Origin of the sequence: Absicoccus sp. (assembly GCF_034090965.1) — a bacterium.
Taxonomy (GTDB): Bacteria; Bacillota_I; Bacilli_A; order Erysipelotrichales; family Erysipelotrichaceae; genus Absicoccus; species Absicoccus intestinalis.
On the sequence record NZ_JAXDRQ010000007.1, the window covers coordinates 1 to 57,671 of the forward strand.

The 57,671-nt window shown below is 38.9% G+C and carries 49 protein-coding genes, 2 tRNA genes, 1 pseudogene, 1 riboswitch and 1 other annotated feature (1 of these 54 running past the window's edge); of the genes and pseudogenes, 40 read left to right on the top strand and 12 right to left on the bottom strand.

From position 1 onward, the window contains the following. The 7 genes and pseudogenes from fusA to SOS22_RS00720 form a co-directional block, all read left to right on the top strand. Positions 1-552 (top strand): annotated as a pseudogene (gene fusA, locus SOS22_RS00690) (elongation factor G); the annotation flags it as partial. 147 nt (positions 553-699) lie between these two features. Beyond that, a complete protein-coding gene (locus SOS22_RS00695; RefSeq protein WP_320596010.1) occupies positions 700-1,311 on the top strand; it encodes an ECF transporter S component in 612 nt (203 codons plus the stop codon). A gap of 124 nt (positions 1,312-1,435) precedes the next feature. Next, on the top strand, positions 1,436-3,142 hold the full coding sequence (gene ptsP, locus SOS22_RS00700; RefSeq protein ID WP_320325719.1) for a phosphoenolpyruvate--protein phosphotransferase: 1,707 nt from the start codon (positions 1,436-1,438) through the stop codon (positions 3,140-3,142). A 59-nt stretch (positions 3,143-3,201) separates the two neighbouring features. Further along, entirely contained in the window at positions 3,202-4,878 is a 1,677-nt protein-coding gene (locus SOS22_RS00705; protein ID WP_320325718.1) for a M3 family oligoendopeptidase, read from the top strand. A 36-nt stretch (positions 4,879-4,914) separates the two neighbouring features. Beyond that, positions 4,915-5,118, top strand: a binding site (T-box leader). Between the two features lie 30 nt (positions 5,119-5,148). Next, complete coding sequence (locus tag SOS22_RS00710; protein WP_320596011.1) at positions 5,149-7,764, top strand: valine--tRNA ligase; 2,616 nt, start codon at positions 5,149-5,151, stop codon at positions 7,762-7,764. Positions 7,765-7,874: 110 nt separating this feature from the next. Further along, complete coding sequence (locus SOS22_RS00715) at positions 7,875-8,333, top strand: MarR family winged helix-turn-helix transcriptional regulator (protein ID WP_320325716.1); 459 nt, start codon at positions 7,875-7,877, stop codon at positions 8,331-8,333. A gap of 101 nt (positions 8,334-8,434) precedes the next feature. After that, positions 8,435-8,869 (top strand): MarR family winged helix-turn-helix transcriptional regulator, encoded by a 435-nt coding sequence (locus SOS22_RS00720; RefSeq protein ID WP_320596012.1) that lies wholly within the window; start codon positions 8,435-8,437, stop codon positions 8,867-8,869. Positions 8,870-8,892: 23 nt separating this feature from the next. Here the strand turns inward: SOS22_RS00720 and typA are convergent, their stop codons facing one another. Continuing rightward, positions 8,893-10,728, bottom strand: a complete 1,836-nt coding sequence (typA, locus tag SOS22_RS00725; protein WP_320596013.1) for a translational GTPase TypA — start codon at positions 10,726-10,728, stop codon at positions 8,893-8,895. Positions 10,729-10,808: 80 nt separating this feature from the next. Between typA and SOS22_RS00730 the strand changes: the two genes are divergently transcribed. After that, the gene (locus SOS22_RS00730) at positions 10,809-11,561 is read left to right on the top strand and encodes an esterase family protein (protein ID WP_320325713.1); all 753 of its coding nucleotides are present in this window, start codon (positions 10,809-10,811) and stop codon (positions 11,559-11,561) included. Positions 11,562-11,575: 14 nt separating this feature from the next. On the opposite strand, the gene SOS22_RS00735 is transcribed toward SOS22_RS00730, so the two are convergent. Further along, positions 11,576-11,833, bottom strand: coding sequence for a NifU family protein (locus SOS22_RS00735; RefSeq protein ID WP_320325712.1), 258 nt, complete (start codon positions 11,831-11,833; stop codon positions 11,576-11,578). A gap of 25 nt (positions 11,834-11,858) precedes the next feature. Continuing rightward, on the bottom strand, positions 11,859-12,329 hold the full coding sequence (locus SOS22_RS00740; RefSeq protein ID WP_320325711.1) for a divergent PAP2 family protein: 471 nt from the start codon (positions 12,327-12,329) through the stop codon (positions 11,859-11,861). Between the two features lie 173 nt (positions 12,330-12,502). On the opposite strand from SOS22_RS00740, the gene nifJ reads away from it, so the two are divergent. Then, entirely contained in the window at positions 12,503-16,009 is a 3,507-nt protein-coding gene (gene nifJ, locus SOS22_RS00745) for a pyruvate:ferredoxin (flavodoxin) oxidoreductase (protein ID WP_320596014.1), read from the top strand. Positions 16,010-16,086: 77 nt separating this feature from the next. Continuing rightward, positions 16,087-16,797, top strand: coding sequence for an HAD family hydrolase (locus SOS22_RS00750; RefSeq protein ID WP_320325709.1), 711 nt, complete (start codon positions 16,087-16,089; stop codon positions 16,795-16,797). 14 nt (positions 16,798-16,811) lie between these two features. Here SOS22_RS00750 and SOS22_RS00755 read toward each other — a convergent pair whose 3' ends face one another. Then, a complete protein-coding gene (locus tag SOS22_RS00755) occupies positions 16,812-18,026 on the bottom strand; it encodes an NADP-dependent isocitrate dehydrogenase (RefSeq protein WP_320596015.1) in 1,215 nt (404 codons plus the stop codon). Between the two features lie 100 nt (positions 18,027-18,126). On the opposite strand from SOS22_RS00755, the gene SOS22_RS00760 reads away from it, so the two are divergent. From SOS22_RS00760 to SOS22_RS00780, 5 genes are all read left to right on the top strand, one after another. Further along, positions 18,127-18,960 (top strand): peptidase U32 family protein, encoded by an 834-nt coding sequence (locus SOS22_RS00760; protein ID WP_320325707.1) that lies wholly within the window; start codon positions 18,127-18,129, stop codon positions 18,958-18,960. Beyond that, positions 18,957-20,156 carry a peptidase U32 family protein gene (locus SOS22_RS00765; protein ID WP_320325706.1) on the top strand — a complete coding sequence of 400 codons (1,200 nt, stop codon included), beginning with the start codon at positions 18,957-18,959 and terminating at the stop codon, positions 20,154-20,156. Before SOS22_RS00760 ends, SOS22_RS00765 begins: the two co-directional genes overlap by 4 nt. Before the next feature lies 1 nt (position 20,157). Continuing rightward, positions 20,158-21,852: a proline--tRNA ligase gene (locus SOS22_RS00770; RefSeq protein ID WP_320596016.1), complete on the top strand. Its 1,695-nt coding sequence runs from the start codon at positions 20,158-20,160 to the stop codon at positions 21,850-21,852. Positions 21,853-21,952: 100 nt separating this feature from the next. After that, positions 21,953-22,027: transfer RNA gene (locus tag SOS22_RS00775), tRNA-Cys, on the top strand. Between the two features lie 5 nt (positions 22,028-22,032). Beyond that, positions 22,033-22,121, top strand: a tRNA-Leu gene (locus SOS22_RS00780). A 728-nt stretch (positions 22,122-22,849) separates the two neighbouring features. Here the strand turns inward: SOS22_RS00780 and SOS22_RS00785 are convergent. The 4 genes from SOS22_RS00785 to SOS22_RS00800 form a co-directional block, all read right to left on the bottom strand. Beyond that, positions 22,850-24,118, bottom strand: a complete 1,269-nt coding sequence (locus SOS22_RS00785; protein ID WP_320596017.1) for a folylpolyglutamate synthase/dihydrofolate synthase family protein — start codon at positions 24,116-24,118, stop codon at positions 22,850-22,852. After that, positions 24,115-24,639 carry a folate family ECF transporter S component gene (locus SOS22_RS00790; RefSeq protein WP_320596018.1) on the bottom strand — a complete coding sequence of 175 codons (525 nt, stop codon included), beginning with the start codon at positions 24,637-24,639 and terminating at the stop codon, positions 24,115-24,117. Before SOS22_RS00790 ends, SOS22_RS00785 begins: the two co-directional genes overlap by 4 nt. Positions 24,640-24,706: 67 nt before the next feature. Then, a riboswitch (THF riboswitch) is annotated at positions 24,707-24,805 on the bottom strand. 25 nt (positions 24,806-24,830) lie between these two features. Then, positions 24,831-25,736, bottom strand: a complete 906-nt coding sequence (locus SOS22_RS00795; protein WP_320596019.1) for a putative manganese transporter — start codon at positions 25,734-25,736, stop codon at positions 24,831-24,833. Positions 25,737-25,784: 48 nt separating this feature from the next. Next, positions 25,785-26,867: an AI-2E family transporter gene (locus tag SOS22_RS00800; RefSeq protein ID WP_320596020.1), complete on the bottom strand. Its 1,083-nt coding sequence runs from the start codon at positions 26,865-26,867 to the stop codon at positions 25,785-25,787. Positions 26,868-26,958: 91 nt separating this feature from the next. Here SOS22_RS00800 and SOS22_RS00805 point away from each other — a divergent pair, with 91 nt between their 5' ends. The 11 genes from SOS22_RS00805 to SOS22_RS00855 all read left to right on the top strand — a co-directional run bounded on the left by SOS22_RS00805 (position 26,959) and on the right by SOS22_RS00855 (position 38,816). Beyond that, a complete protein-coding gene (locus SOS22_RS00805; RefSeq protein ID WP_320596021.1) occupies positions 26,959-27,672 on the top strand; it encodes an RNA methyltransferase in 714 nt (237 codons plus the stop codon). Positions 27,673-27,674: 2 nt separating this feature from the next. Next, positions 27,675-28,538 carry a DUF4438 domain-containing protein gene (locus SOS22_RS00810; RefSeq protein ID WP_320325635.1) on the top strand — a complete coding sequence of 288 codons (864 nt, stop codon included), beginning with the start codon at positions 27,675-27,677 and terminating at the stop codon, positions 28,536-28,538. Between the two features lie 153 nt (positions 28,539-28,691). Continuing rightward, positions 28,692-30,797: a primosomal protein N' gene (gene priA, locus SOS22_RS00815; protein ID WP_320596022.1), complete on the top strand. Its 2,106-nt coding sequence runs from the start codon at positions 28,692-28,694 to the stop codon at positions 30,795-30,797. Position 30,798: 1 nt separating this feature from the next. After that, positions 30,799-32,001 carry a 16S rRNA (cytosine(967)-C(5))-methyltransferase RsmB gene (gene rsmB, locus SOS22_RS00820; RefSeq protein ID WP_320596023.1) on the top strand — a complete coding sequence of 401 codons (1,203 nt, stop codon included), beginning with the start codon at positions 30,799-30,801 and terminating at the stop codon, positions 31,999-32,001. Between the two features lie 26 nt (positions 32,002-32,027). Next, positions 32,028-33,074, top strand: coding sequence for a 23S rRNA (adenine(2503)-C(2))-methyltransferase RlmN (gene rlmN / locus SOS22_RS00825; protein WP_320596024.1), 1,047 nt, complete (start codon positions 32,028-32,030; stop codon positions 33,072-33,074). Further along, positions 33,071-33,808 (top strand): Stp1/IreP family PP2C-type Ser/Thr phosphatase, encoded by a 738-nt coding sequence (locus SOS22_RS00830; protein WP_320325631.1) that lies wholly within the window; start codon positions 33,071-33,073, stop codon positions 33,806-33,808. The genes rlmN and SOS22_RS00830 overlap by 4 nt, the downstream gene beginning before the upstream one ends. A 2-nt stretch (positions 33,809-33,810) precedes the next feature. Next, entirely contained in the window at positions 33,811-35,472 is a 1,662-nt protein-coding gene (pknB, locus tag SOS22_RS00835) for a Stk1 family PASTA domain-containing Ser/Thr kinase (protein ID WP_320596025.1), read from the top strand. Position 35,473: 1 nt separating this feature from the next. Further along, entirely contained in the window at positions 35,474-36,325 is an 852-nt protein-coding gene (gene rsgA / locus SOS22_RS00840) for a ribosome small subunit-dependent GTPase A (RefSeq protein ID WP_320596026.1), read from the top strand. After that, the gene (rpe, locus tag SOS22_RS00845) at positions 36,315-36,977 is read left to right on the top strand and encodes a ribulose-phosphate 3-epimerase (RefSeq protein WP_320325628.1); all 663 of its coding nucleotides are present in this window, start codon (positions 36,315-36,317) and stop codon (positions 36,975-36,977) included. Before rsgA ends, rpe begins: the two co-directional genes overlap by 11 nt. Continuing rightward, positions 36,974-37,579, top strand: coding sequence for a thiamine diphosphokinase (locus tag SOS22_RS00850; RefSeq protein ID WP_320325627.1), 606 nt, complete (start codon positions 36,974-36,976; stop codon positions 37,577-37,579). The genes rpe and SOS22_RS00850 overlap by 4 nt, the downstream gene beginning before the upstream one ends. 13 nt (positions 37,580-37,592) lie before the next feature. Next, positions 37,593-38,816: a DUF308 domain-containing protein gene (locus tag SOS22_RS00855; RefSeq protein ID WP_320596027.1), complete on the top strand. Its 1,224-nt coding sequence runs from the start codon at positions 37,593-37,595 to the stop codon at positions 38,814-38,816. A gap of 38 nt (positions 38,817-38,854) precedes the next feature. Here SOS22_RS00855 and rpmB read toward each other — a convergent pair whose 3' ends face one another. Then, the gene (gene rpmB / locus SOS22_RS00860; RefSeq protein WP_128519675.1) at positions 38,855-39,046 is read right to left on the bottom strand and encodes a 50S ribosomal protein L28; all 192 of its coding nucleotides are present in this window, start codon (positions 39,044-39,046) and stop codon (positions 38,855-38,857) included. Between the two features lie 148 nt (positions 39,047-39,194). Between rpmB and mraY the strand changes: the two genes are divergently transcribed. The 3 genes from mraY to SOS22_RS00875 are packed head-to-tail and all read left to right on the top strand — an operon-like array spanning position 39,195 to position 42,321. Then, positions 39,195-40,175: a phospho-N-acetylmuramoyl-pentapeptide-transferase gene (mraY, locus tag SOS22_RS00865; protein ID WP_320596028.1), complete on the top strand. Its 981-nt coding sequence runs from the start codon at positions 39,195-39,197 to the stop codon at positions 40,173-40,175. A gap of 1 nt (position 40,176) precedes the next feature. Next, positions 40,177-41,493, top strand: coding sequence for a UDP-N-acetylmuramoyl-L-alanine--D-glutamate ligase (gene murD, locus SOS22_RS00870; RefSeq protein WP_320325624.1), 1,317 nt, complete (start codon positions 40,177-40,179; stop codon positions 41,491-41,493). 3 nt (positions 41,494-41,496) lie between these two features. Further along, positions 41,497-42,321: an undecaprenyl-diphosphate phosphatase gene (locus SOS22_RS00875; RefSeq protein ID WP_320596029.1), complete on the top strand. Its 825-nt coding sequence runs from the start codon at positions 41,497-41,499 to the stop codon at positions 42,319-42,321. 24 nt (positions 42,322-42,345) lie between these two features. On the opposite strand, the gene trpS is transcribed toward SOS22_RS00875, so the two are convergent. After that, on the bottom strand, positions 42,346-43,338 hold the full coding sequence (gene trpS / locus SOS22_RS00880) for a tryptophan--tRNA ligase (protein ID WP_320596030.1): 993 nt from the start codon (positions 43,336-43,338) through the stop codon (positions 42,346-42,348). A 93-nt stretch (positions 43,339-43,431) separates the two neighbouring features. On the opposite strand from trpS, the gene SOS22_RS00885 reads away from it, so the two are divergent. Next, positions 43,432-43,917: a Spx/MgsR family RNA polymerase-binding regulatory protein gene (locus SOS22_RS00885; RefSeq protein WP_320596031.1), complete on the top strand. Its 486-nt coding sequence runs from the start codon at positions 43,432-43,434 to the stop codon at positions 43,915-43,917. A gap of 14 nt (positions 43,918-43,931) precedes the next feature. Here the strand turns inward: SOS22_RS00885 and SOS22_RS00890 are convergent, their stop codons facing one another. Beyond that, positions 43,932-45,335, bottom strand: a complete 1,404-nt coding sequence (locus SOS22_RS00890; RefSeq protein WP_320596032.1) for an LTA synthase family protein — start codon at positions 45,333-45,335, stop codon at positions 43,932-43,934. 132 nt (positions 45,336-45,467) lie between these two features. Here SOS22_RS00890 and ppdK point away from each other — a divergent pair, with 132 nt between their 5' ends. The 6 genes from ppdK to ybaK all read left to right on the top strand — a co-directional run bounded on the left by ppdK (position 45,468) and on the right by ybaK (position 52,615). After that, a complete protein-coding gene (gene ppdK / locus SOS22_RS00895) occupies positions 45,468-48,098 on the top strand; it encodes a pyruvate, phosphate dikinase (RefSeq protein ID WP_320326645.1) in 2,631 nt (876 codons plus the stop codon). Positions 48,099-48,470: 372 nt separating this feature from the next. Next, entirely contained in the window at positions 48,471-49,634 is a 1,164-nt protein-coding gene (locus SOS22_RS00900) for an iron-containing alcohol dehydrogenase (protein ID WP_320596033.1), read from the top strand. Positions 49,635-49,646: 12 nt separating this feature from the next. After that, the gene (locus tag SOS22_RS00905) at positions 49,647-50,267 is read left to right on the top strand and encodes a flavodoxin family protein (RefSeq protein ID WP_320596034.1); all 621 of its coding nucleotides are present in this window, start codon (positions 49,647-49,649) and stop codon (positions 50,265-50,267) included. Between the two features lie 16 nt (positions 50,268-50,283). Then, on the top strand, positions 50,284-50,835 hold the full coding sequence (locus tag SOS22_RS00910; RefSeq protein WP_320596035.1) for a flavin reductase family protein: 552 nt from the start codon (positions 50,284-50,286) through the stop codon (positions 50,833-50,835). Positions 50,836-50,928: 93 nt separating this feature from the next. Beyond that, on the top strand, positions 50,929-52,119 hold the full coding sequence (locus tag SOS22_RS00915; RefSeq protein ID WP_320596036.1) for a PatB family C-S lyase: 1,191 nt from the start codon (positions 50,929-50,931) through the stop codon (positions 52,117-52,119). Between the two features lies 1 nt (position 52,120). After that, on the top strand, positions 52,121-52,615 hold the full coding sequence (gene ybaK / locus SOS22_RS00920) for a Cys-tRNA(Pro) deacylase (protein ID WP_320326640.1): 495 nt from the start codon (positions 52,121-52,123) through the stop codon (positions 52,613-52,615). Between the two features lie 47 nt (positions 52,616-52,662). Here the strand turns inward: ybaK and SOS22_RS00925 are convergent, their stop codons facing one another. Next, positions 52,663-54,750 (bottom strand): glutamine synthetase III, encoded by a 2,088-nt coding sequence (locus tag SOS22_RS00925; protein ID WP_320596037.1) that lies wholly within the window; start codon positions 54,748-54,750, stop codon positions 52,663-52,665. 90 nt (positions 54,751-54,840) lie between these two features. Here SOS22_RS00925 and SOS22_RS00930 point away from each other — a divergent pair, with 90 nt between their 5' ends. The 4 genes from SOS22_RS00930 to SOS22_RS00945 all read left to right on the top strand — a co-directional run. Continuing rightward, complete coding sequence (locus SOS22_RS00930) at positions 54,841-56,001, top strand: AI-2E family transporter (protein ID WP_320596038.1); 1,161 nt, start codon at positions 54,841-54,843, stop codon at positions 55,999-56,001. Between the two features lie 176 nt (positions 56,002-56,177). Next, a complete protein-coding gene (locus SOS22_RS00935; protein ID WP_320596039.1) occupies positions 56,178-56,384 on the top strand; it encodes a hypothetical protein in 207 nt (68 codons plus the stop codon). Positions 56,385-56,393: 9 nt separating this feature from the next. Further along, on the top strand, positions 56,394-57,323 hold the full coding sequence (locus SOS22_RS00940) for a WYL domain-containing transcriptional regulator (protein ID WP_320596040.1): 930 nt from the start codon (positions 56,394-56,396) through the stop codon (positions 57,321-57,323). Between the two features lie 17 nt (positions 57,324-57,340). Next, positions 57,341-57,671, top strand: partial view of a DUF2779 domain-containing protein gene (locus SOS22_RS00945; RefSeq protein WP_320326635.1) — the beginning only. 1,136 nt of this gene lie beyond the right edge of the window; 331 of the gene's 1,467 nt are visible here — the first part of the coding sequence; the start codon lies at positions 57,341-57,343; its stop codon lies beyond the right edge, outside the window.

A 57,671-nucleotide genomic window follows, 5' to 3' on the forward strand; every position in this document is an offset into this window, starting at 1 on the left:
TTTGTAGATTTTGAACCAAATCCAGATGAAGAAGAAATGGTCTTTGATGAAAAAGTATTTGGTGGTGCTGTTCCGAAACAATATTTCCCGGCTGTTGAGACTGGTTTGCGTGAATGTTGTGAAGCAGGACCATTGGCCGGCTATAAGATGGTCAATTTGAAAACAACATTGATGGATGGTAAATATCATGATGTGGATTCCAGCGAAATGGCATTTAAATTAGCGGCTCACTTGGCTTTCAAAGATGCGATGACCAAAGCCCATCCGATCTTATTGGAACCAATCATGAATGTGACCATTGAGGTGCCAGATAGTTATACAGGAACCATTATTGGGGATTTGAATAAACGTCGCGGTGCCATCATGGGCATGGAACCTGTGGATGATAACCAGATCATTACTGCACAAGTTCCATTGGCGGAAATGTTACGCTATGCTTTAGATCTTCGCAGTATGTCGCAAGGTTTGGGTAGTTACACCATGGAAATGGATCGTTATGATCCAGTCCCTGACAATATTAGTCAGAAGATCATTGCTCAACATCAAAAATAGATCCAAGTTTTCTTGGGTCTTTTTCTTTGAGGGTGTATAATCAAAAAGGCAAGTCAAAACTGATCGAAAGACAGTCATTGACATTATTGCCTATTGATTTATTTACATCGTATCCATTTGGAACGAGAGTAGGAGGAAAAATTGAATATGAATCAATCAAACAGTTCGGTACGTCGTATGGCGGCACTAGCCTTATTGATCGCCATCATTCTTGTCATGTCGTACACACCATTGGGGTATCTACAGATTGGACCCATCCAAATGAGTCTATTAACCATTCCAGTAGCTATTGGTGCTGTTGTGATGGGGCCTGGTGATGGAGCTATCTTGGGTGGTGTTTTTGGTTTAACATCTTTATTTAGTGCTATATCCGGACGAAGTGCGATGGGTACGGCCATGTTTAGTATCAATCCATTGGCATGTTTTGTGGTTTGTGTTGTAGCCCGTGTTTTGATGGGATGGGGTACTGGTTTGATTTTTAAGGCGCTGCATAAGGCTATGCCAAAGAAAGAAAAATTGAATTGTGCTTTAGCTGGTTTATTGGCAGCGGTATTTAATACCATCTTCTTTATGGGATCATTAGTATTGTTCTTTTATCAAACAGAATACATCCAAAATCTAGTTACTTCTTTACATGTTTCCAATCCATTTGCGTTTGTTGCGGTAGTGGTTGGCTTACAAGGCATTTTAGAGGCAGTGTTATGTTGTATTATAACTTGTGCGGTCAGTGTACCTTTGCGCAAGCTCTGGAGCAAATAAACAAAAGTTCAAGTTCGCTTGGACTTTTTTTATGATTCGGACTAGTTGCGATAGTAGGGGAATAGTGTTAAAATTTTATAGAATGAAAGCGTTCATCACGCATTAATAGGAGGAATCGTAAATCATGTTAAAAGGTATTGCGGCAAGTGCTGGTGTATCTGTTGCCAAGGTTTATAAACTAGAAACACCAAAAGCAGTCATCACAAAACAAGAAAATTGTGATGTGGACGAACAATTAAAGAAATTTGATGCAGCACTTGAAAAAACAGTAAAAGATATCGAAGGTGTAAAAGCACGTGCAGCTAAGCGTTTAGCAGCAGATGAATTAGCTGTATTTGATGCACATTTGATGATGGTCAATGACCCAGAATTAGCTGGTCAGATCCAACAAATGATCAAAAATGATAAGGTCAATGCAGAATATGCGACCGAACAAGTAGCTGATCAAATGGTCACTATGTTTGAAAGTATGGATAATGATTATTTCCGTGAAAGAGCAGCTGATGTCAAGGATGTTACTTTCCGTTTAAAATGTAATTTATTGGGATTGGTTATTCCTGATCTAACTGCAATCGATGAAGATTCGATCATTGTAGCGCATGATTTGACACCAAGTGATACAGCACAATTGAATGAATATGTAAAAGGTTTTGCGACTGAAATTGGTGGCAAGACATCGCATTCCGCCATCATGGCGAACTCTTTGGAAATTCCTGCTGTTGTTGGTTGTCCTGGTGTCATGGATGCATGTAAGACGGGAGATATCTTAGCATTGGATGCTTTAGATGGAGAAGTGATCGTAAATCCCGATGAAGCAACCATTCAAGCCTATAAAGAGAAAGCGGCTGCTTATGCAAAAGAAAAAGAAGAATTACAAGTATTGGTCAATCAGGAAACCGTTACTCCAGATGGTCACAAGGTAGATATTGCTGGTAACATTGGTGGTTTTGATGATGTAGCTGGTGTATTGAAAAATGGTGGTGAAGGTGTTGGCCTTTTCCGTACGGAATTCCTATATATGGGCAGTGATCATTTCCCAACGGAAGATGAACAATTTGAAGCATATAAACAAGTTCTAGAAGGAATGCAAGGTAAACGTGTCGTTGTTCGTACTTTGGATATTGGTGGAGATAAGAAATTATCTTATTATCAATTCCCAGAAGAAATGAACCCATTCTTAGGTTATCGTGCGATTCGTCTATGTTTGAAAGAACAAGATGTATTCCGTACACAACTTCGTGCATTATGTCGTGCATCGGTTTATGGCCGTTTAGCGATCATGTTCCCAATGATCGCAACGATTAATGAATTCCGTCAAGCCAAAGCTATCTATGAGGAAGAAAAAGCCAAATTAATTGCTGAAGGTGTAAAAGTTGCTGACGATATCGAAGTTGGTATGATGGTAGAAATTCCAGCTGCTGCTGCATTGGCTGATCAATTCTCTAAATATGCTGATTTCTTCTCAATTGGTACCAATGATTTGATCCAATATTCAATGGCTGCTGACCGTATGTCTGAACATGTTTCTTATTTATATCAACCATTGAATCCAAGTATCTTACGTTTGGTTAAGATGACCATTGAAGGTGCGCATAAAAATGGAAGCTGGTGTGGTATGTGTGGTGCCATGGCTGGTGATGAATTAGCGGCTCCTGTTCTATTGGGACTTGGATTGGATGAATTCTCCATGAGTGCTACACAAATTCTTCGTGCTCGTAAGACCATCAACAACATGTCTTATGCGGATGCACAAGCATTAGCTGCAGAATGTGTTGAAAAAGAAACGATGGAAGAAGTACAAGAAGTTATTAAAAAACGTTTAGGCAAGTAGTCTAGGAATCATAGCCACAAAAGATCTCTTTTGTGGCTTTTTTTAGTTAGGGGCAAACTATGAAATTTAATGAATATACATATTCTCATATGGAGAAACAAGACATTCAACAACAAGTAGAATCGTTTAAACAACGTTTAGAAACGGCTGATTCTTATGCACAATTTAAAGCAGCTTTTGATGAATTGGATGCATATGATCAGAAGTTGGAATCGAATGTGACGCTTTGTCAAATTCGTCATTCAATCAATACGAAAGATCCTTTTTATCAACAAGAAAATGATTATTGGGATCAAGTATTACCAGAAATTCAATCGAATTTTCATCAAACCGATGCTGTGATCTTACAAAGTCCATATTGTGAGCAATTAAAAAAGGATGTTCCAATCACTTATTTTTTAGCGAAGGAAATGGATCAAGAAACGTTTTCCGATGCGATCATTCCTGAACTTCAAAAAGAAAATGAATTGTCTTCTCAATATCAGGCACTGATTGCGTCCAGTCAGATTGATCTGGATGGAAAGGTATACACCCTTTCTCAATTGGAGCCTTTGATGACTGCCAAAGATAGAAACATTCGCAAAGGGGCCACCAAAGCCTATTGGGGATGGTTTGATCAACATCAAGATGATCTAAATAAGATATATGATCGACTGGTCAAGACCAGAGATACAATGGCTAAAAAACTAGGATATAAGAATTATATTGAACTTGGTTATAAACGAATGTATCGTTTTGATTACGATCAAAAGGATGTTGCGAACTATCGCAAACAAATTGTTGATGTGGTCGTACCGATTGCCCAACAATTATATGAACGACAAACCAAAAGACTTGGCTTGGACCAACTCTATACATGGGACGAAAAAGTGGAATTTAAAGAGGGCAATCCCACACCCATTGATGATATTGATGGGTTATGTCAATCGGCTTTACAGATGTATCAGGAATTGAGTCCTTCTACGGGTACTTTTTTTCAATATATGTTGGATCATGATTTAATGGATCTAGAAGCAAAACCCAATAAAGCACCTGGCGGCTATTGTACATATATTCCTTCTTACAAAAGTCCATTTATCTTTGCGAATGGAAATCATACCAATCAAGATGTGGAAACATTGACCCATGAAGCGGGTCATGCCTATCAAGTGTATTGTTCTCAAGATATAAGACCGAGCGAATGTATTTGGCCGACATATGAGTCGTGTGAAATTCATTCTATGTCGATGGAATTTTTTACCCATCCATGGATGGATCGATTTTTTGGAAATAAAGCCGATGCATATCGGTTTGCCCATGTATCGGGTGCTATTAAATTTTTACCTTATGGAGCTTTGGTAGATCATTTCCAGCATGAGGTGTATGCCCATCCTCAATGGGGTCCTTTGCGACGAATGGATCGTTGGCGACAATTAGAAAAACAGTATTTACCACATAAAAATTATGAAGAAATTCCTTTTTTAGAAAATGGCGGTTGGTGGATGCGTCAATTACATATTTTCATGGATCCTTTCTATTATATTGATTATACCTTAGCACAAGTTTGTGCGTTGGAGTTCTGGTGTCGTAAGGATGACCATGTATTGAAAGATTATCAGCATCTATGTTCTTTAGGGGGGACTTTGCCATTTCGTCAATTGGTAAAAGCAGCTGGGCTGATCGTACCATTGGATCCAGGCTGCTTAGCAAAAACGATGAAACCTGTGTATCATTGGTTAACAAAGGCCAAATATTAAGCTTGAAAAACGTGTTCTATTTCGTTATTATTAACTAGAAAAGCAAAGAATAGAAGGAGTAATCTTTGGTGGCAGGATAGAGAGTCTCTGGTTGGTGAAAAGAGGTCTGTGAAAAAGATGAAGGTAGTCTAGGAGCTAGGTCTTTGAAAAGAGTAGGAGATCTCGCAGACACAGCGTTATGTGAATGAGGCATCATTTGATGCAAAGTTAGGTGGTACCACGTCAAAGCACGTCCTTTCGGATGTGCTTTTTTTTGGAAAGGATGAGAATATGAGTAAAGAAATGGCACCAAAATACGACCATTTGGCCGTAGAAGAAAACCGCTATCAATCGTGGTTAGACAAGGGATACTTTACAGCTGGTGATACGAGCAAGCATCCGTACTGTATGGTCATTCCTCCTCCAAATGTAACTGGAAAACTACATTTAGGACATGCATGGGATACAACCATTCAAGATATTTTAGCTCGTTATAAACGGATGCGAGGCTATGATGTCTTATGGTTGCCAGGAATGGATCATGCGGGAATAGCCACACAAGCAAAAGTCGATGCCCGATTAAAAGAAGAAGGCATTTCTCGTTATGATATTGGTCGTGAAAAATTTTTGGAACGTGCATGGGAATGGAAAGAAGAATATGCATCGACCATTCGGAGTCAATGGGCAAAGCTTGGTTTGTCCTTGGATTATACAAGAGAACGATTTACTTTGGATGAAGGCCTTTCTAAAGCGGTTCGTAAAACATTTGTGGATCTGTATAATGATGGCTTGATCTATCAAGGAGAACGAATCATTAACTGGGATCCAGAAGCAAAGACGGCTTTATCCAATATTGAGGTGGAGCATAAAGAAATTCCGGGTCACATGTATTATTTTAAATACAAGGTGGTGGAAACCGGAAAAGAATTAGTGATAGCGACTACTCGTCCTGAAACAATGTTTGCCGATCAGGCCATCTTTGTCCATCCAGATGATGATCGTTACAAAGATATTGTGGGCTTGCACGCCATCAATCCAGCCAATGGTGATGAATTGCCAATCATGGCAGATGATTATATTGATATGAGTTTTGGTACAGCCGTCATGAAATGTACCCCAGCTCATGATCCGAACGACTTTGCCTTGGCAAAAAAATATCATTTACCGATGCCAATTTGTATGAATCCAGATGGTACCATGAATGATCTGTGTGGTAAATATGCCGGTATGGATCGTTTTGCATGTCGTGAAGCATTGGTCAAAGATTTTGAGGCTGCTGGTGTCGTGGATCATATTGAAGAACATGCGCATCAAGTTGGCCATTCACAACGAACGGGTGTCATTGTTGAACCGTATTTGAGCAAACAATGGTTTGTGAAGATGAAACCATTGGCAGAGGAAGTATTAAAATGTCAACAAGACGAGGATCAAAAAATTCATTTTGTTCCGGCTCGTTTTGAAAAAACATTTACCCAATGGTTGGAAAATATCGAAGATTGGTGTATTTCTCGTCAGTTATGGTGGGGACATCGTATACCAGCTTGGACCAATAAAGATACGGGTGAGATCTATGTAGGCATGGAAGATCCAAAAGATACGGAAACATGGATCCAAGATGAGGATGTTTTGGATACTTGGTTCTCATCGGGTTTATGGCCATTTTCAACATTGGGTTGGCCAGAAGATACACCGGATTTGGAACGTTATTTTCCAAATGACACATTGGTTACCGGTTATGACATTATCTTCTTCTGGGTTGCTCGTATGGCTTTCCAAACGCGTTTTGCGATGCATGATCGTCCCTTTAAAGATGTTCTGATCCATGGCTTGGTTCGTGATAGTCAAGGTCGGAAAATGTCTAAATCACTAGGCAATGGAATCGATCCTATGGATGTCATTCAAGAAAAAGGAGCCGATGCTTTACGGTTTTTCTTGACCACCAATTCAACACCAGGTCAAGATGTGCGTTATGATGAAACAAAAGTGGATGCAGCTTGGAATTTCATCAATAAGATCTGGAATGCAGCTCGTTATGTACAAATGCAAGTTGGTGATGAAAAACCAGTCTTAGATCCTGAACATTTATCCAGTAGCGATAAATGGATCTTATCTCGTTTCAATGAAGTATTGAGACATATAACAGACAATATGGAAAAATATGAATTGGCCATTGTTGGAAACGAATTGTATAACTTTGTTTGGAATGATTTTTGTTCTTGGTATATCGAATTAAGCAAGGCTACCTTGTTTAGTGAAGATCCAAAGGTGGTTGCTTCCACAAAAGCCGTGCTATATACGGTTATGATCAATATTTTGAAATTGTTGTCTCCATTCATGCCATTTGTGACCGAAGAAATCTATTTAGATTTGCCACATGATAAAGAAAGTCTAAATGTGGAATCTTGGCCAGAAACCATTGCGTTTGCTTATACAGATGCTGAAAAAGAAGAAATGAATTTGGTCATGTCCACCATTGAAACGGTTCGTGAAGTCAAGACAAATTATGATATGAAACCAAGTAGAGATCTAACCATTTCTTTACGTGATGAAAAGGGTGGCTGGCATGAGCTCTCAAAAGATGCGAATGCGGTATTGAATAAGATGTGTCATGGCCATAATGTGGATGATCTACATACGGATGATATTTTATCACGTACGCTTGGACAATTTGTCTTTACTTGTGCCATGGGTGATTTGATCGATGTAGAAAAAGAAAAGGCAAAATTAACAAAAGAAATTGATCGTTTAAATAAAGAAATCAAGCGAGCTAATGGTATGTTGCACAATCCTGGTTTTGTTTCGAAAGCACCGGAAGCAAAAGTGAATCAAGAAAGAGAAAAACTCGCAAAATATCAACAGGAATTAGCTTTAACCGAAAAGCAATTAAATGAACTTTTGTCAAAATAGTCGCTGAAATTCGGGGGGGGGGGTCTATAAATTTTATTGTTTAATAAGATTTGTTGACAAAATATACAAATCAAGTAGAATGAATTGTATAGGATGAAAGGAAAGAAGAAATGCCCCGACAAAAAGCAAGAGATGCCATCAATTACTTTTTGGATCTTCAAATGGATTCCTTTGCTACAAACAGTAGTTGGTATGAAGGTTTCAAGATGCGTGATTTACACATTTTGGCATTCATTGACCGAACCCATGAGGACCATATGGTTACTGTGTCTGAATTAGCGTATCACTTAAATGTAACCCCTGCAGCAGCTAGTCAATTTGTGACAGCTTATGAGAATAAAGGCTGGGTTGAACGGATTCGTTCGGATAAAGATCGTCGAACTGTTCATGTAAAGGTTACTGAAAAAATCAACCATATATTTAAAGAACGTCTGCAAAAGATTGATGAGAGGGCAGATGAAGTATTGGCTGATTTCAGCGATGAAGAAATACTCGCTTTTTCACGAATATTAAAAGCAATCGATGGAAAACTGGGAATCAGTATCAGTCCCCGTGACAAAAAGAATTAGATTCTACAAAAAGCGCACATTGTGCGTTTTTTGTTTGTTGATTTTCTCCTTCATTATAGATATATTTATATCTATATAAATAGAGAAGAAAGGAAAACAATATGTCACATCAAGAAGCTTTAGAGGCAATCAATAATTTTTTAGAATGGCAGAAAGATGCTTTTGCCGTCACTAAAAATTCTTATAAAATGAAAGATATTCAAATCATTTCTTTTATTTATACGGCAAAAGATAATCAGGTCACGATTTCGGGTCTGGCGAAACATTTTGACATTAGTATTGCCGCCGCTAGCCAATTTATGAACGAGTACGAAGAAAAGGGTTGGATCCAGCGAATCCGATATGAAAAGGATCATCGCGTTGTATATGTGCGATTAACAAACAAAGTACTCAAAGAAATTCAGGCATGTAAAAAATGGTGTCAAACCGAAATCGAAGATGTATTTGATTCTTTTGATGAAAGCGAAATTTCGGCTTTTTCTCATATTTTAAATGCATTGAATAAAAGAATCGAATATGACATGAATAATAAGTAAAAAACACGCAATTTGCGTGTTTTTTATTGTTCTTGGGCTGCCATTTTTTGGCGATATAAATTTCGACGATCCATGGCTGTTAGACCTTTTTTGCGAAGACGGATCGCATCAGGTGTGACTTCTACCAATTCATCATCATTGATCCATTCCAATGCTTCTTCTAAGGAAAAGATGCGTGGTGGTGTCAATAACATCGCTTCATCTCGTCCACTGGATCGAATCGCTGTCAATTTTTTATTTTTTAATGGATTGACGTCCATATCAATATTTTTGGCACTTTCACCAATGATCATACCTTCATAAACAGGTGTTTGTGGTGAAATAAATAAAGTACCTCGTTCTTGCAGATTCCAGAGGGCATAGGTCATAGCCGTTCCGGTTCCATTGGAAATCATAGCACCTTGCATTCGTTGTGGAATTTCACCTTTGTAAGGCTCATAACCAGAAATTCGACGAACCAGTGTACCTTCACCATGGGTTTCATTGATAAATTCAGTACGGAATCCTAATAGACCTCGTGTTGGTACTTGATAAGTAATACGTACATAGCCATTTTCTTCATTTAGATCTTGCATCACACCTTTACGAAGATTCAATTTATTGATGATAGCACCTTGATATTCTTCTGGTGCAATGCAGATGACTTCTTCGACGGGTTCTACCTTATGACCGTTTTCATCTTCATGTAAGATAACCTCTGGTTTGGAAACGGCCAATTCATATCCTTCACGACGCATATTTTCAATTAAGATGGAAATGTGAAGTTCACCACGACCGGATACTTTGAAACAATCCGCACTATCGGTTTCTTCTACTTTTAATCCAACATTGACTTCCAATTCTTTTTCCAAGCGTTCTTTTAAATTCCGACTTGTCACATATTTACCACTTTGACCAGCAAATGGCGAAGTATTGACATGGAAGTTCATCGAAAGGGTAGGTTCTTCAATAGGAATATGGGACATTGGTTCTACATGTTCTGGGTCGCAAATGGTATCACCAATATTGATATCCGGCATACCGGCAATGACGACAATATCACCACTGTGTGCTTCTTTGACATCGACACGTGAAAGTCCTTTGTAGACAAATAATTTTGAAATGGTTTCACGCTCATTTAAACCTTGCTCATTGCAACGAATATAGGTATCGCCTTGATGCAGGACGCCATTGTAGATTCGACCAATACCTAAACGACCAATATAATCATCATAGGCTAAAGCGGATACTTGCATTTGAGCTGGTTGATCATCTTTGTCTGGATAGGGATCACAATGTTTTAAGATCGTATCAAACAAAGGATCAATATTGTCGCTTGGTGTATTCAAATCGTATTGGACTCGGCCTTCACGGGCAACGCCATATAAAATAGGGAAGTCCAATTGTTCATCGGTTGCGTTTAAGTCAAGGAATAGATCGTATACTTCATCAACAACTTCTTCGGCGCGTTGATCTTTTTTATCGATCTTATTGATCAGTAGGATGGGTTTCAAACCAATTTCCAATGCTTTGGATAACACAAATCGTGTTTGTGGCATAGGTCCTTCACTGGAATCGACCAATAAGATGACTGTATCTACGGTACGAATAATTCGTTCGACTTCACTGGAAAAGTCAGCATGGCCTGGTGTATCAACAATGTTGATTTTTACGCCATTGTGGATGATCGAACAGTTCTTAGAATAAATAGTGATACCGCGTTCACGTTCCAAATCATTGGAATCCATGACACAGTCAACGACTTCTTCATTGTCACGGAATACATCGCTTTGTCGCAAGAAAGCATCAACTAACGTACTTTTTCCTGCGTCGACATGGGCGATGACGGCAATGTTCAAGATTTTTTCTCTATTGGACATAGTGTCACTCTCTTTCTGTCTAAAAAACAGTACAAGTATAATTCAAAGTATAAAAATTTGCAATATGTTATAATATGTGCATGTTAGTAAAATATTTTAAAAAGTATTCGAGATATTTAGATCGAGAAATGGAATACAAGATCTATGGACATACAGGGAAAGTATGTCTAGTGATTCCAACCCAAAACAATCGTTTTTTTGAATGGGAAGATCGGCATATGTATGAGACGGTTGCTGAGCAAATTGAAGCAGGAAAGATTCGGTTTATCGCTTGTGATGCCATTGATCTGGAGACGTGGTCCAATGATCATGGTGATCCCAAAGAGCGTTATGATCGTCATGAAGCTTGGATCCAATATATCATTCATGAGTTAAAACCCGAAGCGGATCTGTATTTTGGATCTTCCATGCCTTGGTGGGTAACTGGAGCTAGTATGGGAGCTACCCATGCAACCAATCTCTTCTTTCGTTTTCCAGATTTGTTTGATGGTATTTTAGCCTTGTCAGGCGTCTATGAAATGGATCAATATTATGCTGGTTATCATGATGAGATCACGTATCAAAACAATCCCATGGCTTATTTATATAATATAGGTAAGGATCATCCATATATTCGGAAATACAACTTACATCCCATGATTTTTTGTGTAGGACAAGGCGATTGGGAAAGAGAAACTTCAAAAGATCTACGACAATTAGAACAAATCTTTAAAGAAAAAGGCATTCATGCTTGGTGTGATTATTGGGGGTATGATGTAGCGCATGATTGGCCTTGGTGGCAAAAACAATTTCCATATTATATAGATCATATGTTAAAAGGCGATGTAGTCTAAGCTACATCGCCTTTTTAAACAAGCATGACATCTCGTACGCCAGGCACTTCATCTAAGATCAATGATTTGATGCCACTGGAAAAATCGTTGACGGCCATAAAGCATCCTTGGCAAGCACCACGGAATGTGACATACACAACATTGTTTTCGTCAATACCCAAAAAGGCAATGTCACCACCATCTTGTTGGATATAGGGACGAATTTTATCAATACATGCTTCGACTTCTTTTTTTGTCGGGATATGTTCTTCGTTTGTTTGTTCTGCTGACATGGTATGCATCTCCTTATCTTACTATCTATAGAAATAAAGGGCTAATAAATAATGGAACCAATAGACCAATGATAAATCCACCAATGACTTCCGTAAATTTATGACCTAATACAGCTTTGAGCTGCTCTTTATAAATGGGTTCGTCATAATCGATATTTATCTGTGCTTCATCTTTGAGATCCTTGATCAATTGCTGCGTTAATTCAATATTTTTTCCGGAATAGTAACGTACATGGCAAGCATCATACATGACGATGAATGCGAAAATAGCGGTAACGGCAAATAACGCAGAATTAAATCCTTCTTGAATGCCGATGGCCATGGAAAGACCGGTTACGGTTGAAGAGTGGGAACTGGGAAATCCACCACTTGCTACGACCCAGTGGAGGTCCCATTCACCAGATTTCAAATAATAAAAGATGGTCTTGAGAACTTGTGCAATTAAATTGCAAACAAGTGCTGTCACTAATGGAAAAAGTGAAGCAGGAATGGTCATAAATCCTTCCTCCCTTGATTTCTTGTGTTCATTATATCACACAGATGATAAAAGAATAGTGATATGCTTAATGAATAATTGATAAAAGCGTAAAAATTGTCCTTTAAAAAATAATACAAAACTCGTATAATAATTTTGGTATGAATAAACCAAATATTTAAGGAGGAAATTATATGGCAAAAAAATTCCAGTCCATGGACGGTAACACGGCTGCGGCCCATAATGCCTATGCTCTTACCGAAATGAGTTGTATTTATCCAATTACACCATCTTCGCCAATGGCAGAATCGATGGATGATTGGGCAAGCCAAGGACGAAAAAATGTATTCGGTGAAGTTGTAAAAATCGCTGAATTACAATCAGAAGCCGGTGCATCTGGTGCTGTGCATGGTGCTGCACAGGGAGGAACTTTAGCAACAACATTTACTGCCAGTCAAGGTTTGTTGTTGATGATCCCAAATATCTATAAATGGGTTGGTGAAAATTTACCAGTCGTTTTACATGTAGCTGCGCGTTCACTAGCAAGCCGTTCATTAAATATCTTCGGTGACCATGAAGACATTTATGCTGTACGTCAGACCGGTATCCCTATGTTATCGTCGCATTCCGTACAGGAAGTTATGGATCTAGCTGGTGTTGCTCACTTAGCTGCCATCAAATGTCAAGTTCCATTTATTCATTTCTTTGATGGATTCCGTACTTCTCATGAAGTACACAAAGTTGAAGTATTTGACACTGAAAAATACAAAGACTTAATTGATTACGAAGCATTGGAAGAATTCCGTAAACGTTCTATGAACCCACATACAAATCCAGTAACTCGTGGTGCGAACGAAAACGATGATATCTTCTTCCAAACTGTTGAAGCTCGTAACGAACATTATGCAAATGTCGCCGATGTTGTCGCTGATTACATGAAGAAGGTCAGTGAAATCACTGGACGTGACTATAAACCATTTAACTATGTTGGTGCGCCAGATGCTGAACGTGTCTTCGTGGTTATGGGTTCAGCAAGTGAAGCTGGATTAGAAGTTGTGAACGACTTAGTTGCTAAGGGTGAAAAAGTCGGTATGATCAAGGTTCATTTGTATCGTCCATTCTCTGCAAAATACTTAAAAGCAGTTTTACCTGCAACCGTTAAACGTATTGCTGTATTGGATCGTACAAAAGAAGCTGGAGCTAGTGGTGAACCTCTATACTTAGATGTATTAGGTGCCTTGGCTGAATCTGGAATTGAAATTATCGGTGGACGTTATGGATTAGGTTCTCATGATACACAACCTTGCCATATCAAAGCCGTATTGGATTACTTAAAAGCAGACGATATCAAGACAGGATTTACGATTGGTATCGAGGATGATCTAACGCATACATCCTTACCAGTTGACACAAGTTATGTCATCGAATCCGATGCAACTTCTTGTTTGTTCTGGGGTCTTGGTTCCGATGGTACAGTAGGTGCTAATAAGAACACGATCAAGATCATTGGTGATAATACCGATCAATATGCACAAGGTTATTTCGCATATGACTCGAAAAAAGCCGGTGGTGTTACTCGTTCTCACTTGCGTTTTGGAAAATCACCAATCCACTCTACTTATTATGTAAATAATGCGGACTTTATCTCAGTATCTTTGGATGCTTATATGTTCCGTTATGATGTAGCTCGTGGATTAAAAGATGGCGGTACTTTCTTATTGAATACAACTTTCGATAAAGAAGAAATCGTAAAACATATGCCAAATCGTTTGAAGAAACGTTTAGCACAGGCACATGCAAAATTCTATATCATTAATGCAACCAAGATTGCCTTAGAAATCGGTATGGGTCGTCGTACCAATACGATTTTACAGAGTGCTTTCTTTGCTTTGAATACACAAATCATGCCTTTGGAAACTTCGGTTGATTTGATGAAGAAATTCGCTAAGAAGTCTTATGGTAAGAAAGGTGATCAAATCGTTCAATTGAACTATGCAGCAATCGATGCTGGTAAAGATGGTATTGTTGAAGTTCCAGTTGATCCAGCATGGGCTGAATTACCAAGTGGTGAATTACGTACAATGACTGGTGATCCTTATTGGGATGAATATGCAGGTCGTATCAATGCTTTGGAAGGATACGATATGCCAGTAAGCACATTTGCTAAATATGCATTGGATGGTTCTATGCAACCAAATGCAGCATTCAAAGGTCATCGTGCTACGGCTGCCATGGTTCCAGATTGGAATCCAGACAACTGTATTCAATGTGGAATTTGTTCCTTCGTATGTCCACATGCAACCATTCGTACATTTGCTTTGACTGATGAAGAAGTGGCTAATGCACCACAAGAATTCAAGACGGTTCCAGCTATTGGTGTAAAAGATCAAAAATTATCATTCCGCGTACAAACTTCACCTTCTAACTGTGTTGGTTGTGGATTATGTGTCACTGAATGTCCAGGTAAGAAGGGTGAAAAAGCCTTGAAGATGGTTCCTATCCATGACAAATTGGATGAAGATCCATTGGCAGATTACCTATTCAAAGAAACTGAATACAAGAAAGATCTATTCCCTAAGAACACGATCAAAGGTTCTCAATTCTTGATGCCTTATTTCGAAGTTCCAGGATCTTGTCCAGGATGTGGTGAAACACCTTACTATCGTTTAGCATCTCAATTATTTGGTAAAGACATGATGATTGCCAATGCAACTGGATGTTCTTCCATCTATTGTGGTGCTACACCAGATACACCATTTGTAACGGATAAAGATGGAAATGGACCTGCTTGGGCTAACTCTTTGTTCGAAGATAATGCCGAATATGGATATGGTATGGCATTGGCACAAAACTACCGTATGTCTACGATCTATAAGACAATGGAAGAAAACATGGATAGTGTTGCTCCAGAATTGAAGGCTGCTTTTGAAAAATATCTTGAAGCAAAGGGTGACAAAGATGCAGAACGTGCATTAGCACCACAAATCAAAGAATTAGCTGCTAAAGAAGCCAATGAAGATGTAAAAGCATTAGCCGATGCGGATTTGGTTGAAAAATCAGTATGGATCATCGGTGGTGATGGTTGGGCTTACGATATTGGATATGGTGGATTAGACCATGTCATGGCCAACAACGTGAATGTGAACGTATTAGTCTTAGATACTGAGGTTTATTCAAATACGGGTGGACAATCTTCTAAATCTTCGCAACGTGCTTCCATTGCTAAGTTTGCTGCTGGTGGTAAGACGGTTGCTAAGAAAGATTTAGGACAAATTGTCATGACTTATGGTACAGCTTATGTTGCTTCTGTATGTATGGGTGCCAATAAGATGCAAACATTGAAAGCATTCCAAGAAGCAGAAAGCTATGATGGACCATCATTGATCATTGCGTATGCACCTTGTGCTGAGCATCATATCAAGGGTGGATTAGGAATCCATCAACAAGTACAACGTGATGCCGTAGATTGTGGATATGTCGTATTGTATCGTTACGATCCACGTGCTGAACAACACTTGACAATTGATTCAAAAGAACCAGATTACTCGAAGATGAAAGACTTCATGATGAGAGAAACTCGATTCAATCAATTGGTTAAGTTAAAAGGTGCTGAAAAAGCCGATGAATTATTCGAAGAAGCGAAAGCAGATGCTGCACGTCGTTATCATCGTTTAGTTTCTATGGCAAAAGAAGACGAATAATCTACTGAAAAGGAACTGTATTTGCAGTTCCTTTTTTTTTGAGAATTCGTTATGATTAGAGCAGAAAAGAGGTATGTATGAAATTTTGTTTTGATTGTGATGACACACTCTATGATCTACAAGATCCTTTTCGCAAATGCATCGCACAATTTTTTCCAGATTATGAAGGTGATTTAGAAGAATTTTATCGTATTTATCGAGAATATGGAGATGAAGTATTTGATTTGTTACAAAATGATACGATCACTGTAGATGATAGTGGCATCTATCGTATTTATGCATCCAGTCAAGCTTTGGGATTAGAGATGAGTCTAGAACAAGCGGCTGATTTTCAAGATCTGTATCGAGAAAACCAACATCATATTCAAATGGCACCCTCCTACCATGAATATTTTAAAAATACATCCAGTGAGATTGCAATCTTGACAAATGGATTCGATGATCATCAACGAATGAAATTAAAAGCTTTGGATGTTTTTGCTTATTTTGCGCCCGATCATGTATATACATCGGGACAATTGGGCTATGCGAAACCCGATCCACAAGCGTTTCAAGCCATTGCCAAGTATACCCATACAAACATTTCCGATTGGTATTATATTGGTGATAATTATATCAATGACATGAAAGGAGCAAAAGGGGCTGGCATGCATACCATTCATTTGAATCGACATCATCAAATGGAAGGAGATGCCGCCGATTATGTAGTGTATACCGAAGAGCAGTTGATCGCATTATTAAAAAAACTGGAAAATAGAGGATACGTCGTATCAAATGAAGACCTATAAAAAAAGATGGTCGCTTAGGCGGCCATCAATTTTTCTAATTGTTGTTTGATTGCTTGAATAAATTGTTCCGAATTCACTTGTTTGGTTTCTACACCTTGTGCTAAGGCACAAAGATCTTTTGTCATGATACCTGCATTCAATGTATCTAAACAAGCTTGTTCAAGCGTATGAGCGAAGGTTTGTAAATCTTCCAAACCGTCTTTTTCACCACGTTTTGCGAGAGCTCCTGTCCAGGCAAAAATTGTAGCAATCGGATTGGTCGAGGTTTTTTCACCTTTCAAATATTTGTAGTAATGACGCGTAACGGTTCCGTGGGCTGCTTCGTATTCATAATTGCCATCTGGAGAAACCAATACACTGGTCATCATGGCTAACGAACCAAATGCGGTCGATACCATATCGCTCATTACATCACCATCATAGTTCTTACAAGCCCAGATCATGCCACCTTCGCTACGAATCACTCGGGCGACGATATCATCGATCAATGAATAAAAATAAGTGATGCCAGCTGCTTCAAATTTGTCTTTGTATTCCTGATCATAGATTTCTTGAAAAATATCTTTGAACGTATGATCATATTTTTTCGAAATCGTATCTTTTGCACCAAACCATAGGTCTTGTTTTGCATCTAAAGCATAATTGAAACAACTACGAGCAAATGATTGAATCGAATCATCTTTATTATAAAGACCTTGAAGTACTCCTTTTCCTTCAAAATCAAAGATTTTTTCTTCGGTTGTCCGGCCATCTTCATCGGTAAATTTTAATGTAGCTGTTCCTGGTTTGGATACACGAATTTCTTGATCTCGATATACATCACCATAGGCATGACGAGCAATGGTGATTGGCTTTTTCCAATTGCGTACAACCGGTTGGATGGGATCGATCATGATAGGAGCACGGAACACCGTTCCATCCAGAATGGCACGGATCGTACCATTGGGAGATTTCCACATTTGATGTAAGTTGTATTCTTCTACTCGTTGTGCATTGGGTGTGATCGTTGCACATTTTACGGAAACTCCATATTTTTTATTGGCATTGGCTGCATCGATCGTTACTTGATCATTGGTTTCATCTCGATGTTTTAATCCGAGATCATAATATTCTGTTTTTAAATCCACATAGGGAAGGATCAGTTCATCCTTGATCATCTTCCATAAAATACGTGTCATTTCATCGCCATCCATTTCAACCAACGGCGTTTTCATTTGAATTTTTTCCATAGGCATCCTCCAACTATGCATCCATTATACCTTTTCTTGTATCCGTATGCCAAAACTATTTTTATTTGTGGTAATATATAGACATTGTGGAGGTAAAGAAATGATTCTTGCAACAATTCATGAAAAATCATCTTTAAAAGCTTTAAAAGAAGCCGGTTGTGATGGCGTCATCATTGGTGTCAAGCCTCTTGCTTTACATTGTCCATGTACGATTGAAAGGAACGAACTATCGCAATGGAAGGAAAATTGTGATCAATTCAACTTGGATCTATATGTCAATGGAACAAAGCTGATGATGGATGAAGATCTACCTCTTGTTTCAGATACTCTACAACAATGTCAATCCTTAGGTATCCAAGGATTTTATTTTGCAGATGAAGGCGTCTTACAAGTAGCGAAAGAGATTGGTTATCAAAATGCATTGATTTATCAACCGGAAACGTTAATAACCAATCATTTGGATGCGCAATTTTATTTAAATCAAGGCATACAAGCCGTAAGTTTAGCTCACGAATTGTCACTGGATGAAATGAAAAAAATTGCGCAAGCTCCACATTTGGAAGTATTGATCAATGGCTATTTTTCGATTCTTTATTCGCGTCGACCTCTGGTTTCCAATTATATGCATCAAGAAAATATGGATGTGCCATCGACCTTACGATATGATCTCATCGAAGCAACCCGATCGGATCGCATGCCTATTCTCCAAGATGAAACGGGTACGCATATTTTCAGTGAACAACCGATTCAATCCAGTCATGAGATGCAGACATTAAAAGAATATGGAATCTCTCGGTTTCGAATCGATTCCATTTTTCAATCCGATGCTTGGACCATTGATATTTTAAATGCATATAAAGAACACCTTGTGATGCCTGGTTCTGATCATTGGTATCATCAACAAACGATTCGAAAAAAGGAGGAGCAGAAATGAATAAAATTGAATTGTTAGCTCCTGCTGGTAATCTGGAAAAAGCTAAGATCGCCATTTTATATGGGGCGGATGCAGTATACATTGGTGGAAAACAATTTTCCCTGCGTTCACGCGCTTCGAACTTTTCTTTGGACGAGATGAAGGAGTTGGTCGATTTTGCGAATGACCACCATGCCCATGTGCATGTAACGGTCAATATGTTACCACATGAAGATGATCTGGAAGGCATCCAAACCTATTTGCAGCAATTGGATGCCATTGGTGTCCATGCGATCATTGTGGCCAGTCCATATATTATGACATTGGCAAAATCATTGGGGTGTCATTTTGAAGTGCATGTTTCTACCCAACATTCAAGCACCAATTCAAAAGCTATCCAATTTTGGAAAGAACAAGGCATGGATCGTGTTGTTTTGGCGCGAGAATGCGGTATGGAACAAATCCAAACGATGGCTCAAAAACAAATTCTGCCGATTGAGATATTTATTCATGGAGGCATGTGTATTTCCTATTCGGGTCGTTGTGTTTTAAGCAACCATATGACTTTGCGAGATGCCAATCGTGGGGGGTGTGCACAAAGCTGTCGATGGAAATATCATCTCATGGAAGGAAACAAAGAACTCTCGGATCCGGAACAATTATTTTGCATGTCGTCCAAAGACCTACAAGCTGTTGATGAAATTGAATCCTTTATTCGATGGGGCGTTGCTTCTTTAAAAATCGAGGGACGAATGAAGTCTGCCTATTATCTTGCTTGTGTGGTTTCCAGTTATCGTCGTTTGATCGATCATATTTATGAAAAAGGAACAGTCAGCCAAGAAGAATTAGATGCCATTAAATTGGAGATTGCCAAAGCAGAAAATCGCCAAACAGGGCCTGGCTTTTATAAAGGGTTACCGGACGAAACGGTTCAGTTATACCAAGATCATGATGAGACGGTGACCCAGGAATATGTTGCGTTTGTTATGGGTCAAAAGGATGATAAAATACAGTTACAAGTCAAAAATAAATTTGTGTTCGAAGACGCTCTAGAAATATTTGGTCCCCAAATTCCAAGTACGCCGATCCATCTTCAATGGATCGAAGATGAAAATGGAGATCCCATGAATGTGTGCAATAAACCGATGCAAATCGTTTATGCGAAATGGGATGGGCCTTGGCAAAAAAATGCAATGATTCGAAAGAGGAGAAAATAAAATGAAATTAAGTCAAAGTTTTTTTTATACATTGCGTGAAAACGCAAAAGATGAAGATAGTGTATCGAGTAATTTGCTTGTGCGAGCTGGTATGATCAAAAAGACCAGTGCCGGTATTTATATGATCATGCCAATGGGTAAAAAAGTGTTAGCGAAAGTGGAAAATATCATTCGTGAAGAAATGGATGCCAAAGGGGCACAAGAATTATTGATGCCTGCCTTGAGTCCGGAGGAAGTCTATGAAAAATCCGGTCGAAGAGAAGCGTTTGGCTCCAATATGTTTGCGCTTCATGATCGTAATGATCGTCCTTATGTTTTAGGACCAACCCATGAAGAATTATTTACGATGGCAGCCAGCATGGATGGCAAGAGCTATAAAGATTTTCCATATAATTTATATCAGATCCAAACGAAATATCGTGATGAAACACGTCCTCGTTTTGGTTTGATTCGTGTGCGTGAGTTTATCATGAAAGATGCGTATTCTTTTGACACCGACGAAGCCGGATTGGCAAGATCTTATGATGCGATGTATGATGCCTATTGTCGTATCATGGATCGTTTGGGACTGAAATATAAAGTTGTGCGGGCAGATACCGGTGCGATGGGTGGTTTATTAAGTGAAGAATACCAAGCCTTATCACCCATTGGAGAAGATATCATTGTTGGCTGTGAAGGTTGCGACTTTTCAAGCAACATGGAAATTACCGAAGTTGTTGATAATAAACCGGAGTCAACTGAACCAAAAGTGCCTTATTCAATCAAGGAAACCCCCAATGCGAAAACCATCGAAGAGGTTGCAGCTTTCTTTGGAAAACAACCGAGTGATTTTGTGAAGACTTTGCTCTATAATGCCGACGGTAAGATCGTGGCATTCTGTGTGCCGGGGGATCGTGAATTAAATGAAGCCAAAGCCATGAAGCTTTTAGGTGTTAATGAAATGGAATTGGCAGCTTTTGAAGATGTCGAACGAGTAACCCATGCCAAGGTAGGATTTGCAGGTCCAATTGGTATTGATTGTCCAGTTTATATGGATCGTCAAATCTTAAAAATGCATAATTTTATTGTGGGTGCAAATAAAACGGACCATCACTATGAAAATGTAAATGTTGAAGATTTTCAACCCGAAGCCATTGCCGATCTATGTCAAGTCAAAGATGGGGATGTATGTCCTGTTTGTGGCCAACCATTGACATTTGAACATGGTATTGAAGTAGGCAATTTATTTAAACTTGGAACCAAATATTCAAAGAGTTTAAATGTGCTTTATACGGATCAAGACAACCAGCAGAAACCGATTTGGATGGGTTGCTATGGTATTGGTTTGGAGCGTTGTATGGCCGCTGTTGCCGAACAATACAATGATGAAAAAGGCTTGATGTGGCCCGATGAAGTAGCCCCTTTCCGATTAGCCATCGTTGTGATTTCCAATAAAGATGAACGCCAAATGGAAGTGGCAGATCAATTATATGCTTTCTGTAAGAAGCGTCATTATGATGTTTTATTGGATGATCGAAAAGAACGTCCTGGTGTCAAATTCAAAGATATGGAATTGATTGGTATCCCACATCGTATCACGGTTGGTCGTGGTGTAAAAGATGGTATGCTTGAATGGACCGAAAGAGCAACCGGAGAAAAGACGGAAGTATCTTTGGATGATATTGAAGATCGAATCATTGAAATTTATGAAAAATAGATAAAAAATGCTTGGCATTATACAGGATCCATGTTATTATAAACAAGGTCGAAATGAGCTTGCAATTATACAATGGATCTTGTATAATAAATAAGCACCTGGTTCCGTAGCCAAGAGGCTAAGGCAATAGACTGCAACTCTGTGATCATCGGTTCGACTCCGATCGGAACCTCCATTTATGGGGTCGTGGCGGAATTGGTAGACGCAACGGACTTAAAATCCGTTGGGAGTTAATTCCCGTGTGGGTTCAAGTCCCACCGTCCCCACCATCGATAATAAACCCTTTATTTAAAGGGTTTTTTATTTTAGTGGCCTACATTTGGCCTACTTTTGATTGCATTTTTCACTCACGATTTAAATAATTAATGTGTAACAAATGGAGTGGGGACTGATACGTTTCTGCCATTCACAAATGATTTACGATCATCTTTTTATTCGGATACAAATACCTATAAAGAGTGTGTTAGAGATTGGCTCGCAGCACACACCAACCTACAGTATGCAAGGTGGTAAAGCCAATATAATGGGGAATACCATGTCCTATCATCATGATAGGGCTTTTTTTGCATGGAGGAAAACAAGAACGTTCGCAACGCGATTAGAAACTTATCGAGATAAAAGAATTTGGTGATATTTAGAAGATGAACATACAAAAAAGGAATTTCTGCATCATTTTTTTACATATGGAATCAAATACATACATACGATAGAGAAGTCTTTACGAATGTAGACTTAGGTAATCATGATCCGAATAAAATTCATTTCATTGACGGAAGAATTTTATATGTATATTCTTGTCAAAAAAATACCGGATGTTTAAAGAATGTCGTATATATTGATTTCAAGAAATATTTAAACAATCGGTTTTGTTATATCGTGAGTAAAAAGCAACGCGTCAACGATTGTGTGTCTTTCCAAATGGTATTCAATATATTGGATAATCCTTTTGATATTGTGAGAATGATTAAAAAAAATCGCTATGATTGATTCATAGCGATCATCGAAATTGTCGCATACAGATCTTGTTTCGGACTTGACCTACATAATACAAGGAGCCAAAGAAACAAACAATGGATGAAATCGAACGGGTTTGATCCACAATTTGATCCAATGATGAAACAATGGCAGGATGTCCCTTCGATTGGATGATATGAGCTAATGTTTGTGCATCCAGGGCTCTTGGATTGGGTGGTGTGATCGTATAGAAACAAGACGATATAGGACCTAGAATATCGATCATTACTTCATAGTCTTTATCTTCTAGAACACCCATTACAAAGGTTATTTTTTCCGCTTTGAAATAAGTCTCTAACGATTTTTTTAACTGGTATACACCTTGCACATTATGAGACCCATCGACAATACGAATGGGATCTTTTTGGATGATTTCAAAGCGACAAGGCCAAATCGTCATTTTAATACCACGATGTATATCAGCCGATGCAATTGGATATCCCTTTGTTTGTAGGATCTGAGCGGTTGTGATGGCCATCATTGCATTTTGCACCTGATATGTACCCAATAACTGTGTATGGTAGTCATGAAACGATTGACCCGATAGATCTTTTGTATCGGCTTGTATAGAAGGCACAATATGCATTTTCGCATCCCTTTGTTGGCATTGGGAAGCAACGACTTCAAGGACCTCTTGGGTTTGCGGATAGACGATCACATCACAATGCGGTTTGATGATACCCACTTTATGCGATGTGATTTCTGATAATGTATGGCCCAACAATTCCGTATGATCCAAACCAATGGCTGTGATCAAGGCACAAACAGTATGGGAAACGACATTGGTGGCATCGACATCTCCGCCCAAACCAACTTCCAAAATGACTAGGTCACATTGCTTATGTTGAAAATACAAAAACGCAATTGCACAAGTAACTTCGTACATGGAGGGATGCAGATCGTGTTCCTTCGCAATATTTCGTACTTGCGTGGCCAATTCAGCTAAAGAAAGAGGGTCAATCCATTGATTGTCTACTTGTATTTGTTCCTTCCAATCAAAAAGATGAGGACTCGTAAAAAAACCAATGTGCATAGAGGTTTGTGTTAAAATCGAATTGAGATAAGCAGCGCATGATCCTTTTCCATTGGTACCGGCAATATGGATATAGGAACAAGCATCTTGAGGATTTTCCAAATATGCAAGAAGAGCACGTATAGTGTTCAAATCCATACGTGCTTTTCCATGAATGACATTTTTAGGTTGAAAAACAGGGAAATGCATCAACCAATGCATTGTTTCTTCGTAATTCATTGTATCGATACACTTTGCTTAAAGAAGCTGGTGATGGATACCGGTTTTAATATAACCATCATCAATGCAGTATTGATAGGAATCATGATCAATTCTTTGGCTAGACGCATCATTAAGAAAGCCCAAAATGTATTCCCATACAATATGGATAACCATAGGGTATTGAATCCTAGCCCCACAATCAGCGTGTATAGAATTTCAGCCAACAATACGCGTTTGAGTGAGATTTCTTTTTTATATAGGACCAAGGAAAAAATCAAACCAGAGACGAGTCCACTGATCGTAAAACCAGGAAAATAAGGGCCTGTCGGCTTTACAATGTAGCCGCCAATATCGGCAAGAGCACCAACGATAGCGCCCAATATGGGCCCAAATAAAGCCGATTCCATCGCAATGGGAATTTGTGAAAAGCGAATTTCGATCACATTGGTAATGGGAATTTTAAAAAATCCCAATATGATTGCGATGGCAATCATCATGGATGTTGTCGTTAGAACGCGAACATTTTTTAATTTTGACATTAGAAAAACCTCCTTTGTGCAGTATAGGTCCTTTTACTACATAAGGAGGTTGGATACCAGAATATGTAGCAGCGGGATGCAGATCCGATATCGCAAGTTACTACTTTTCGTCCATCTGTCAACTCCCTGTTCAGATGGCACTTTACGCATGGGATCTTACTCTGCTTAATGTCTAGACGTATAGTATCACACTATATAAATAGGGTCAAACCAATTCCCGTGATCACACCGGTCAAGAAAAGAATAAGGATGACTCGAATCAGATTTCTTTTTCTTTCGCCATAACGAATCAAGACCAATAGAGCCAATCCAGAATTGGTCACAAGACCACTAAATAAAGAGCCTAAACTCAATGTTCCGGCAGCATACAATTGCGCCAATACAACGGTGGCTGCACAATTGGGAATAAACCCAATACAAGCGGATAAAATCGGTTGAAAAAGGGAATGATCCAAGAGTACGTTTTGAATCGTTTGTGGTCCAAGCCATTCGATCAACAAACTAATGATAAAGCTTGTCACAAATAAGAATCCAAAAATACGTAAGGATCGTAATAAAGCACTGAATGGCAATGGATAATCGGGATAGCAACAGTTACATCCATTCACAGCCGCACTGGATTGGTCATCATCGTACTCAGCATAGGCATCACTGTCTTCTTCTTCCATTTCTTCAAAACGAATGATGTGTTGTTGGTTTCGCAAGAGGAAATCAACCAGATAGCCAACGACAATACCTGTGACAAACTTGCCAACCAACACAAAACCAAGGGTTGAATAGAGGTCTGGATTGCTTAAAAGGATGGGTATCGCTTCATCACTGGTGGCAATCATGACAGCAACCAAAGTTCCTAAGGTGATATTTCTTTGCACAAAGAGCATGGCAGCTAAAACACTAAAACCACATTGCGGGATCAATCCCACAAGAGCACCAATCAATGGACCAAAGCGTTGTAGACCGAAGAAGATCTTTTCATCCGAAGCCGATGTTTGCTTCCGTTCAAAGAGCTCGATGATACAGTAGGTAATAAATAAAAGCGGTAACATGGCCCATGTATCATGGACACATTCTATGAAGATATCAATCAAAAATTTCATAACTTTCATCATACGGAATTCCACAAAAAAAGCAAGTCATATGCTTGCTTATGGTTCCAATCTCTTTTCATTGAGCTTATTATCGGTAAATTCCTGTAACGTTCGATAAATGAGTGCAAAAACAGGAACACCCAGGAACATACCAATGACGCCATAAAGCCCGCCACCGACAGTTACCGAGAATAAGATCCAGAATCCAGAAAGACCTAATTGATCGCCCAATACCAGAGGCTTTAAGATATTGCCATCAAATTGCTGAAGAATAAAAATGAAGATCAAGAAGATCAAAGAATAAATGGGATTGATCAACACCAATAAGATGGCACTGGGAATAGCGCCCAAGAATGGTCCAAAAACCGGAATCAAATTGGTAATGCCAACCGTAAATGAAATCATTTGTGCATATGGCAAGTGAAAAAGGGTGGTACCTATGTAACAAATGATACCAATGATCGTGGAGTCAATGATATTACCAATGATGAAACTATCAAAGACATCTCTTGTCGTATGGGTAAAATGAACCAAATGATTCGCAATGCCTTCTGGAAAAAGGGCATAGGTCAAACGTTTGAATGTTTTACAAAGTGATTCTTTATCCAAAATGATGTAGAAAGCGGAAACGATGGCTAAGATCGTATTGATGATAAACCGGACAGCAGCAACAGAATAACTGGCAATCTTGTTTAAGTTTTCCGATACCAATTTCGATAAACGACCGGTCATATACGCTTCGGCATTGGATAGATCAATATGCATATTTTGTTCAATTTGTTTGATATAAAATTTGATATTGGACTGAAACATTTTTTGATTCGTCAATAATTGTTGAATGGAATGAATCAAATTCGGAAGGATCATGGAAATAACTAAGATCAATAAAAAGATAAAGATCAAAAATACTACCAAAGCAGACCAAAGTCTTTTTTTCTCAAAATTCTTAAATAATGATTTTTCTAACCAACGCACAGGAATGCGCAAGACAATGGCTAATCCCAATCCAAAAATAAAGGGGGATGCAGCTGCCGTAAAAGTTTGGATTCCCTTGACGATCGTGCCACAATTATAAATGATAATGCCAATGACAAACGCAATGATCAGGGATAAAGAATATACGATTATTTTTTTCTTCATTTCATTATCGAAACGAACGTGCATGTTATCACCTCACACGGAGTTATTTTATCATCTAGAAGAATAGTTTCAAAACATATATAATAATTTTATGGACAAATTATACGAAGGAACGATTTCATGCAAGGCCATCTTAGAAAATCCCAACCGCATTTGTAGTTGTTTATACGTCGATAAGAAAAAACGCACAAAGGATTTTCATTATATCATTCATTTGGCCCGACAAAAAAATTGTAAAGTAGAAATGATGGATCGCCATCAATTAGATCAAATGGCCACTTCAAAAACGCATGGGGGCATGCTGCTTAAAGCCAAGACCAGACAATTTGAAAAACCCCCTAAAATGGATGGATGGAGCGTCTATATTGATGGTTTAGAAGATCCATATAATTTAGGTAGTGTCTGCCGCACCTTATATGCAGCTGGATGTGATGGTTTGATCTTGCCTTTACGAGATTGGCAACATGCCGAAACGATCATTCTTCGATCGAGTGCCGGTGCGTTTGAAAAATTGCCCATTTATATGGTTGAAAATGATAAGGCTTTTATTCAATATATAAGGACAAACGGAATTCCTCTATATTGTGCCTATCGAAACCAAGCACAAAGTTTATATGAGGTGATATTTCCAAAAACATGTTGTATAGCGATTGGCGGTGCCTATCGAGGAATTAGTCGAACCCTATTAGATCATGCCACTCAAAATGTATATATTGAATATGGAAGAGAGTTTCGCAATGCGCTTGATACATCGAGTGCTTGTGCAGTATTTGGGTTTGAAATCATGCGACAAAGGAGGAAATAAAGATGCGAATCAATCGAGATCAATTAGTAAAAATAGCTGTGAATGGACAAGTGGATCATCCCCGTATGGGACATTTTTATGTTGGCTATGATGGGAAAGGCCGATTACCTGTAGGAACTGGTGGAATTGTATATTCCCATGCCATTGGCGACGCTTGTATGGGTATTGCGGGAGACCATGTCGAACCCGGTGTTACGATTGCCAATCCCAGTGATCGTGAAAACCATGCCCTTGAAACCTTAGCCTGTATTGGCAATGAAGTCATTTGTCTATCTGGTCCAGCACAGGGATCCAAAGGCATCGTGACCGGAACCCATGGTGGGGTAGATCATACCATGTGTTACTTTCCGCCAGAAGCGATTGAAAAAATGACAGGTCATGAACAATTCTTAGTGAAAGCGTATGGACAAGGATTAAAACTTTTGGACCATAAAGATGTGTATATGATGAATATCGATCCGGATCTTTTCGAGCAAATTCCCATCCAAGAAACCAAAACGACCATTCAATTTCCGGTTGTGTGCGTATTACCACCCTATTTAATGGGTGCCGGTTTAGGGAGTGATACGATGATGGAAGGCGATTACGATATCATGACCCAAGATAAAAAAGCGAATGACATCTATGGAATCAATCAACTTCGCTTTGGGGATTTCGTGGCCATTAAAGATCACGACAGTACGTATGGACCGCATTATAAACAGGGAGCTATAACCATTGGCGTTGTCGTACATAGTGATTCTTTTACCAGTGGGCATGGACCTGGATTAACCATTGTTGCCACAAGTGCAACACCAGCTATTGAACCAGTTATAGAAGCCCAGGCAAATTTGGTCCAATATAAAGATGCTTTATTGAAACGATAAAAGATGTGCTGTCTTTCGCGGCAGCTTTTTTTTGCATTCTAAAAGCTTGTATCTATAAACTCATGCGCATTTTGAAACTTCATGATGGATCGAATAGTTTTATCATTTGTCATGATATTTGACAGTTCTACTCACAAATCAGATAATAAAATCATGAATTATGTGCAAGTCTATATCGAACATAATAGTTTATCTCTAAATCAAACCTTCACGTATCAAACCGATCAGGAAGTATCCATAGGAAGTCGTGTCAAAGTGCCCTTTGGCCATCAAACTTTGATTGGCTTTGTCGATGCGATTTGTGATCAATGTGATCTAGAAAATGTGAAATCAGTACTTGAAGTATTGGATCCCGAACCTTTGTTGGATCCAGAATTGCTTCAGCTTGCCTCGTGGATGGCCGATCATTATGTGACTTCAAAAATAAGCTGTTTAAAAACGATGTTGCCACCAGCCTTGAAACCATCCTCGACCCATCGACCGATCGTTTATGAACAATGGGCTATGGCAGGGAAGGGATCGGGTTCTTTAACACCCAAACAAGCTGCTTTTTTAGCTTCCCTATCTTTTCCATGTAAACTATCCCAATTGCGTAAACGATCACGCACCATGACGCAACGATTGATCGACCAGGGATACATTATGGTTGAACAAAGACCAAAAGGCATGTCAAAAATTGTGTCTACCCATCCAGATCATGCTTTTACTTTGACACCGGAACAGAAACAAGCCGTCGCCACGATCTCGACATCATCCGATACGATTTTCTTATTACATGGTGTGACCGGTTCGGGAAAGACCGAAGTCTTTTTGCAACTTGCCCAGCAAGTTTTGGCAACAGGCAAACAAGTTCTTTTCTTAGTACCAGAAATTGGTCTTACACCCATGATGATCGATCGCGTATCGGCCCGTTTTGGAAATCGAATTGCGATCTATCATTCCCAATTGAATGCGCAGGAAAAATATGATCAATACCGTCTGGTAAAAGAGAATAAAGTGGACATTGTCATTGGAACTCGTTCAGCCGTCTTCATGCCTTTTTCAAATTTAGGCCTGATCCTGATGGATGAAGAACACGATGCTTCCTATAAACAAGAAAATATGCCTCGTTATCATACGCGTGATATCGTAAAATGGCGTGCTCAGTATCATGGATGCAAAGTGGTGCTGGCCAGTGCCACGCCAAGTTTGGATTCGTATGCCCGTGCCTATAAAGGGGTCTATCATTTGGTTGAATTGACCCATCGTATTTCCGTTTCGATGCCAACGATCCACTTAGTGGATATGAAGACCCAAAAGAGTCAGGCAGGCTTATCCCAAGATTTGTTGGATGCGATTTCGACTCGATTCACGCATAAGGAACAAACCATCTTATTATTAAATCGCAGAGGTTATCTGCCCATCATGCGCTGTATGGATTGTGGCCAGACCATGACCTGTCCTGATTGCGGGCTGGCTTTGTCTTATCATAAAAAAGATCATGTATTGATGTGTCATTGTTGTGGGAGGACCTTTGCGTATATGGATAGCTGTCCTACATGTGGTGGACATCATTTCTATCAGTCGAGCATGGGAACCGAAAAACTTGAAGAACAACTTCATTCGCTTTTTCCATCGGCCCATATCGTTCGTATGGATGCGGATACGACTCGCAAAAAAAAAGCCCATCAAAAGTTGTTACAAGAATTTGAACGATCCGGCGATATTTTATTAGGAACCCAGATGGTTGCGAAGGGATTGGATTTTGCCCGTGTCAGTCTGGTTGGGATCATCAATGCCGATAGTGGCTTAGCTCGATTGGATTTTTCTTCCAATGAATTAGCCTATGATCTATTGGAGCAGGCTTCGGGACGCTCTGGTCGGCAATCCCAGCAAGGCGAAGTCTATATCCAGACCTTTGATCCGGATCAATATGTGATGCGCTGTGTACGTTATCATGATTATAAACGATTTTTTAAACAAGAAATGCAATTTCGTCATCTTGGTATGTATCCACCTTACGTATACATGTGCACGTTGATTTTTTCGGATAGTGATCCAGCTCGAGCGATGAAAAAAGCATCCCAAGCAAAAGCAATGGCGGTTTCGGTAAAAGTATTAGGTCCTGTGGAAATATCCATGCGACAGAAAAAGGTCCGCTATCGTCTGGTCTTAAAAGCAAGGAATCAAAACACTTTGCATGATTGTGTATGGCAGATTGCGAAAGCCATGAAGGGAAATGTCGATATCAATATGTATCCGATATTATTGGAGGAATAAAATGCGAGAATGGATCTTACGTGCATTGATTGCAGTCAAACTACATGGAGAATATTCAAATTTATATTTGCGGAAACATTTAAAATCGTGTGATCCAAAAGATCGAAATCTGGCCACACGGATATTTTATGGTACGATCCAAAATTGGTCGTATTGCGAAGCGTGTTGGCAAATCTATGCCAAACGCAAAGTCAATGACAAAATCGCCGTTTTATTGACCATGAGCACCTATCAATTGTTGTTTTTAGATAAAGTGCCGGCTTATGCTATCATCAATGATGCGGTCAATTTAGCCGGTTTGATACAACCTCGATCGAAAGGCTTTGTGAATGCGATCCTTCATCAAGTAAAACCACTGGAAAATGAAAAGGATCCGATTGCGTTTGAAACATCGTGTCCATCTTGGGTCGTAAAAATGTGGACCAAACAATATGGAAAAACACAAGCCGAAAACATGGCTCGCTGCTCTTGTCAGATCTTGCCAGTGACGATTCGATGTAATCCATTACGCATGGATAAAGAAGAGATCGCACAATACAAAACGATCAAAAGTCCGGATATTTATATCGGACATGATATCACATCCGATCCCTTATATATATCAGGAAAGATCAGTGTCCAGGATCGCGGCTCTTTAGCGATTGCCCAATTTATGGATGTACAAGCTGGAGATCGGGTATTGGATTGTTGCAGTGCACCGGGAACAAAAGCGATGGCCATGGCAGAAAGGATGAAGGATGAAGGATACATCGATTGTATCGATATTCATGCGCACCGTGTTCAATTGATCCAACAAGATGCCAAACGATTGGGATTATCTTGCATTCATGCACAAGTGGGTGATGCGACAAAATTGAATGGATTGGGCATGTATTCTAAGGTCTTATGTGATGTTCCTTGTAGTGGATATGGTGTATTGGCACGTAAACCAGACATTAAACTTCATATGCAGCCAAGTGATATGGATACATTGATCCCATTACAGGCACAAATTCTTTCTTGTGCCAGTACACATGTGGTCAATGGCGGTATTCTGGTCTATTCGACTTGTACGCTCAATAAGAAAGAAAATGAAAAACAAGTGGATCGTTTTTTGGCTTCACATCCAGAATTTATTTTATTGTCGCAAAAAACGATTTTTCCAAATTCAATGCATGATGGTTTTTTTATGGCAAAGATGCAAAAAAGCAAGAATTTGGTATAATATTGAAATGTATCAAAGGAGGCAGCATGCAAAGCTTATACGACTTGAATTATGAACAAATGGGTGATTTCGCACAATCGATGGGATGGAAGCGATTTCGCGGTCATCAGATCTTTCAGTGGCTGTATCGGGAACGAGTGACCGATGTGGATGCGATGACCAATTTATCCAAAGAAACACGATCAATCTTAAAGGAACGATTTGTGATCGATTCATTGAAGGTAGTTAAAAAACAAGTGTCTTTTGATGGCACCACCAAATTTCTCTTTCAAACCGAAGATGGTTCGTTGTTGGAATCCGTTATGATGGTGTTTGATTATGGCCGAAGTGTTTGTGTTTCAAGTCAGGTGGGTTGTAACATGGGCTGTGCTTTCTGTGCGAGTGGTCTAACCAAAAAACGACGCAATCTGACCAGTGGGGAAATGGTTGCCCAGTTTTTGAATATTCAACGAGAATTGGATAAAGAAGGACAACGCTTAAGCCACATTGTCGTGATGGGAACCGGAGAACCTTTTGATAATTATGAGAATGTGATGAATTTTTTAGCCACTGTGAATCATGATCGTGGCTTAGGGATTGGTTCACGTCATATCACGATATCTACGTGTGGTGTTGTTCCACGCATTTATAAATTTGCGGATGAACACACCCAATATAACTTAGCCATTAGTTTGCATGCACCCAATGATGAATTACGATCCAAATTGATGCCCATCAATCAAGCGTATCCCTTATCGGAATTGATGAAAGCCATTCGATATTATGGTCAAGAGAACAATCGTCGTTTGACATTTGAATATATTTTATTAAAAGGTGTCAATGATCAGCCACAACATGCAAGACAATTATCACAACTGCTCCATGGATTGAATGCATATGTCAATTTGATTCCATATAATTCCGTGGATGAGAAACAATTCAAAAGTGTGACCAGACAAGAAGCGATGGTTTTTTATGATCTTTTGATGAAAAATAATGTTCGTTGTACGATTCGCAAAGAACATGGACAAGATATCGATGCGGCTTGTGGGCAATTACGAATCAATGAAATCAAGAAAGGATTGGGTCAATGAAAGCATTTGGAAGTACGGACATAGGTAATGTACGTCAAGAAAATGAAGATGATTTCTTTTACCTGGAAAATGATCGTGGTGACTGTATTGCAGTTGTTTGTGATGGTATTGGTGGCAGTGCGGCTGGTGAAGTAGCCAGTCATATTGCCGTTCATACCATTCGTGATGCTTTTATCCAGTCTCCTGTATTGGATCATGATTATGAAGTCGATGAATGGATCCAGACAACTTTGAATAAGGCCAATGATGCAATTTACTATAAAGCGCAACACAATAAAAATGAACGTGGCATGGGAACGACATGTGTTGGTTTTCTGATGACCAAAAAATCTGCTTATATTTTTAATGTGGGTGATTCTCGTGTATACGCGGATTATGCGGAAGGATTGATCCAAATGTCAGAGGATCACAATGTGGTGAGTCGTTTGTTGCGTAAAGGTGAAATCACCAAAGAAGAAGCACGTTGGCATAAACAAAAAAATACATTAACGAATGCATTGGGGGTTTGGCATGTGTTTCAAATTGATCTACATAAGATAGAAAACACCTTTCAATATATATTATTGTCGAGTGATGGTCTACATGGATATGTCTCCCATAAAGATATCCAAAATATTGTCGAAGATCCACAAATGAGTCTGGAAGAAAAAACAAAGGCACTCATTTCGAAAGCCAATCGGGCTGGTGGATATGACAATTGTACGGTTGTCATTGTTGAAAATGATAGGTTGTAAATATGCCATTAGCTGTACAAGAAGTTGCCAATCGATATGAGATCATTTCGCTGATCGGTCAAGGGGGGATGGCTGATGTCTATAAAGCGAAAGATGTCATTTTAAATCGAATTGTCGCAATCAAAATATTACGCGAAAAATTAAGTCATGATGCCATGACGTTGGTTCGTTTCCAACGGGAAGCCAGTGCGGCTAGTCGTTTGTCACATCCTAATGTCGTTGATATCTATGATGTAGGTGAGTCCGATGGCATGCATTATATTGTCATGGAATTTATCCGTGGACGAACCTTGAAACAATTGATCCAACAGCGTGGTGCTCTGAGTGTCAGTGAATCCATTCAGATCATGACCCAATTAACCAGTGCTATCGATCATGCGCATAAGCACAATATCATCCATCGCGATATCAAACCACAAAATGTGTTGGTTAAAGACGACGGAACAGTCAAGATCACTGATTTTGGTATTGCGATTGCCAATGATGCTGTTCAATTGACTTTAAATAATGCCGTTATGGGTTCGGCTCATTATTTAGCGCCAGAAACAGCGCAGGGGAAAGAAGCAACGGCACAAGTCGATATTTATTCTTTGGGGATCGTATTTTATGAATTATTGACAGGGGATGTTCCTTTTCATGGGAAGACGCCAACGGAAATTGCCGTCAAACATTTGCGGCAGCCTATGCCTTATGTGCGTGATTTTAATCCAACGATTCCTCAAGCCGTAGAAAATATTATTTTAAAAGCAACCGCCAAAGATCCAAAAGATCGTTATTCATCGGCTTTGGCGATGTTAGAAGATCTTCAAAATTGTATGAATTGGGAAATGCGCAATGTCGAACGGATCACATTCACAACCCCAAATATTGCTAAAGTCGACGTGAATGATGGACATGTGGAAGTGGAATATTCGGATGAGCCCATCGAAATAGAAGAGAAGAAGCCATTTCCATGGTTTACCTGGATCATTCGTACCATTGTCATCCTTATCATCTGTTTGATCATATTATTGGGTTTAGTTGCCGGACATATCATTCAGGTGGATGGTTTATTGGGATATTATACAGTGCCGGATGTTGTGAATCTTTCTACATCGCAAGCCAAACAGAAATTACGAGCCAAAAGCTTTACCCATATCACGATCAAAAAAGTATTAAGTGATCAGGTAGATAAAGGCAAGGTGATTTCTTGTAACTATGATGCTGGACAATCGGTCTATCATGGGAATACTATTGTTTTGAAGGTTTCCAAAGGACCTGGGTATCTTGTAGCAGATTTTACCGGACTTACTCTTGCTGAAGCCGAAAACACCTTGGATGAAGAGGGCGTGAAACTCAATATTGAAGTCAAATATAAAAACGCGGCCGATACCAATCCAGGTGTTATCTTATCGCAAAAGAAATTAAAAGCAGGTACTCGTATTGATCCAAATGCGAATGAAACGATTCAGTTTGTGGTAAGTCAAAATCCCACTATCGTGATTCCTTCGTCTTTGATTGGTATGGATGTGAATGAGGCCAAGACGTATTTAAATGATCAAGGCATTGCGGTGGTTTTATCGGGAAGTGGCGATACCGGTATCGTTGTAGGCGTAAGCCCAAGTGTGGGATCAACATATACACAGGAAGGATCAGACAGTGTGGTCACACTGTATTATCAGTAGTATGCAAGGCAGAATTATAAAGATCATCTCGAATCAATATACAATCGAATATGAAAATCAGTTTGTTGTGGCTTGGCCACGCGGAAAAATGCGAAAAGGACAAGCCCCGGTTGTCGGTGATTGGGTTGAATTTTCAGCTGTCCATGATCGGTATGTGATTGAAAAGATCATACCCAGAACCAATCGTTTGTTGCGACCAGCTATTGCCAATGTGGATCAAGCGTTGATCGTGACCAGCATGAAAGATCCGGATTATTCTTGTCATTTATTAAATCGATTGATTTTTTTGGTTAGTTTATCGCATGTGGAACCAATCATTTGTATTACGAAGTCGGATCTTGTTGATATGACCAAGTATCAAACCGAAATGGCATGGTATGAGAAAGCAGGCTACACCCTTATTTATACCTATCCAGGTAGTGATGATATGGATTTGAAGAGGATATTGAAAGATAAGATCAGTGTATTGTGCGGTCAATCGGGAGCTGGAAAGAGTTCTTTATTGAATCGGTTGGATCCTTCCTTTTCTTTACAGACACAAGAAATTTCCAAGGCCTTAGGACGAGGAAAACATACGACGCGGTTTTGCCAGCTTCATCCAGTTGCGAATGGATGGGTAGCCGATACGCCAGGTTTTTCTAGTTTGGATTTTTCACGAATCGATGTATCGCATCTAGATACGCTCATCAAGGATTTTCAACCGTATGTCGGTCAGTGTCGGTTTTCCGATTGCCGGCATGAAAAAGAACCAGGTTGTGCTATAAAGGAAGCTTTGGAACACGGTTTGATCAATCCCAGTGTTTATGAAGATTATATACAAATAAAAAGAGAGGAAAAACAGTATGGAAAATAGTCGTATTATTTCGCCATCGGTATTATCGATGGATTATTCAAAAATGCCAGAACAAGTCGCACAACTCAATGCATCTTTAGCGCAGTGGTTGCATTTTGATGTCATGGATGGACATTTTGTTCCCAACCTTACCTTTGGACCCGATATTCTAAAAGGTTTCTGTAAGTTGAGCGATTTAGTTATGGATGTTCATTTAATGGTTTCAGATCCCGTTAAATATGCGCCCATCTTTATTGATGCCGGTGCCAATATGGTTACCTTCCATGTGGAAGCATTGGATAATGATATGAACAAAGTACGATCGTTGTTGGATGAAATTCATCACTTAGGTGCCATGGCTGGTGTGGTTGTTAAGCCAAAGACGGATATAGAAATCATCCAACCTGTATTAAAGAGTTGTGATATGGTTTTGATCATGACGGTTGAGCCTGGTTTTGGTGGTCAATCCTTCATGGAAGATATGATGCCAAAGGTCAAGTGGTTGGCCCAACAAAGAGAGGCACTCCATCTTTCGTATCGAATTGAAGTGGATGGTGGAATTAATGGCACAACCTACAAGAAAGCGGTTGCCGCCGGTGCTGATACACTGGTTGCTGGTAGTTTTGTATTTAAGGGAAATATTGCTGAAAATGTAAAGGCGTTGTTGAAATGAAAACAGCGCTTTTAATTACACCAAAATCACGCATGGTGCCACACATGGAAAATGTCGATTACATTGGTGTTGATGCCGGTGCTTTATTGATCGAAGAAGCCGGTTATGATTGTCGATTGGCGATTGGTGATTTTGATTCGATGGATGCCAACGCTTTGGCTTCGTTAAAAAAGCGAATGGAAGTCATTGTACACCCAGTCAAAAAGAATGAAACCGATAGTGAACTGGCCATTCGTTTATGTAAGGAAAGAGGATATCCAACCATTATTTTATGGGGTGGTCTATCCAGTCGTCTGGATCATACATTATTGAATATTCAATTGTTGAAAAAGGATCCAGAACGTGTCATTCTGCAAGATGAAAAACAAAAGGTAATCATCCTTCAAAAAGGGGAACATCTTCTTGAAAATGCCTATCGGCATATTTCTTTTTTTCCTTTGGAAGAATCTATCCTTACTTTAGATGGGTTATTGTATCCATTAACACATCGTTTGATCAAACCGAGCGATCTCTATTTGACATCCAATTCATTTGTCGATAAAATGGCACATGTCGTTGTGGAAAAGGGAAGTTTACTTTGTGTAGAATCCAATTTTCAATAGAAAAGAGATCGTTATGAAAGAATTTGCATATGGCTTGGTTTATCTGTTTTGTGGTATCTTTATGATTGTTTGGCCACTTCGAATGCTAAAGATGATTGATGCATTCATGGTCTTTATCTTTTTTATTAATGGTACAAAACAGTTGTTGAAAGCGGGGAGGCATCCAAAGGTCATAGATATTGAATGGGGTCTGCTTTCGATTGGGTTTGCTTTTTTCATTTCCAATCATCAATATTTTTCAAATGGGATCGTTCGCTTAGGCACAGCGATTTATATGTGGATGTATTGTGTTAGCTGTTTGGTTCAATTTTTCATCGATATCCATACCAAGGAAGGACATTCTTTGGTCGATCTAGGAAATGGAATCTTTTGTTTAGTCATTGGGAGTTATCTTTTCTTTCATAAAAACTTTGATGTGAATGTCTTGATTCTTTTGTTTGGCCTCTATTGTATCGCTTTAGCGGGGCGTTCGTTCTTAGATGGCTGGTTGGGTATTCGTTCGGATTATCATTGGCAACATAAACATTATTTAATGTTACCAGCTATTGTATTGGCTTTTTTACCGGGTCAGTATATTCAACGTCTAAAAAAACAAGATAAGACCGAAAGAACGGATAAGAAGACCGATGCGACAACGGATTTAAGAGTAATGGTGCATGTGGGTCCAAAAGGCTTGCAGAAAGTGGGACATATCACTTTTGCTTACAAAGATTGTGTGTATAGCTACGGTAATTACGATATCGCATCATCAAAATTAAATGGAACCATGGGTGATGGTGTCTTTTTTATGCTTCCTTTTGACGTATATTTAAAACAAATGCTACATACCGAAAAGAATTCTGTTTTTGAATATGGTATCCATGTGAACCAAAAACAAGCCAAATGGATCGAACATGAAATCGAGGCACTCAAGCAACGTTCCAAAATTTGGTTATGCGCGATTGAAAGAGAAAATGGCTTTTCTCATCCACAAGATTATATGAATGATTATCCTAGTCGTTTGCGTAATGCAACGCAAGTCCAATTTTATAAGATCATAAATGGTAAGTTTAAAACCTATTGGGCATTGGGCGATAATTGTGCGCAATTCACCAATATGGTATTTTCTAAATTAGGATCGGCCATATTAAATTTGAGAGGTGTCGTTTCACCGGGTGCTTATTTTGTCTGGCTGGAGCATGAATTCAAAAAGTCAAAAAGTCCCATCGTTTATCGTAAGATACATATCGCTGCATAAAAAAAGATGGATCTTCATCCATCATTTTTTTGTCCTTATTAAATAGCGCCTTGTTTCTTCAATGTTCTCAATTCACGAGCACTTACGCGAACTGTCTGAGGTTTTCCGTTGACGTTGATTCGAACCTTCTGTAAATTCACATTCCATTTACGACGAGTAGCACGTAATGAGTGAGAACGTCTATTTCCTGATAAAGGACCACGTCCAGATACTGCACATCTTCTTGACATCCTGATTGGCCTCCTTTTTCTCATTGAATCTTGCTTACGCAATTGCTTAATAATATTAGCATTGATTTATTGGTATTTCAAGTAGAAATTTAATTTGTTTGGATATTCGTATAATGTTATAATAACGGCGTCGATTGGAGAAGGAAATATGCAGATTTCAATATATACATATATATTTGGTGCGATTCTTTGTTTAGGGTTGATGCTTTTGATCATGCCTCATTTGATCACTTATCTACATAAGATCAAATTTGGTCAAACCGAAAGAGAAGAGGGATTAGCTTCTCATAAAGTGAAAAATGGTACACCAACGATGGGAGGTATTGCTTTTATTCTTATATCTACCGTGGTTTATTTGGTTTTTGCTCTCTGCCATTGGGTACCTATTGATATGCGATCTGGCATTATCTTATTAGCTTTTATTGGATATGGGATCATTGGTTTTATCGATGATTATATCATTGTTGTACAAAAGAACAATGAAGGATTAAAGCCAGGGGCTAAGTTTGCTTTACAAAGTGTCTTAGCCATTGTTTTCTTTTTGTTATATATGCAAACCGATGTTGCAATGGATCTTTGGATCCCCATCGCAAACATTCACATTCCTTTAGGCCCTTTCTATTTTGTGATCATTTATTTCATGTTTACAGCCGAAACCAATGCCGTCAATCTAACCGATGGCTTGGATGGATTATGTGCCGGCCAAATGATCATTGCCTTGGTGCCTTTTGTGATCTTTGCTCAACGGGCCAAGATGGATCATATTGCTTTCTTGATTGTCTTGTTGATTGCTTCTTTGCTTGGATATTTAAAATTTAATAAACATCCCGCACAGATCTTTATGGGAGATACCGGTTCTTTGGCTTTAGGCGGTTTCTTTGCGGCCATGGCCATGGTCTTAAAACAAGAAATCTTATTGATCTTGATTGGTGGGGTATTCGTTGTTGAAGTATTGAGTGTTGTGATTCAAGTCACCCATTATAAGCGAACGCACAAACGTATTTTCCGTATGGCCCCTCTACATCATCATTTTGAAAAAGGTGGTATGTCCGAAACGCAAGTGGTCCATCGATTTTGGCTGGCTGGAGTTGTTTTATCGATTCTTGGATTTATCATAGGAGTGATGTAAGATGGAAAAAGTTCTTGTGATTGGAGCAGCCCGATCGGGTGTTGCCGTTAGTAAATTATTGAAGAAAAATGGATATGAGGTCCTATTGACCGACGCAAAAGAAGTTCCTGAAAAAGAAGCATTGGAAGATTTGGGTATTCAAGTAATCGATGGTGGTCATCCCAATTGGCTATTGCATACGGATTATGCATTTGTGGTCAAAAATCCGGGCATTCCGTATCGTGTGCCTATCATCAAATATTTTGTCGATGAAAAGGTGCCGGTCTATACCGAAATTGAAGTGGCTTATCGTTTTGCCAAGCATTTTCATTATGGTGCGATCACCGGAACCGATGGCAAGACTACGGTCACTACGTTATTGTATGAAATGTTAAAGAAGGCAGGTCCTGCTTTGAGTGCTGGGAATATTGGGATTCCATTGAGTGAGCAAGTTTTGTTGCATGATGATCAAGATACACGCGTTGCTTTGGAACTCAGTAATTTCCAATTATTAGGAATCGATACGTTCTGTCCTTTTGTTTCTACGATTACCAATCTAGCTCCTGATCATTTGGATTATATGGATTCATTAGAAGATTATTACACATCAAAAATGCGAATCTACAAAAATACGACCAAAGATAATTATTTTATTCGCAATGTGGATGATCCAAACATCATGAAATATGCGCAACCTATTCCTTGCCAAGTCATTGATTTTTCTTTACAAAGAGAAGATGTCGATTTATATGTCAAAGATGGCCAAGCATGGTATCAGGATCTTTCTTTATTTCATGTGGCGGATCTGAAAATCGTAGGTGCATTTAATTGTGGCAATGCCATGATGGCAGCTTGTATGGCCTATTTGATGGGGGTATCAATCGATGATATTCAAGCTGTGATCCAAAACTTTAAAGGTGTGGAACATCGAATTGAATATGTCGATACCATTGATGGGGTACGTATTTATAATGATACCAAAGCGACAAACACACATAGTGCCTGTGCAGCTTTGAGTGCATTTAAAGAAAATGTGATCTTGTTATGTGGTGGTAAAGATAAACATATTTCTTTTGATGATCTGAAACAATACGATGATAAGATCAAGCATTGTTTCTCTTTTGGTCAAACTAAAGATCAATTTAAAGATATTTTCACGCATCAAACATCGGTAGAAACGATGCAAACAGCTTTTGCGGAAGCATGTAAGATTGCAAAACCAGGCGACACGATTTTATTGAGCCCGGCTTGCTCAAGTTTTGATCAATTCAAAAATTATGAAGTGCGTGGTGAAATTTTCAAAAATATGGTTCATGCCTACGCAAAAACAAGGAGATAATTTATGACCTTTCTATTTGATCTTATCAAGACAATTTGTTTGGGTATCATTCAAGGTATTACAGAATGGTTGCCAATTAGTAGTACCGGCCACTTATTGATTTTCAATAGTATTTGGCCGATGTTACCAGCTGAATTCTTTGATGTATTTAAAGTTGTCATTCAGTTTGGTTCCATTTTAGCTGTATTGTATTTATTTCATCATCGTCTGAATCCTTGGGATAAATCAAAAAGTGAAAAAGAAAAGGTCCGGACCTATAATTTATGGATCAAAGTAATCGTGGGTGTCATTCCTGCTGCCGTGATTGGCTTGTTGTTGAATGACATCATCGACCAATATTTATCACAGAACTTTGTGATTGCAGTCACCTTGATTGCGTATGGTATCATTTTTATCATTGTGGAGCAACATCCGAAAAAACCAACGATCAAAAGTATCTATCGTATGGATTATAAAACCGCTTTAGAAATTGGTTTCTTCCAATGTCTTGCATTGATTCCAGGAACATCTCGTTCTGGGGCTACCATTTTGGGTGGTTTATTGCTGGGTTGTTCACGTACCTTGGCAAGTGAATATTCGTTCTTTATAGCGATTCCAACCATGTTTGGTGCTTCCTTATTAAAAGTTGTTAAATACTTGACACATACGGGCATGTTTACACTATCTCAATTGGTTTTATTACTAGTAGGAACCGGTGTGAGTTATGTTGTCAGCTTATTTGCGATTCGTGCTTTATTAAATTATGTAAAGAACCATGATTTCAAAGTATTTGGTTGGTATCGCATCGTTTTAGGTTGCTTTATTATCCTATTCTTCTATATCTTATAAAAAACGATGCAGATTGAATCTGCATCATTTTTTTGAAATCGTGAAGCCAATTTTCTTATATACTTTACGAATTTTTTTATTGGCAATGTAATTGGCTTTTTCAGCCCCTTGTGCGAGGATCTCATCAATTTGTCCGCTCGATATAATTTCTTTATATTTCGTTTGTAGATCCGTCAAGAAATCAAAAACAGTTTGACCAATTTCTTTCTTTAATTCACCATATCCTTTTCCTTGGAAACGACTAACGATGCTATCAATGGATTCATTGGTCAGACAAGATTGAATCGTCAATAAGTTGGCAAGTCCTGGTTGATTTTCAGGATCGTATTGAATGATACCTAGGGAATCGGTCACAGCGGACATGATTTTTTTGCGAGCAGCAGCAGGATCATCTAATAATTCAATGGTTCCTTTGCCATTTCCTTCGGATTTTGACATTTTTTTCGTTGGATCTTGCAAAGAATAAATTTTTTGACCAACTTCTGTCATCAATGGTTCTGGCAAAACAAAGGTATCACTGTATCGATGATTAAATCGTTCGGCTAGATTTCGTGTCAATTCCACATGTTGTTTTTGATCGATACCAACCGGTACATAATCGGCATCATACAACAGAATATCGGCAGCCATCAAACAAGGATAGGTAAATAGACCAGCGGTGATCCCGGTTTCACCATTGGCTGTCTTGCTTTTGTATTGTGTCATTCGTTGCAATTCGCCCATATAGGACATACACGCCATGACCCATCCCAATTGGGCATGTGCTGGCACATCGGTCTGAAGGAAAATCGTTGCCTTTGCCGGATCCAAACCAGCCGCTAAATAGAGGGCGAGCAGATCTTTTGTGTTCTGTCGTAATTCTTTTGCTTCGATGGGAATCGTTATGGCATGTTCATTGGCAATGAAAATGAACATTTCATATTCATCTTGCAGCTGTACAAATTGCCGGATCGCACCAATATAATTACCGAGTGTCATGCGGCCTGTCGGTTTTACAGCACTTAATACACGTTTCATATTTTATCATCTCCAATGATTCTATTTTACTGATTATAGAAGGACTTGACAAGGTTGATATAATGAAAAGAAGAAAAGGCAAGGAGGAATTCTATGGTCATTATTTATACTTCACCTGGATGTGCAAGTTGTCGGAAAGCAAAACAATGGTTAAAAGAGAATCAAATTGAATTTGTAGAAAAAAATATCTTTACGACTTTATTGAATAAAGATGAAATCAAATATATTTTATCAAGAAGTGAAAATGGGACAGAGGATATCATATCGGTTCGTTCCAAGGCCTATAAGGCACTGGATAAAAATATTGATGAATATTCTACGAATGAATTGGTTGATCTCATTCAAAAAAATCCATCGATCTTACGTCGGCCCATCATGATCAGCAAACAAAGCTTCGTTGTTGGTTATGACGATGATGAGATCACAACCATGATGACTCCATCTATGCGTTCGAAATTTGATGAAGTTTGTGAAAGCTCATGCAATGAATCTTGTCCCAATTATCCATTGTGTGGATCGGTTCGCGAACCAGGTCAATTGGTCTTATCAGCCGAAGAAAAAGTACAAGCCGAAGTTTAGGGCTTGTACTTTTTTTATAGAATGTGATCCCAATAATATTGGGATTGTTTTCGTAATTCTTTATCAAAGATTTGATAACCAATTTTTTCGGGAAGTGTTTTTTTATCGCTGAAAAGATTGGTACCAAATCCTAATCGATCGCCTTCGATTTGTACACCCATAGCACTTAATACCGTAGGGAAAAAATCAAAGGATGTAAATTTCCGATTTTTATTTTGTTTTGGAGTATTTTTCGCATGGATGATCGTATTCCATGTTGTCCGATCATAGGATGCATCATAGGTATGAGAAATATATTCTTCAGCCATGCTTGTATGATCTCCACAAATCACGATGGTCGTATCTTTATAGAAGGGTTGTGCTTGGATCCATTGGATAAATTCACCCAGTTTTCGATCGGATTCATGAATGATATTGGATAAACGTTCTGGGTATTGTTCTTGATAATGACGATCTTTATACCCTTTGGGATGATGGGTATCCACGGTCAACATAGAAAAATGAAAAGGCTGATCTTGACTGGCCATTTTAGTGATTTCTTGTTTGGCATATGCGAATAATTTTTCATCTTCAAATCCCCAGAATACGGGGTAATTATCGGGCAGTTGATCTTTTACAGTATTGTAATCAAAAATTTTTACAGGACCATGCGTATCAAAATAAAATTTACGACCACCAAACGCAGCTTGCGAACCAATACAAAATTCTTGTTGATAGCCTTTTTCATGAAGTATATCTTGTAAGGTTTTGGCTTTTTCTAAGAAGGAAATCCCTTCTTTAAAACGATGACTGGTCAAGGGTACGGTCAAACCAACGCCTGAAGTTTGGGCAACAATTCCTCCAGTTGTCCATCCTGTACCTGCCAAAACATGGGCACCACCTAATTTATCTTGATGGGAAAAATTGATATATTTTTTTGCCAAATGAGACAAATTGGGAAGTAGATCTTCTGTATAATTGCCACCATTTTCTTTGGATGTATAAGTCGTTTCTAAGGATTCGACAAAAATATAGATTAGATTTTGTTTGTGTTCGGGAAACGTTAATTTTACGCTATTTGTATCCACAAAATAGGTATCGTATATATCGGTTTTTCGAAATTGATTGATGATCCATTCAAACATACCCACAGTATGAGCTGCCCAAATAAGGGATCCTGCACAAATGATCGATGTGAAAATATATTTGTGAGGGAAAACCAAAATTTGGATGAGATAAATAAGAATGGTCATACCGAGAGCTTTGATACCACATTTTTTTGCCCAGTCGGCAATAAATTCGGTATTTGTACCTTCAAGAGGGACTTTTAAATGAAAAATGATTTGTTCAAAACAAGATAAACCAAAATAAGAAAAGGCCCATTTTGCGGATACAAATAAGTTTAAACAAATCAATAGGGGAATAAAGGTTGAAATCATACGTGTTAGTATAGCACAAAATTTTGAATAAAAAAAATGAAAACTTTCCTCATGCGTTTGAAAACTTTTTCTATGATACTTAAGTTTCTATGTTATAATGAGAAAGCGAAAAGGCTTACAAAGGAGGAAAAAATGACAAAAAAGTATACATACTTGTTCCGTGAAGGAAATGAGCACATGCGTGAGCTGCTTGGTGGAAAAGGTGCCAACCTTGCGGAAATGAGTAATTTAGGCATGCCAGTACCTTATGGATTTACAATTACAACGGAAGCATGTACCCAATATTATCAAGATAATGAATGCATTAATGATGAAATTAAAGCCCAGATCTTCGAATATTTAGATAAGTTAGAAGCACAATCGGGTAAAAAATTAGGAGATACAAACAATCCTTTATTGGTCAGTGTTCGTTCTGGTGCACGAGCTAGTATGCCAGGTATGATGGATACGATCTTAAACTTAGGTATGAATGATACGGTCGTTGAAACCGTTGCAAAACTTACCGATAATCCTCGTTTTGCTTATGATTCGTATCGTCGATTTGTACAAATGTATTCAGATGTCGTCATGGGTCTTAATAAGTCTCGTTTTGAAAAGATCATTGATGATGTAAAAGCAACACGTGGAATTGAAAGCGATTTGGATCTAACGGCTGATGATATGAAAGAATTGGTGGTTCGTTTTAAACAATTCTATAATGAACAATTACATACGGATTTCCCACAAGATCCCAAAGAACAATTGATGGGAGCTATCGAAGCGGTTTTCCGCTCTTGGAACAATGAACGAGCTATCTATTATCGTCGAATGAATAATATTCCTTCAAGTTGGGGAACTGCCGTCAACGTACAAATGATGGTATTTGGAAATATGGGTAACGATTGTGGTACCGGCGTTGCGTTTACCCGCAATCCAAGCACCGGCGAAAAGAAATTGTATGGCGAATTCTTGATGAATGCGCAAGGTGAAGATGTCGTTGCTGGTATTCGTACGCCACAAACCATTGATCATTTAAAAGAAGTGGCACCACAAGCTTACGATAAATTCTTGGAAATTTGTGATACGCTTGAAAAACATTATCGCAACATGCAAGATATGGAATTTACCATTGAAAAAGGTCAATTATTCATGTTGCAGACACGAAATGGTAAACGTACAGCACAAGCTGCCTTGAAGATTGCGACGGATATGGTAGATGAAGGTGCAATCACAACGGATGAAGCATTGATGATGGTGGAACCACAACAATTGGATTCTTTATTGCATCCTATGTTTGATCCGGATGCATTGAAAGCTGCAACACCAATCACAACTGGTTTACCAGCTAGTCCAGGTGCTGGTTCAGGTGAAATTGTCTTCAGTGCAGAAGAAGCCATTCAGGCCAAAGAAGAAGGCCGTAAAGTGATTTTGGTTCGTTTGGAAACGAGTCCAGAAGATATTGAAGGTATGAGTGCTTCCGAAGCCATCTTGACGGTTCGTGGTGGTATGACCAGTCATGCAGCGGTTGTAGCTCGTGGTATGGGTGCTTGTTGCGTTGCTGGATGTAGCGCGATCGAAATGCATGAAGAAGAAGGCTATTTTGTTGTAAATGGTCAACGTTTCAATCGTGGTGATGTTATTTCGGTGGATGGTTCGACAGGAAATGTATATGGTCAAGCCATTAAGAGCGTTCCGGCTGCTATCACCGGTGATTTTGAACGTTTCATGGAATGGGCAGATCAGAGACGTACACTGCAAGTTCGTACCAATGCAGATACACCTCGTGATGCGAAACAAGCTTATGAATTTGGTGCTCAAGGTATTGGTTTGACTCGTACGGAACATATGTTCTTTGAAGGTGATCGAATCAAAGCCATGCGCGAAATGATCGTTTCAAAGACAACGGAACAACGTCGTGCTGCATTAGCGAAGATCGAACCAATGCAAAGAAAAGACTTCGAAGGTTTATATGAAGCGATGCAAGGACAACCGGTAACGATTCGTTATTTGGATCCACCTCTACATGAATTCTTGCCAAAAACCGATGAAGAAATTGCCGAATTGGCGGATGAAATGAAAATGCCAAAAGAAGAATTGGATGCTGTTATTGCGAATCTCCATGAATTTAACCCAATGCTAGGTCATCGTGGTGTTCGTTTGGCAATCACATTCCCTGAAATTGCCGAAATGCAAACTTTAGCTGTTATTACTGCAGCCATCAATGTACAAAATCGACATCCAGAATGGAACATTGAACCGGAAATCATGATTCCATTGGTTGGTTCTGTCCACGAATTGAAATTTGTGAAGAACATTGTTTCGAAAACAGCAGATAAATTGATCAAGGATTCCAATGTGGACATGAAATATCATGTTGGAACAATGATCGAAATTCCACGTGCGGCTTTATTGGCAGATGAAATTGCACAAGAAGCTGAATTCTTCTCCTTTGGTACGAATGATTTGACCCAAATGACATTTGGATTCTCACGTGATGATGCGGGATCCTTCTTGTCGGATTACTATGATGATAACATCTTTGATTCTGATCCATTTGCACACTTGGATACAAAAGGTGTTGGTAAATTGATCCAAATTGCAGCACAAGGTGGACGTAAGACTCGTCCAGATATCAAATTAGGTATTTGTGGAGAACATGGTGGTGATCCAGCTTCTATTGATTTCTGTCAACAAGTTGGTTTAAATTATGTTTCTTGTTCGCCATATCGTGTGCCAATTGCCCGATTAGCTGCGGCACAAGCTGCCATTAAATTTGGAAAGTAGCGTATATAAAGACTGTTGAATGAAAAAATCAACAGTCTTTTTTATTACTATGTATAGATTTGAACAAACGTAGCAGAAGCTCTTTATTTATAGGCAATTGGTTTATGTGTCGTGAATGAACCCGTATTTTAAAGACAAGATACCCATATAGAATCCCTTCATTTGATCAAAATAAATGGAAAATGAAGATTTGGATCTTTTTGTAAAAATATATTCAAGTATTGACTTAAAGTTTACTTTAAGGAGTATAGTGAAGTCGTAAGGATCCAATATCGAATGAAAGAAAAAAAACATACGATCCGGTAGAATCGATGAAGATCGGTGTCCTGTTTTGCGATGTGAAACAGGAAGAATGATTAAAGGAGGAAAAACATGCAGAATTTTGACTATTGTACCCCTACAAGACTCCTATTTGGACAGGGAGTTGTGGAAAAGCTGCCTGAAGTCATGAGTCGTTATGGGAAAAAGATTCTTCTAACCTATGGAGGGGGAAGTATTAAAAAAATGGGACTATATGATATGGTAAAGGAACTTCTTAAAGAGTTTACAATCGTAGAACTTTCCGGAATTCAGCCAAATCCTAAGTATGACCCGAGTGTTCTTGAAGGCGTAAAGCTTTGTAAGGAAAATGATATTGATGTCATTCTGTCCGTTGGTGGAGGAAGTGTACTTGACTGTTCCAAGGCAATTGCAGCCGGCGCAAAATATGACGGCGATCCCTGGGATTTGATTTCCTACAAGGTGAAGGCCCAAGCCGCCCTACCGATTGTTGACATCATTACTCTAGCTGCAACCGGAAGTGAGTATGATTGTGGTGGCGTTATTTCAAGAACAGCAACCAACGATAAAATTGGATATGTAGATCCACTTCTTTATCCTGTTGTTTCATTCCTTGATCCTACCTACACATTTACCGTTTCTGCAAAGCAGACAGCTGCCGGATGTGCTGATGCGATGAATCACATCATGGAACAGTATTTCTGTGAGGATTCAACAATTCTGAATGACGGCTTCATGGAAGCTGGATTAAAGAGTCTAATGGTAAATGCTACGAAGTGTATCGAAGATCCTGAGGATTATACAGCTAGAGCTGAGATGATGTTGACCTGTACCTATGGATGCAATGGCATTTATTCTTTAGGAAATAGTCCAACCGGATGGCCTTTGCATGGTATGGAGCATGCTCTTTCTGCCTACTATGACATTACGCATGGTGTAGGATTGGCCATTATTACACCAAGATGGATGAAGCATGTTTTGAGTGAAAAGACCGTCGATCGATTTGTGAAATATGGTGTTCATGTATTTGGAATTGATTCCCATCAGGATCCATTTACGATTGCAAATCAAGCCATTGAAGCGACATACAAGTTCTTTGAATCTATCCATATTCCTATGCATTTAAAAGAAGTAGGAATTGATGAGAGCCGCATTGATGAGATGGCAAAGCATGTAGCTGATAATGAAGGTCTTGAGAATGCATGGGTACCCCTTTTACGCCAAAATATTGCCGAAATTTTCAGAGCATCATTGTAGTAGGTGTTTATTATGACAAAAGTATTGATCATGAATGGAAGTCCACGGGTGGGTGGCAATACAAGTAGAGCTCTAAAGGAAATGATAGATATTTTTTCATCAGAAGGTGTAGACACAGAAGTCATTCCGATTGGAAACAAGGATATTAGAGGGTGCATTGCTTGTGGGTATTGCCACAAAGAGGGCAAATGCGTATTCGATGATATTGTCAATGAGCTAGCTTCGAAGTTTGAGAAAGCAGATGGACTCGTCATTGGATCCCCGGTTTACTTTGCTTCTGCGAATGCAACTCTGATTGCCTGTCTGGATCGATTGTTTTACAGTACCGATTTTGACAAAACGATGAAAGTTGGCGCAAGCGTAGTTGTAGCCAGACGAGGTGGAGCATCTGCAACCTTTGATGAATTAAATAAGTATTTTACCATAAGTGGCATGCCTGTTGCATCCAGCCAGTATTGGAATGGTGTTCATGGCAGAGAAAAAGGGGAGGCGGACCAAGATCTTGAAGGTCTGCAAACCATGCGTACTCTGGCAAGGAATATGACTTTTCTTATGAAGAGCATTGCACTTGGAAAAGAGAAATACGGCTTGCCAAAGAAGGAAGAATGGCAACCTACGCATTTCATTCGATAATGGGAGGATATCAAAAATGAGTAGAATAAATTTTGGGGCAAAACCCCTTATGTACCCACAACCTGTGTTGATCATTGGAACCTATGATGAGAACGGCGTTCCGAATGCCATGAATGCGGCCTGGGGAATGACAACGGACTTTAAGGAAATTACCATCAGTCTTTCGGATCATAAGACAACGGATAATTTGAAGGTAAAAAAAGCGTTTACGGTAAGCATGGCAACGGAAGATCATGTTGCGTCTTGTGATTATGTGGGTATAGAATCAGCAAGAAAAGTGCCAAACAAGTTTTCCAAAGCTGGTTTTCATGCAACAAAGAGCGAATTTGTGGATGCCCCTTTGATTGATGAGCTTCCACTTGCGATGGAGTGCAGAGTGAAATGTTTTTCCGATGGTATCTTGGTTGGCGAAATTGTAAATGTATCTGCAGATGAAAACATAGTTACCAATGGAACTGTAGACATAAAAAAATTAAAACCGATTAGCTTTGATCCTTTTGAAAATGCCTATTTTGGGATTGGGGCAAAGGTAGGAAATGCTTTTAAAGATGGGGTGTCATTAAAATAAAAAACAGTAGGAAACTTTAAAAGTAAATCCATATATAGGGCTTCAATTGAAGTCCTATTTTTTGCATGTTAAAATGCATAGTAGGTGATAAATATGATATATGATTTTGATAAGATCATTGACCGTAAATATACGGACTCGATAAAATGGGATCTCAAAAATGCGAAAGCACCGATGTGGGTAGCCGATATGGATTTTCAAGTGGCTCCAGCCATCCAACAAGCCATTTCCAATCGTCTATATCCGCAGGTGTATGGGTATACATTGATTCCTCCTGCTTTTTATACATCCATTCAGAAATGGTGGTTAGAACGACATGGCATCCAATTTGAAAGAGAAATGATGCAGTATGTCACCGGTGTATTGCCTGCATTGAATGTGATGATTCAACGCTTTACCCAACCTGGTGATCATATTGTGATCATGACACCGGGTTATCATATGTTCCGACATATCATTGAAAATATGGGTCGTGTTTGTATTGAAAATCCTTTATTGTATGTTAATGGATCTTATATCATTGACTTCAATGAACTCGATCATCAACTTGGAAATGCCAAAACCTCAATGATGATCGTATGTAATCCACACAATCCCACAGGAAATCTTTGGGATCGACTGGATCTGGAACATATTGGCAATGTATGTCAAAAACATCATGTCTTAGTCGTCAGTGATGAAATTCATTGTGATATCGTCCAACCTGGATATTCGTATGTGCCGTATGCGAAAGCCAGTGAAATCTGTTGGAACAATAGCATTACTTTGGTATCTTGTACCAAGGCTTTCAATGTAGCGGGTTTATCCAGTGCTTGTGTGATCATTCCCAATCCAGCTTTATGTAAACAAGCAAAGATTGCTTTAGAACAAGCATTGATTACCAGCAATGGATTTTTCAATGCACAAGTATCGATTGCCGCTTTTGGGAATAGTGGCGATTGGCTCGATGCCATGAATGCGTATGTGGCCGAAAATAAAAAGATTGTCACGGAATTTATTCGTGAATCGATTACTGAATTGCGGGTCGTTGAGAGTTTATCGACCTATCTGATGTGGATCGATTGTTCGCAAATGGTAGAAAAGACCGACGGAATTTGTAAATTGTTACTCGAAAAAGAGGGACTCTACGTATCGAAAGGATCAGATTTTGGTAAGAATGGACAAGCTTTTTTCCGTATGAATGTAGCTTTGCCTCGCCAGCAATTATTAGAGAATTTATTGTCGTTGCGTTCGGGCTTACATACACGGACAATGCGTCGTTATATAGAGGAGTATGAACGATAGTATGGCAAAAAAGAAAGTACAAAAAACGAATGCGATGCGGTATTTGGATCGTTGTAAAGTCGATTATGAAGTACATACCTATGAACACAAAGAGTCCGATCCTGTAGATGGGATCCATGTTTGTCAAATGTTAGGACAAGATCCAAAGAATGTATTTAAAACTTTGGTGACACAAGCCAACACAAAAGAATTTGTTGTATTTATGCTTCCCGTTGCTGAAGAATTGGATCTAAAAAAATGCGCAAAAGTAGCGGGTGTCAAGCATGTGGAAATGATCCATGTGAAAGATATCAATAAGATCACGGGATATATTCGTGGTGGTTGTTCGCCCTTGGGCATGAAAAAACAATTCCGTACCTTTATTGATGAGACGGCCTTCCAACAAGAACATATTTACTTTAGTGGCGGTAAGATTGGAACCCAGATCGAAATGGATCCAAACGATCTAATGAAAGTGATTCCTATACAAGCCGCGGATTTGACTGTTACTAAATAATTGTACGAAATAAAAATGACTACATCTTTTGATGTAGTCAAATTTTTTTATTCAGCGGATTGGAACAAGATGTCATTATAATCAGGCAGTGGCCAAGCTTTCTTTGGCATCGTTGCTTCAATGATATCGGTCGAAGCACGAACTGCATTCATCAATGGCAATAACTCATCAGCGGCAAAGCGACTGGCTTGATGCGGATCTGTAAAATCTTTTTGATTCATGATTTCTAGCTCATTGAGTTGTTGATCTAGAGTTTCAAGCGGTTCATTGATCTGATTCAACATTTTCGCTTCAAGCGAGGAAGGGATACCTGCTGCTTTTTTGGTTTGTATGATGGTTGCTAATTGAGCCTCATATTCAAATACAGCTGGTAAAATTTGCTTTCGTAACATATAAGCCATGGTTTTCGCTTCAATATGGATCAATTGATAATAATTCATCAATAAGATGGATTCGCGTGCCTGTAACTCATTTTTGGAGTATACATTATGCTTTTCAAATAAAGCGAGATTCTTTGGATCGGTATAGTGCGGGATCGCATCGGCTGCGGTCTTAAATTCTAACAAGCCACGACGTAGTGCTTCTTGTCGCCATTCTTCCGAATATCCATTGCCTGAATAAATGATTCGTTCATGTTCATTCAATGATTTACGAATCAAAGCAATGATATCTTCTGTTAAATGTTTTGGATCGCTCTTTTCCAATTCATCCGCAAACTGTGTGAACTCCTCGGCAACGATCGTATTTAAGATTGTATTTGGGCAGGAAATATTCAACTCGGAACCTAACATACGAAATTCGAATTTATTGCCCGTAAACGCAAACGGACTGGTTCGATTGCGATCGGTCGTATCTTTTGAAATTTGTGGTAAACAAGATACACCCAATTCCAACTTGGTGTTGATGTGATCGACATATTCTTTTCCCGAAGCAATGGCCTTTAAAATGGCTGTCAGTTCTTCTCCTAGATAAATCGAAATAATGGCTGGTGGAGCTTCATTCGCACCCAAACGATGATCATTACCTGCAGTGGCTACACTCAAACGTAAAAGATCTTGATATTCATCGACCCCTTTGATGATGGCTGCTAAGACTGTTAAGAAACGAATGTTATCTTCCGGTGAATCACCAGGTTCAAGAATGTTTTCGCCTTTATCATCAGAAATTGACCAATTATCATGTTTACCAGAACCATTGATACCATCAAAAGGTTTTTCATGAAGCAGACAAACCAAACCATGATGATGGGCAACCTTACGGAGAACTTCCATCATAAGTTGATTTTGATCGCTCGCATAATTTAAGGAACTATAGACCGGTGCTAATTCAAATTGGCAAGGAGCCACTTCCTTATGTTCCGTTTTGGCATAGACACCCAATTTCCACAATTCTTCATCGACTTCTTCCATGAAGGATTTCACACGTTGTGTGATATTTCCAAAATAATGATCATCCAATTCTTGTCCTTTTACAGGTGGACAACCAAATAAGGTTCGTCCTGTGATCATAAGATCCATGCGTTCTTTATACCATTTTTCATCGATCAAGAAATATTCTTGTTCCGGTCCAACGGTCACGTTAATTTTTTTGGTATTAAAACCCATGACATTAAATAAACGAACACTTGCTGCATTCAGGGCATCGATACTACGCAATAAACCTGTTTTCTTATCCAAACTAGAACCATCAAAAGAACAGAATAGGGTAGGGATATATAAAGTCTTATCTTTCACAAAGGCATAACTTGTGGGATCCCAAGCGGTATATCCACGGGCTTCAAAAGTGGCTCGTAATCCACCACTTGGAAAACTGGATGCATCGGGTTCTCCTTTGATCAATTCTTTTCCTTTAAATTCACTAATCACATTATTGGGTCCGGTCGGATTGATAAAGGCATCGTGCTTTTCTGCCGTAATGCCTGTCATAGGTTGGAACCAATGCGTAAAGTGGGTGGCTCCTTTTTGGGTAGCCCAGTCCTTCATAGCATTGGCCACAATATCGGCAATCGAAGCAGGGAGTTCCTTGCCATTTTCCATGACATCCATCATGGTCTTATAAACCGAATGTGGTAGATATTTTTGCATAGCTTCTGGTCCAAATACATCACAACCAAAATAATCATCAACGATTTTCATTTCGTAATCCTCCATCTGTTTATATTCTAACATGAAATTTGTCCTGAAAGAGCGAATGCGTTAAAATGTATCCATAAGGATGGGTTGATTATGTTTCATGTCCCGAAAGAATACCAAAAAAAAGCTAATTTTTATGAATATATTATTCTATTTGCAGCCATTATCGTTCTATTGGTCATATATATAGGATCAATAGGCCATTTTTTTGCTTGGATCCTATCGATTCTTTTTCCTTTTATTCTGGGTCTTGGACTTGCGTTTGTATTTAATATCATCACCAATGCTCTCTTAAATGTAGGAAATCGATTGTTTCATATGAAAGATACAAAAGTATCGCGTCGCATTTTAAACATTGTATCGATCTTATTATTTGTATTTATTATTTTAGCTTTTTTCTTTTCCATCGTTCCCCAAGTCGTCGGATCGATTGAAAATCTAATTGAAAATTTACCATCGACACTCCGGCATGTGAAAGCCACCGCTTTGCGTGTGACTTCTTTTAGTCCTGCTTTACAACGAATCATTGGTATGATCGATGTAGAATCTATCAATCAAAGCAATATTTGGAGTCATTTGGAAGCAGCTTCTTCATTTGTGTTTGGTGATAGCAAGATGGTCACACAAGTCAATAATCTGATTACGACCACCATTTCATGGATGACGACTTTCTTTTTGGCCTTTGTGTTTTCTATTTTTGTGCTATTCAATAAAAAACGCTTTATATCGGATGTTCGCTCCCTCTTTAAAGCGTATTTACCAAAAAACGCCTATGAAACAGGGAATCATATCTATCATGTATTTAAATATACGTTTGCTCGATATATTGGCGGCACCATATTAGAATGTTTGATCCTAGGTACATTGGTGACTGTTTTTAGTACTATTTTCCATTTGCCATATTCACTATTATGTGGATTTGTCGTTGCGATTGGTGCTTTGGTTCCTATGTTTGGTGCTTTGGTGGCTGCTATCTTATGTTCTTTATTCATCATGCTGCAAAGCCCGACCCAGGGAATATCTTTTTTGATTCTATTTATTGCTATCCAGCAAGTGGAAGGAAACTTTATTTATCCCAATGTGGTCGGTAAATCCGTGGGTATTCCATCAATGTATATCATTGTTGCGATCACGGTTGGTGCAAGTATTGGCGGGGTCTTAGGCATGGTCATCTTTATTCCATTGTTTTCATCGATCTATCGATTGTTACAAGAAAATGAAGCGAAACGATTATCTAAAAAAGACATATATTGACAGAAATAATGTCTATATATTCATTATGATATCCCTGAAAGAAGGGATAAAGATGTCTGAGAAACAACTTGCATTGCATTTACTCAATGCGGTTTGGAACGAAAATGAAAATGAGGTATTGTTTTGTATAAAACACGGGGGCGGATCCGAGCTGGGTCTTTAATGGATTTCCTATTTTGATCCATGCTATTTGTACCCAAAATCAAAAAATTATCGAAGTATTGATCGATGCGGGTGCAAAACAAACGCAAGAAGCCTTTGGCTTTGCGCTAGAACACGGATATGGATCTGTGATCCAGCCCCTCGCATATCGTGGGATCATTCCAAAACATTATCAGCCACAAAGAGGGTTTGGTGAATTTCCCCAACGATTTGCTTATTAGCGAGGTTGTATGAATCGAACGAGTTTATGTATAAAAATGTTATTGCTGCTCAAAGCACGAGGGAAGATGAATACCCAGCAATTAGCGGATGAATTAGAAACCAATCCACGGAACATTCGGGAATTCAAAAAAGAATTGATCACGGCTGGCTACAATATCAAAGAATACAAAGGACGCTATGGTGGATATCGCTTGGATGAAACCAATTTATTTCCTGTTTTGGCTTTGAGTCCGGCACAGAAACAAGCATTGATGGAAGCACGGGAATTTATGCATGCCCAAGGTTATGAAAAAGAATCCGAACTCAATGAAGCCATTGACAAGGTTTTGAATTCAACGTCTTCTGCCTTGCCGCCACAACGAATCTATATGGATGCGCCCAACCTTTCAATGACCGACAAAGAAAAAGATATGATGGAAACGATGCAGCAAGCTTTGAAACAAAAGCACTGTGTCCTTTTAACGTACCAAAGTCGCAATCAAGATCATGCCGACACTTTTTTGATGGATCCGTATGAAATCATTCATTATCATGATGCCTATTATGTTTTAGGCTATTCACACAAACGAAACGATTATCGTATCTATCGTATTTCCCAAGAACGTATGTTTGCGTGTGTGTTTCAAGAAAGAAAATTTTTACGTGATTCTCATTTTCATATTGAACAATATGTGGGAAAAAATTCATTGATCAAGGGTGAATTTGTTCGGGTATTTGTACGGGTAGACCCGGAAGTACAACCCCAATTTAGAGAATTGTATTGGGGCATGGATGTGAAAGAAAAAGACAATGTCTTTCAATTTTTAGTTGAAGATTTTTTCGTGGTTTATCGACAATTATTTTCCTTTGCCGATCAAGTTGAAATTATTGCTCCAGACCATGTCCGGCAAGCGTATCAAGCCCAATTACAATTGATTTTGCGAAAATATATAGTATGATGAGACAGGTGAATACAATGATACACGTAAACGATTTGATCCAAGCGCAACGTTGTCCAAAATTATGTTGGAATCATACATATATTTCTATGCCATATTTTAGTTTTTATCATATGGATGTTCCTTTTTCCACCTTATGGAAACAATATCTTCATGTGGAAGATCAACCATCTGGCCAACCAAATGATACCAACGAAAAGACATTGGACCGATTGAAACAAACCGATGTTCTGTTATATGCTCGATTTGAATATCGTGGATGCCGAACCAAGATTCCGGTATTGAAAAAAATGAAGAATGGGTATTTAGCAATCTATCCTCATTTGAGTGCCTATCCAAAAGAAAGTG

What these genes read in the sequence shown, in the direction of transcription:
- SOS22_RS00695 (WP_320596010.1), top strand. Translation starts at nt 700, where the DNA reads ATGAATCAATCAAACAGTTCGGTACGTCGTATGGCGGCACTAGCCTTA.
- ptsP (WP_320325719.1), top strand. Translation starts at nt 1,436, where the DNA reads ATGTTAAAAGGTATTGCGGCAAGTGCTGGTGTATCTGTTGCCAAGGTT.
- SOS22_RS00705 (WP_320325718.1), top strand. Translation starts at nt 3,202, where the DNA reads ATGAAATTTAATGAATATACATATTCTCATATGGAGAAACAAGACATT.
- SOS22_RS00710 (WP_320596011.1), top strand. Translation starts at nt 5,149, where the DNA reads ATGAGTAAAGAAATGGCACCAAAATACGACCATTTGGCCGTAGAAGAA.
- SOS22_RS00715 (WP_320325716.1), top strand. Translation starts at nt 7,875, where the DNA reads ATGCCCCGACAAAAAGCAAGAGATGCCATCAATTACTTTTTGGATCTT.
- SOS22_RS00720 (WP_320596012.1), top strand. Translation starts at nt 8,435, where the DNA reads ATGTCACATCAAGAAGCTTTAGAGGCAATCAATAATTTTTTAGAATGG.
- typA (WP_320596013.1), bottom strand. Translation starts at nt 10,728, where the DNA reads ATGTCCAATAGAGAAAAAATCTTGAACATTGCCGTCATCGCCCATGTC.
- SOS22_RS00730 (WP_320325713.1), top strand. Translation starts at nt 10,809, where the DNA reads ATGTTAGTAAAATATTTTAAAAAGTATTCGAGATATTTAGATCGAGAA.
- SOS22_RS00735 (WP_320325712.1), bottom strand. Translation starts at nt 11,833, where the DNA reads ATGTCAGCAGAACAAACAAACGAAGAACATATCCCGACAAAAAAAGAA.
- SOS22_RS00740 (WP_320325711.1), bottom strand. Translation starts at nt 12,329, where the DNA reads ATGACCATTCCTGCTTCACTTTTTCCATTAGTGACAGCACTTGTTTGC.
- nifJ (WP_320596014.1), top strand. Translation starts at nt 12,503, where the DNA reads ATGGCAAAAAAATTCCAGTCCATGGACGGTAACACGGCTGCGGCCCAT.
- SOS22_RS00750 (WP_320325709.1), top strand. Translation starts at nt 16,087, where the DNA reads ATGAAATTTTGTTTTGATTGTGATGACACACTCTATGATCTACAAGAT.
- SOS22_RS00755 (WP_320596015.1), bottom strand. Translation starts at nt 18,026, where the DNA reads ATGGAAAAAATTCAAATGAAAACGCCGTTGGTTGAAATGGATGGCGAT.
- SOS22_RS00760 (WP_320325707.1), top strand. Translation starts at nt 18,127, where the DNA reads ATGATTCTTGCAACAATTCATGAAAAATCATCTTTAAAAGCTTTAAAA.
- SOS22_RS00765 (WP_320325706.1), top strand. Translation starts at nt 18,957, where the DNA reads ATGAATAAAATTGAATTGTTAGCTCCTGCTGGTAATCTGGAAAAAGCT.
- SOS22_RS00770 (WP_320596016.1), top strand. Translation starts at nt 20,158, where the DNA reads ATGAAATTAAGTCAAAGTTTTTTTTATACATTGCGTGAAAACGCAAAA.
- SOS22_RS00785 (WP_320596017.1), bottom strand. Translation starts at nt 24,118, where the DNA reads ATGAATTACGAAGAAACAATGCATTGGTTGATGCATTTCCCTGTTTTT.
- SOS22_RS00790 (WP_320596018.1), bottom strand. Translation starts at nt 24,639, where the DNA reads ATGTCAAAATTAAAAAATGTTCGCGTTCTAACGACAACATCCATGATG.
- SOS22_RS00795 (WP_320596019.1), bottom strand. Translation starts at nt 25,736, where the DNA reads ATGAAATTTTTGATTGATATCTTCATAGAATGTGTCCATGATACATGG.
- SOS22_RS00800 (WP_320596020.1), bottom strand. Translation starts at nt 26,867, where the DNA reads ATGAAGAAAAAAATAATCGTATATTCTTTATCCCTGATCATTGCGTTT.
- SOS22_RS00805 (WP_320596021.1), top strand. Translation starts at nt 26,959, where the DNA reads ATGGACAAATTATACGAAGGAACGATTTCATGCAAGGCCATCTTAGAA.
- SOS22_RS00810 (WP_320325635.1), top strand. Translation starts at nt 27,675, where the DNA reads ATGCGAATCAATCGAGATCAATTAGTAAAAATAGCTGTGAATGGACAA.
- priA (WP_320596022.1), top strand. Translation starts at nt 28,692, where the DNA reads ATGAATTATGTGCAAGTCTATATCGAACATAATAGTTTATCTCTAAAT.
- rsmB (WP_320596023.1), top strand. Translation starts at nt 30,799, where the DNA reads ATGCGAGAATGGATCTTACGTGCATTGATTGCAGTCAAACTACATGGA.
- rlmN (WP_320596024.1), top strand. Translation starts at nt 32,028, where the DNA reads ATGCAAAGCTTATACGACTTGAATTATGAACAAATGGGTGATTTCGCA.
- SOS22_RS00830 (WP_320325631.1), top strand. Translation starts at nt 33,071, where the DNA reads ATGAAAGCATTTGGAAGTACGGACATAGGTAATGTACGTCAAGAAAAT.
- pknB (WP_320596025.1), top strand. Translation starts at nt 33,811, where the DNA reads ATGCCATTAGCTGTACAAGAAGTTGCCAATCGATATGAGATCATTTCG.
- rsgA (WP_320596026.1), top strand. Translation starts at nt 35,474, where the DNA reads ATGCAAGGCAGAATTATAAAGATCATCTCGAATCAATATACAATCGAA.
- rpe (WP_320325628.1), top strand. Translation starts at nt 36,315, where the DNA reads ATGGAAAATAGTCGTATTATTTCGCCATCGGTATTATCGATGGATTAT.
- SOS22_RS00850 (WP_320325627.1), top strand. Translation starts at nt 36,974, where the DNA reads ATGAAAACAGCGCTTTTAATTACACCAAAATCACGCATGGTGCCACAC.
- SOS22_RS00855 (WP_320596027.1), top strand. Translation starts at nt 37,593, where the DNA reads ATGAAAGAATTTGCATATGGCTTGGTTTATCTGTTTTGTGGTATCTTT.
- rpmB (WP_128519675.1), bottom strand. Translation starts at nt 39,046, where the DNA reads ATGTCAAGAAGATGTGCAGTATCTGGACGTGGTCCTTTATCAGGAAAT.
- mraY (WP_320596028.1), top strand. Translation starts at nt 39,195, where the DNA reads ATGCAGATTTCAATATATACATATATATTTGGTGCGATTCTTTGTTTA.
- murD (WP_320325624.1), top strand. Translation starts at nt 40,177, where the DNA reads ATGGAAAAAGTTCTTGTGATTGGAGCAGCCCGATCGGGTGTTGCCGTT.
- SOS22_RS00875 (WP_320596029.1), top strand. Translation starts at nt 41,497, where the DNA reads ATGACCTTTCTATTTGATCTTATCAAGACAATTTGTTTGGGTATCATT.
- trpS (WP_320596030.1), bottom strand. Translation starts at nt 43,338, where the DNA reads ATGAAACGTGTATTAAGTGCTGTAAAACCGACAGGCCGCATGACACTC.
- SOS22_RS00885 (WP_320596031.1), top strand. Translation starts at nt 43,432, where the DNA reads ATGGTCATTATTTATACTTCACCTGGATGTGCAAGTTGTCGGAAAGCA.
- SOS22_RS00890 (WP_320596032.1), bottom strand. Translation starts at nt 45,335, where the DNA reads ATGATTTCAACCTTTATTCCCCTATTGATTTGTTTAAACTTATTTGTA.
- ppdK (WP_320326645.1), top strand. Translation starts at nt 45,468, where the DNA reads ATGACAAAAAAGTATACATACTTGTTCCGTGAAGGAAATGAGCACATG.
- SOS22_RS00900 (WP_320596033.1), top strand. Translation starts at nt 48,471, where the DNA reads ATGCAGAATTTTGACTATTGTACCCCTACAAGACTCCTATTTGGACAG.
- SOS22_RS00905 (WP_320596034.1), top strand. Translation starts at nt 49,647, where the DNA reads ATGACAAAAGTATTGATCATGAATGGAAGTCCACGGGTGGGTGGCAAT.
- SOS22_RS00910 (WP_320596035.1), top strand. Translation starts at nt 50,284, where the DNA reads ATGAGTAGAATAAATTTTGGGGCAAAACCCCTTATGTACCCACAACCT.
- SOS22_RS00915 (WP_320596036.1), top strand. Translation starts at nt 50,929, where the DNA reads ATGATATATGATTTTGATAAGATCATTGACCGTAAATATACGGACTCG.
- ybaK (WP_320326640.1), top strand. Translation starts at nt 52,121, where the DNA reads ATGGCAAAAAAGAAAGTACAAAAAACGAATGCGATGCGGTATTTGGAT.
- SOS22_RS00925 (WP_320596037.1), bottom strand. Translation starts at nt 54,750, where the DNA reads ATGAAAATCGTTGATGATTATTTTGGTTGTGATGTATTTGGACCAGAA.
- SOS22_RS00930 (WP_320596038.1), top strand. Translation starts at nt 54,841, where the DNA reads ATGTTTCATGTCCCGAAAGAATACCAAAAAAAAGCTAATTTTTATGAA.
- SOS22_RS00940 (WP_320596040.1), top strand. Translation starts at nt 56,394, where the DNA reads ATGAATCGAACGAGTTTATGTATAAAAATGTTATTGCTGCTCAAAGCA.